The organism is Ornithinibacillus xuwenensis (genome assembly GCF_039614845.1).
Taxonomy (GTDB): domain Bacteria; phylum Bacillota; class Bacilli; order Bacillales; family Amphibacillaceae; genus Ornithinibacillus; species Ornithinibacillus xuwenensis.
Window position 1 is genome coordinate 57,672 of record NZ_JBDIML010000006.1, and the last position, 56,969, is coordinate 114,640.

General features: G+C 37.7%; 63 protein-coding genes (2 of these 63 cut by a window edge). 44 read left to right on the top strand and 19 right to left on the bottom strand.

What is annotated here, in order from left to right; translation table 11 throughout:
- The 12 genes from ABC228_RS15470 to dhaM all read left to right on the top strand — a co-directional run.
- On the top strand, window positions 1-29 hold the 3' end of the coding sequence (locus ABC228_RS15470) for a tripartite tricarboxylate transporter substrate binding protein (RefSeq protein WP_345826069.1). 979 nt of this gene lie to the left of the window's left edge; the window shows 29 of its 1,008 coding nt (coding positions 980-1,008); its start codon lies beyond the left edge, outside the window; it ends in the stop codon at window positions 27-29.
- A gap of 97 nt (window positions 30-126) precedes the next feature.
- Window positions 127-585: a tripartite tricarboxylate transporter TctB family protein gene (locus tag ABC228_RS15475; RefSeq protein ID WP_345826070.1), complete on the top strand. Its 459-nt coding sequence runs from the start codon at window positions 127-129 to the stop codon at window positions 583-585.
- A 13-nt stretch (window positions 586-598) separates the two neighbouring features.
- Window positions 599-2,098, top strand: a complete 1,500-nt coding sequence (locus ABC228_RS15480) for a tripartite tricarboxylate transporter permease (protein WP_345826071.1) — start codon at window positions 599-601, stop codon at window positions 2,096-2,098.
- 58 nt (window positions 2,099-2,156) lie between these two features.
- On the top strand, window positions 2,157-2,318 hold the full coding sequence (locus tag ABC228_RS15485; protein ID WP_345826072.1) for a hypothetical protein: 162 nt from the start codon (window positions 2,157-2,159) through the stop codon (window positions 2,316-2,318).
- A 64-nt stretch (window positions 2,319-2,382) separates the two neighbouring features.
- The gene (locus tag ABC228_RS15490; RefSeq protein WP_345826073.1) at window positions 2,383-3,096 is read left to right on the top strand and encodes a gamma-glutamyl-gamma-aminobutyrate hydrolase family protein; all 714 of its coding nucleotides are present in this window, start codon (window positions 2,383-2,385) and stop codon (window positions 3,094-3,096) included.
- A gap of 100 nt (window positions 3,097-3,196) precedes the next feature.
- Entirely contained in the window at window positions 3,197-4,144 is a 948-nt protein-coding gene (locus tag ABC228_RS15495; RefSeq protein ID WP_345826074.1) for a dipeptidase, read from the top strand.
- Window positions 4,145-4,355: 211 nt separating this feature from the next.
- Entirely contained in the window at window positions 4,356-6,200 is a 1,845-nt protein-coding gene (gene asnB, locus ABC228_RS15500) for an asparagine synthase (glutamine-hydrolyzing) (RefSeq protein WP_345826075.1), read from the top strand.
- Between the two features lie 228 nt (window positions 6,201-6,428).
- Entirely contained in the window at window positions 6,429-7,241 is an 813-nt protein-coding gene (locus tag ABC228_RS15505; protein WP_345826076.1) for an MIP/aquaporin family protein, read from the top strand.
- A gap of 33 nt (window positions 7,242-7,274) precedes the next feature.
- Entirely contained in the window at window positions 7,275-8,771 is a 1,497-nt protein-coding gene (gene glpK, locus ABC228_RS15510; RefSeq protein ID WP_345826077.1) for a glycerol kinase GlpK, read from the top strand.
- A 234-nt stretch (window positions 8,772-9,005) separates the two neighbouring features.
- Window positions 9,006-9,995: a dihydroxyacetone kinase subunit DhaK gene (gene dhaK, locus ABC228_RS15515; protein ID WP_345826078.1), complete on the top strand. Its 990-nt coding sequence runs from the start codon at window positions 9,006-9,008 to the stop codon at window positions 9,993-9,995.
- A 15-nt stretch (window positions 9,996-10,010) separates the two neighbouring features.
- On the top strand, window positions 10,011-10,634 hold the full coding sequence (dhaL, locus tag ABC228_RS15520; protein WP_345826080.1) for a dihydroxyacetone kinase subunit DhaL: 624 nt from the start codon (window positions 10,011-10,013) through the stop codon (window positions 10,632-10,634).
- A 1-nt stretch (window position 10,635) separates the two neighbouring features.
- Window positions 10,636-11,010: a dihydroxyacetone kinase phosphoryl donor subunit DhaM gene (gene dhaM, locus ABC228_RS15525; protein WP_345826081.1), complete on the top strand. Its 375-nt coding sequence runs from the start codon at window positions 10,636-10,638 to the stop codon at window positions 11,008-11,010.
- Window positions 11,011-11,060: 50 nt separating this feature from the next.
- Here dhaM and ABC228_RS15530 read toward each other — a convergent pair whose 3' ends face one another.
- Both ABC228_RS15530 and ABC228_RS15535 read right to left on the bottom strand, forming a co-directional pair.
- Window positions 11,061-12,431, bottom strand: a complete 1,371-nt coding sequence (locus ABC228_RS15530; RefSeq protein ID WP_345826084.1) for a trypsin-like peptidase domain-containing protein — start codon at window positions 12,429-12,431, stop codon at window positions 11,061-11,063.
- A 139-nt stretch (window positions 12,432-12,570) separates the two neighbouring features.
- Window positions 12,571-13,020, bottom strand: coding sequence for an Lrp/AsnC family transcriptional regulator (locus tag ABC228_RS15535; protein WP_345826087.1), 450 nt, complete (start codon window positions 13,018-13,020; stop codon window positions 12,571-12,573).
- Window positions 13,021-13,216: 196 nt separating this feature from the next.
- On the opposite strand from ABC228_RS15535, the gene ggt reads away from it, so the two are divergent.
- From ggt to ABC228_RS15550, 3 genes are read left to right on the top strand one after another with little or no spacing between them, the layout of a single operon-like run.
- Window positions 13,217-14,830 carry a gamma-glutamyltransferase gene (gene ggt, locus ABC228_RS15540; protein ID WP_345826089.1) on the top strand — a complete coding sequence of 538 codons (1,614 nt, stop codon included), beginning with the start codon at window positions 13,217-13,219 and terminating at the stop codon, window positions 14,828-14,830.
- 30 nt (window positions 14,831-14,860) lie between these two features.
- A complete protein-coding gene (locus ABC228_RS15545) occupies window positions 14,861-15,421 on the top strand; it encodes a chromate transporter (RefSeq protein ID WP_345826090.1) in 561 nt (186 codons plus the stop codon).
- Window positions 15,421-15,951 carry a chromate transporter gene (locus tag ABC228_RS15550; protein WP_345826091.1) on the top strand — a complete coding sequence of 177 codons (531 nt, stop codon included), beginning with the start codon at window positions 15,421-15,423 and terminating at the stop codon, window positions 15,949-15,951. Before ABC228_RS15545 ends, ABC228_RS15550 begins: the two co-directional genes overlap by 1 nt.
- A gap of 60 nt (window positions 15,952-16,011) precedes the next feature.
- On the opposite strand, the gene ABC228_RS15555 is transcribed toward ABC228_RS15550, so the two are convergent.
- The gene (locus tag ABC228_RS15555; RefSeq protein ID WP_345826092.1) at window positions 16,012-16,461 is read right to left on the bottom strand and encodes a hypothetical protein; all 450 of its coding nucleotides are present in this window, start codon (window positions 16,459-16,461) and stop codon (window positions 16,012-16,014) included.
- A gap of 31 nt (window positions 16,462-16,492) precedes the next feature.
- Window positions 16,493-17,278, bottom strand: a complete 786-nt coding sequence (locus tag ABC228_RS15560) for an HAD family hydrolase (protein ID WP_345826093.1) — start codon at window positions 17,276-17,278, stop codon at window positions 16,493-16,495.
- A 210-nt stretch (window positions 17,279-17,488) separates the two neighbouring features.
- Between ABC228_RS15560 and ABC228_RS15565 the strand changes: the two genes are divergently transcribed.
- Window positions 17,489-18,046, top strand: a complete 558-nt coding sequence (locus ABC228_RS15565) for a nucleotidyltransferase family protein (RefSeq protein WP_345826094.1) — start codon at window positions 17,489-17,491, stop codon at window positions 18,044-18,046.
- Window positions 18,047-18,515: 469 nt separating this feature from the next.
- On the opposite strand, the gene ABC228_RS15570 is transcribed toward ABC228_RS15565, so the two are convergent.
- Complete coding sequence (locus ABC228_RS15570) at window positions 18,516-18,833, bottom strand: hypothetical protein (RefSeq protein WP_345826095.1); 318 nt, start codon at window positions 18,831-18,833, stop codon at window positions 18,516-18,518.
- 263 nt (window positions 18,834-19,096) lie between these two features.
- Here ABC228_RS15570 and ABC228_RS15575 point away from each other — a divergent pair, with 263 nt between their 5' ends.
- The gene (locus tag ABC228_RS15575; RefSeq protein ID WP_345826096.1) at window positions 19,097-19,852 is read left to right on the top strand and encodes a phosphotransferase family protein; all 756 of its coding nucleotides are present in this window, start codon (window positions 19,097-19,099) and stop codon (window positions 19,850-19,852) included.
- Between the two features lie 262 nt (window positions 19,853-20,114).
- Here ABC228_RS15575 and ABC228_RS15580 read toward each other — a convergent pair whose 3' ends face one another.
- The gene (locus ABC228_RS15580) at window positions 20,115-21,812 is read right to left on the bottom strand and encodes a M3 family oligoendopeptidase (RefSeq protein ID WP_345826097.1); all 1,698 of its coding nucleotides are present in this window, start codon (window positions 21,810-21,812) and stop codon (window positions 20,115-20,117) included.
- A 217-nt stretch (window positions 21,813-22,029) separates the two neighbouring features.
- Window positions 22,030-23,229 (bottom strand): dicarboxylate/amino acid:cation symporter, encoded by a 1,200-nt coding sequence (locus ABC228_RS15585; protein WP_345826098.1) that lies wholly within the window; start codon window positions 23,227-23,229, stop codon window positions 22,030-22,032.
- 121 nt (window positions 23,230-23,350) lie between these two features.
- Between ABC228_RS15585 and ABC228_RS15590 the strand changes: the two genes are divergently transcribed.
- Window positions 23,351-23,632, top strand: a complete 282-nt coding sequence (locus ABC228_RS15590) for a hypothetical protein (protein WP_345826099.1) — start codon at window positions 23,351-23,353, stop codon at window positions 23,630-23,632.
- 191 nt (window positions 23,633-23,823) lie between these two features.
- On the opposite strand, the gene ABC228_RS15595 is transcribed toward ABC228_RS15590, so the two are convergent.
- The 5 genes from ABC228_RS15595 to ABC228_RS15615 form a co-directional block, all read right to left on the bottom strand.
- A complete protein-coding gene (locus tag ABC228_RS15595) occupies window positions 23,824-24,678 on the bottom strand; it encodes a CvfB family protein (RefSeq protein WP_345826101.1) in 855 nt (284 codons plus the stop codon).
- 381 nt (window positions 24,679-25,059) lie between these two features.
- A complete protein-coding gene (locus ABC228_RS15600) occupies window positions 25,060-25,713 on the bottom strand; it encodes an ABC-2 transporter permease (RefSeq protein WP_345826102.1) in 654 nt (217 codons plus the stop codon).
- Between the two features lie 12 nt (window positions 25,714-25,725).
- A complete protein-coding gene (locus ABC228_RS15605; protein ID WP_345826103.1) occupies window positions 25,726-26,361 on the bottom strand; it encodes an ABC-2 transporter permease in 636 nt (211 codons plus the stop codon).
- Window positions 26,362-26,363: 2 nt separating this feature from the next.
- Entirely contained in the window at window positions 26,364-27,215 is an 852-nt protein-coding gene (locus ABC228_RS15610; RefSeq protein WP_345826104.1) for an ABC transporter ATP-binding protein, read from the bottom strand.
- A gap of 1 nt (window position 27,216) precedes the next feature.
- Window positions 27,217-27,594, bottom strand: a complete 378-nt coding sequence (locus ABC228_RS15615) for a GntR family transcriptional regulator (RefSeq protein ID WP_345826105.1) — start codon at window positions 27,592-27,594, stop codon at window positions 27,217-27,219.
- Window positions 27,595-27,769: 175 nt separating this feature from the next.
- Here ABC228_RS15615 and ABC228_RS15620 point away from each other — a divergent pair, with 175 nt between their 5' ends.
- From ABC228_RS15620 to ABC228_RS15630, 3 genes are all read left to right on the top strand, one after another.
- Window positions 27,770-28,669: an AEC family transporter gene (locus ABC228_RS15620; protein WP_345826106.1), complete on the top strand. Its 900-nt coding sequence runs from the start codon at window positions 27,770-27,772 to the stop codon at window positions 28,667-28,669.
- Between the two features lie 24 nt (window positions 28,670-28,693).
- Window positions 28,694-29,254 carry a hypothetical protein gene (locus tag ABC228_RS15625; RefSeq protein ID WP_345826107.1) on the top strand — a complete coding sequence of 187 codons (561 nt, stop codon included), beginning with the start codon at window positions 28,694-28,696 and terminating at the stop codon, window positions 29,252-29,254.
- A gap of 72 nt (window positions 29,255-29,326) precedes the next feature.
- Window positions 29,327-30,031: a cytochrome c biogenesis CcdA family protein gene (locus ABC228_RS15630; protein ID WP_345826108.1), complete on the top strand. Its 705-nt coding sequence runs from the start codon at window positions 29,327-29,329 to the stop codon at window positions 30,029-30,031.
- 154 nt (window positions 30,032-30,185) lie between these two features.
- On the opposite strand, the gene ABC228_RS15635 is transcribed toward ABC228_RS15630, so the two are convergent.
- Complete coding sequence (locus tag ABC228_RS15635; RefSeq protein ID WP_345826109.1) at window positions 30,186-30,602, bottom strand: carboxymuconolactone decarboxylase family protein; 417 nt, start codon at window positions 30,600-30,602, stop codon at window positions 30,186-30,188.
- 122 nt (window positions 30,603-30,724) lie between these two features.
- On the opposite strand from ABC228_RS15635, the gene ABC228_RS15640 reads away from it, so the two are divergent.
- The 13 genes from ABC228_RS15640 to ABC228_RS15700 all read left to right on the top strand — a co-directional run bounded on the left by ABC228_RS15640 (window position 30,725) and on the right by ABC228_RS15700 (window position 42,831).
- Window positions 30,725-31,162, top strand: coding sequence for an Lrp/AsnC family transcriptional regulator (locus ABC228_RS15640; protein ID WP_345826110.1), 438 nt, complete (start codon window positions 30,725-30,727; stop codon window positions 31,160-31,162).
- Between the two features lie 95 nt (window positions 31,163-31,257).
- Window positions 31,258-31,929, top strand: a complete 672-nt coding sequence (locus ABC228_RS15645) for a GntR family transcriptional regulator (RefSeq protein ID WP_345826111.1) — start codon at window positions 31,258-31,260, stop codon at window positions 31,927-31,929.
- A gap of 118 nt (window positions 31,930-32,047) precedes the next feature.
- The gene (gene hpaI, locus ABC228_RS15650) at window positions 32,048-32,968 is read left to right on the top strand and encodes a 2,4-dihydroxyhept-2-ene-1,7-dioic acid aldolase (protein ID WP_345826112.1); all 921 of its coding nucleotides are present in this window, start codon (window positions 32,048-32,050) and stop codon (window positions 32,966-32,968) included.
- 8 nt (window positions 32,969-32,976) lie between these two features.
- Complete coding sequence (gene hpaE, locus ABC228_RS15655; RefSeq protein ID WP_345826114.1) at window positions 32,977-34,476, top strand: 5-carboxymethyl-2-hydroxymuconate semialdehyde dehydrogenase; 1,500 nt, start codon at window positions 32,977-32,979, stop codon at window positions 34,474-34,476.
- 1 nt (window position 34,477) lies between these two features.
- Window positions 34,478-35,944, top strand: a complete 1,467-nt coding sequence (gene hpaB, locus ABC228_RS15660) for a 4-hydroxyphenylacetate 3-monooxygenase, oxygenase component (protein ID WP_345826115.1) — start codon at window positions 34,478-34,480, stop codon at window positions 35,942-35,944.
- Window positions 35,945-35,975: 31 nt separating this feature from the next.
- Window positions 35,976-36,959, top strand: coding sequence for a 3,4-dihydroxyphenylacetate 2,3-dioxygenase (gene hpaD, locus ABC228_RS15665; RefSeq protein WP_345826116.1), 984 nt, complete (start codon window positions 35,976-35,978; stop codon window positions 36,957-36,959).
- Between the two features lie 31 nt (window positions 36,960-36,990).
- Window positions 36,991-37,467 (top strand): flavin reductase family protein, encoded by a 477-nt coding sequence (locus tag ABC228_RS15670; protein WP_345826117.1) that lies wholly within the window; start codon window positions 36,991-36,993, stop codon window positions 37,465-37,467.
- Window positions 37,468-37,540: 73 nt separating this feature from the next.
- Window positions 37,541-38,683, top strand: coding sequence for a Leu/Phe/Val dehydrogenase (locus tag ABC228_RS15675; protein WP_345826118.1), 1,143 nt, complete (start codon window positions 37,541-37,543; stop codon window positions 38,681-38,683).
- Window positions 38,684-38,693: 10 nt separating this feature from the next.
- The gene (locus ABC228_RS15680) at window positions 38,694-39,917 is read left to right on the top strand and encodes a dihydrolipoamide acetyltransferase family protein (protein WP_345826119.1); all 1,224 of its coding nucleotides are present in this window, start codon (window positions 38,694-38,696) and stop codon (window positions 39,915-39,917) included.
- A 74-nt stretch (window positions 39,918-39,991) separates the two neighbouring features.
- Window positions 39,992-40,783: a fumarylacetoacetate hydrolase family protein gene (locus ABC228_RS15685; RefSeq protein ID WP_345826120.1), complete on the top strand. Its 792-nt coding sequence runs from the start codon at window positions 39,992-39,994 to the stop codon at window positions 40,781-40,783.
- Window positions 40,780-41,535, top strand: a complete 756-nt coding sequence (locus ABC228_RS15690) for a fumarylacetoacetate hydrolase family protein (RefSeq protein ID WP_345826121.1) — start codon at window positions 40,780-40,782, stop codon at window positions 41,533-41,535. Before ABC228_RS15685 ends, ABC228_RS15690 begins: the two co-directional genes overlap by 4 nt.
- 8 nt (window positions 41,536-41,543) lie before the next feature.
- Entirely contained in the window at window positions 41,544-41,939 is a 396-nt protein-coding gene (locus ABC228_RS15695) for a 5-carboxymethyl-2-hydroxymuconate Delta-isomerase (RefSeq protein ID WP_345826122.1), read from the top strand.
- A gap of 235 nt (window positions 41,940-42,174) precedes the next feature.
- Window positions 42,175-42,831 carry a CPBP family intramembrane glutamic endopeptidase gene (locus ABC228_RS15700; RefSeq protein ID WP_345826123.1) on the top strand — a complete coding sequence of 219 codons (657 nt, stop codon included), beginning with the start codon at window positions 42,175-42,177 and terminating at the stop codon, window positions 42,829-42,831.
- 69 nt (window positions 42,832-42,900) lie between these two features.
- Here the strand turns inward: ABC228_RS15700 and ytaF are convergent, their stop codons facing one another.
- The 3 genes from ytaF to ABC228_RS15715 all read right to left on the bottom strand — a co-directional run bounded on the left by ytaF (window position 42,901) and on the right by ABC228_RS15715 (window position 45,627).
- Complete coding sequence (gene ytaF, locus ABC228_RS15705) at window positions 42,901-43,530, bottom strand: sporulation membrane protein YtaF (RefSeq protein ID WP_345826124.1); 630 nt, start codon at window positions 43,528-43,530, stop codon at window positions 42,901-42,903.
- A 94-nt stretch (window positions 43,531-43,624) separates the two neighbouring features.
- Window positions 43,625-44,617 carry an EAL domain-containing protein gene (locus ABC228_RS15710; RefSeq protein ID WP_345826125.1) on the bottom strand — a complete coding sequence of 331 codons (993 nt, stop codon included), beginning with the start codon at window positions 44,615-44,617 and terminating at the stop codon, window positions 43,625-43,627.
- 83 nt (window positions 44,618-44,700) lie between these two features.
- Window positions 44,701-45,627: a methyl-accepting chemotaxis protein gene (locus tag ABC228_RS15715; protein ID WP_345826126.1), complete on the bottom strand. Its 927-nt coding sequence runs from the start codon at window positions 45,625-45,627 to the stop codon at window positions 44,701-44,703.
- A gap of 163 nt (window positions 45,628-45,790) precedes the next feature.
- Here ABC228_RS15715 and ABC228_RS15720 point away from each other — a divergent pair, with 163 nt between their 5' ends.
- The 4 genes from ABC228_RS15720 to ABC228_RS15735 all read left to right on the top strand — a co-directional run bounded on the left by ABC228_RS15720 (window position 45,791) and on the right by ABC228_RS15735 (window position 50,099).
- On the top strand, window positions 45,791-46,675 hold the full coding sequence (locus ABC228_RS15720) for a MerR family transcriptional regulator (protein ID WP_345826127.1): 885 nt from the start codon (window positions 45,791-45,793) through the stop codon (window positions 46,673-46,675).
- Between the two features lie 208 nt (window positions 46,676-46,883).
- Window positions 46,884-47,303 carry a hypothetical protein gene (locus ABC228_RS15725; RefSeq protein ID WP_345826128.1) on the top strand — a complete coding sequence of 140 codons (420 nt, stop codon included), beginning with the start codon at window positions 46,884-46,886 and terminating at the stop codon, window positions 47,301-47,303.
- A gap of 51 nt (window positions 47,304-47,354) precedes the next feature.
- Window positions 47,355-49,529, top strand: a complete 2,175-nt coding sequence (locus ABC228_RS15730; protein ID WP_345826129.1) for a DNA topoisomerase III — start codon at window positions 47,355-47,357, stop codon at window positions 49,527-49,529.
- A gap of 126 nt (window positions 49,530-49,655) precedes the next feature.
- Window positions 49,656-50,099 (top strand): GNAT family N-acetyltransferase, encoded by a 444-nt coding sequence (locus ABC228_RS15735; protein WP_345826130.1) that lies wholly within the window; start codon window positions 49,656-49,658, stop codon window positions 50,097-50,099.
- Between the two features lie 71 nt (window positions 50,100-50,170).
- Here ABC228_RS15735 and ABC228_RS15740 read toward each other — a convergent pair whose 3' ends face one another.
- Window positions 50,171-50,776: a YcxB family protein gene (locus tag ABC228_RS15740; protein WP_345826131.1), complete on the bottom strand. Its 606-nt coding sequence runs from the start codon at window positions 50,774-50,776 to the stop codon at window positions 50,171-50,173.
- A gap of 219 nt (window positions 50,777-50,995) precedes the next feature.
- Between ABC228_RS15740 and ABC228_RS15745 the strand changes: the two genes are divergently transcribed.
- Window positions 50,996-51,235, top strand: a complete 240-nt coding sequence (locus tag ABC228_RS15745) for a DUF362 domain-containing protein (RefSeq protein WP_186870380.1) — start codon at window positions 50,996-50,998, stop codon at window positions 51,233-51,235.
- A 114-nt stretch (window positions 51,236-51,349) separates the two neighbouring features.
- Here the strand turns inward: ABC228_RS15745 and ABC228_RS15750 are convergent, their stop codons facing one another.
- On the bottom strand, window positions 51,350-51,487 hold the full coding sequence (locus ABC228_RS15750; protein ID WP_345826132.1) for a hypothetical protein: 138 nt from the start codon (window positions 51,485-51,487) through the stop codon (window positions 51,350-51,352).
- Between the two features lie 246 nt (window positions 51,488-51,733).
- Between ABC228_RS15750 and ABC228_RS15755 the strand changes: the two genes are divergently transcribed.
- Window positions 51,734-52,099, top strand: a complete 366-nt coding sequence (locus tag ABC228_RS15755; RefSeq protein WP_345826242.1) for a carboxymuconolactone decarboxylase family protein — start codon at window positions 51,734-51,736, stop codon at window positions 52,097-52,099.
- A gap of 159 nt (window positions 52,100-52,258) precedes the next feature.
- Complete coding sequence (locus tag ABC228_RS15760; protein WP_345826133.1) at window positions 52,259-52,411, top strand: hypothetical protein; 153 nt, start codon at window positions 52,259-52,261, stop codon at window positions 52,409-52,411.
- 79 nt (window positions 52,412-52,490) lie between these two features.
- Here ABC228_RS15760 and ABC228_RS15765 read toward each other — a convergent pair whose 3' ends face one another.
- Window positions 52,491-54,551, bottom strand: a complete 2,061-nt coding sequence (locus ABC228_RS15765; RefSeq protein WP_345826243.1) for a thioredoxin domain-containing protein — start codon at window positions 54,549-54,551, stop codon at window positions 52,491-52,493.
- A 456-nt stretch (window positions 54,552-55,007) separates the two neighbouring features.
- Between ABC228_RS15765 and ABC228_RS15770 the strand changes: the two genes are divergently transcribed.
- The 3 genes from ABC228_RS15770 to ABC228_RS15780 form a co-directional block, all read left to right on the top strand.
- Window positions 55,008-55,415: a MerR family transcriptional regulator gene (locus tag ABC228_RS15770; protein ID WP_345826134.1), complete on the top strand. Its 408-nt coding sequence runs from the start codon at window positions 55,008-55,010 to the stop codon at window positions 55,413-55,415.
- A gap of 35 nt (window positions 55,416-55,450) precedes the next feature.
- Complete coding sequence (locus ABC228_RS15775; RefSeq protein WP_345826135.1) at window positions 55,451-55,591, top strand: hotdog family protein; 141 nt, start codon at window positions 55,451-55,453, stop codon at window positions 55,589-55,591.
- 145 nt (window positions 55,592-55,736) lie between these two features.
- Window positions 55,737-56,969, top strand: the 5' portion of a protein-coding gene (locus tag ABC228_RS15780) for an acyl-CoA dehydrogenase family protein (protein WP_345826136.1). 429 nt of this gene lie beyond the right edge of the window; only the first 1,233 of its 1,662 coding nucleotides appear in the window; the start codon lies at window positions 55,737-55,739; its stop codon lies beyond the right edge, outside the window.

The window sequence follows — 56,969 nt, forward strand, 5'->3', positions numbered from 1 at the left end:
TACTAGATGAGTTAGGGTTAGGAAAGTGAGAATTATAGTATTCTAGTTCTCATGTGAAGTCAATGATTTATTTCATTGGCTTCCATCTGTTTTAATCACGATTAGACTTTATAAGGCGGTGAGTTGATGTTTAGAACGTTAAATCAGCGGATTAGTGGTGTATTACTTATATTAGCAATCGTTTACCTTTTATTAGCTTACCAGCTGCCATCATTTGCCTATACGGAAATAGATGCTGATGTAGTTCCAAAGGGTTTAGGGTATATTTTAGTAGCACTTTCTATTGGTCTGTTTTTTTCAAAAGATTCGGAGACAGATGAGCAAAAGGCTAGAAGAAAGATACCTAAAAAGGACATCTTGATATTATTAGCAGTATTTGCATTTGTCTTTGTATATATTTTCTTTTTAGAAATACTAGGCTTTATCGTCACAACTGCTATTTTTATTTTTGGATGCTCATGGTTTTTGGGATATAGGAAATATCTTGTAGGTGCGTTAGTGGCTATCTTATTTCCACTATTCATGTATCTTACCTTTACACAATTTTTAAAGATCAATCTTCCACAAGGAATATTGCCATTTTAGAGGAGGGTAGCATATGAATGCAATTGAAGGAATGCTAACGGGATTTCAAGTGGCATTTAGTATAGAGGGTATTATGTTTGTGTTAATCGGAGTTCTTGTCGGTACGTTCATCGGTATGCTACCTGGACTTGGACCAATTAGTGCAATTGCGGTTATGATTCCGATAACCTTTGGAATGGATCCTGCACCTGCTCTTGTTATGATGGCAGGTGTATACTATGGAGCAATCTTTGGAGGATCGACTTCCTCTATATTATTAAATGCACCAGGAGTCTCTGGTACTGTAGCTACAGCATTTGATGGGTATCCGATGGCACAGCAAGGAAAGGCTGGTAAAGCTCTTGCGATAGCAGCTATATCCTCGTTTGTAGGTGGGACAGTAAGTGTCGTGTTATTGATGCTATTCGCACCAATGCTCTCCAGTGTTGCAATCTCATTCGATCCACCAGCATATTTCGCATTAATGTTCTTAGGTCTAACTGCCATTACAAGCTTGTCAGAGGGTTCTACCATAAAGGCATTAATATCTGCTGTTGTTGGTTTTATGGTTGTTACAATAGGGATTGATCCACAAACAGGAACACAGCGATTTACATTTGGCAATGTGAATTTATTAGAAGGAATAGATTTCCTAGTCATTGCATTAGGTTTATTTGCCTTAGCAGAGGTATGCACATTAATTATTAATCGGAAGGATTTATCTTTTGATAATAAGCATAAACTAGGTAGTTTGAAAATCTCTAAGGAAGAATTTAAAGAAATGAGAGGTCCGATGACGAGACAGTCCTTTCTAGGGTTTATATTAGGTGTTTTACCGGGTGCTGGGGCTACGATTGCTTCGTTTATCGGGTACATCACTGAAAAGCGTATTTCCAAAAAGCCGGAGGAATTTGGAAAAGGGTCTGTAAAGGGTCTTGCTGCACCTGAAACTGCTAATAATGCTGCAACAAGTGGTGCTTTTGTTCCGTTACTAAGTTTAGGGATTCCTGGTTCAGGAACAACTGCTGTCATGCTTGGTGCATTTTTAGTATTAGGTGTACAGCCTGGCCCATTATTAATGACGGATCGTCCTGAGATATTCTGGGGAATCATTGCAAGTATGTACATTGGTAATGTGTTTTTACTAATATTAAATCTACCATTGATTCCATATATCTCAAAAATATTAAAAATACCTCGTCCACTTTTGATTTCGTTAGTGATTATGTTTAGTATAATTGGGGTTTATGCCATTAGCTTTAATACTTTTGATTTATATATGTTACTGTTATTCGGTGTAGTTGGATTTTTAATGCGACTATTTTCATTTCCTGCACCGCCCTTTATTTTAGCGTTTATTCTAGGAGGAATGATGGAGCAAGCATTCAGACAATCCTTAACGATTTCGAATGGAAGCTTTATGGTATTTGTCGAAAGTCCAATAGCACTTTGTCTCCTGATTTTAGGATTATTGTCCTTTGTTTTTCCTATGATTGGTTATCTTCGCAGATCAAAGAAGACAAAGCAAGGATGAAAGTAATTTAGAATGAACTTCATTTGAATAAAAGACAATGCTATACCTATTTGTAGGTATGGCTTGTTTTGTGTTCTTAAGGTTTGGCGTTCGACAACAGTCTATAATGGATTTTGAAACAGGTGTGTTTTCGAAAAAGGACCACTATGTGCATGGTATCTTATCTAGTATCTTCTTTATGTTTGTTGCTGTGTTTGCTGCATTCTTCTATTGGTGGTGAGGAATAGTTAAGTTGAATAAATTTGCATATAGTAAGGTATAAAGTAAAGCTAGGAGGATATTAAATGAAGCCAATTATTGGTGTTGTTACCTCCACCGAGGTAGAGCAGAATGTCTTTTATACATCAGCAGATAATGTCGAAGCTATTTTAAGAGCGGGTGGGTTACCTGTGTTACTTCCTTATCTTCAACATAATCAAGATATGTCAGAGATTGCTAGTAAAATAGATGGACTATACGCTACAGGAGGGTATGATATTGATCCGACCTTATTTGGAGAGGAACCACACCCAAAACTAGGTACAATTATTCCGGGAAGAGATATCTTTGAAGTGAAAATAATGCAGAAATTACTAGCGCTAGATAAGCCAATATTAGGAGTATGTCGGGGTAGCCAAACGTTAAATATTGCAATGGGTGGTGATATGTACCAAGATATTTATTCTCAGATTGACAGTCAATTATTGCAGCATCAGCAGCAAGCACCAAAGGAACACGGCTCCCATTTTGTTGATGTGGAACAGGGAACACTATTGCATCGATTGACCGGAAAGGATAGACTGAGAGTGAATAGTAGACATCATCAGGCGAACAGAAATGTTATTGCGCCACTTCAAATATGTGGAACTTCAAGTGATGGTATTATTGAAGCAATTGAAAGCATGGAACATCGATTTGTCCTTGCTGTTCAATGGCATCCTGAGAGCATGTTAGGAGCTAATGATGAGGATTCTGGTGCGATTTTTCGTGGATTTATTAACGCTTGTAAAACGGATTAGTTTGATTTTGTGAATCTAGTTGGCCACTTTAAGTAGTAAATAATACTAAGAAGCAGCTCGTTAAGCACAACAGCATTCGGCTAGGAAAGGAACATCCAATATGAAAATTATTGATACACATTGTGATGCATTATTTAAAATACAACAATCTAGAAGAAGGAATGAGCCCCTGAATTTTACCAATTCACCTTTGCTTAATACTAATCTAGCATTCTTAAAAAAAGGTCAGGTTCAGGTGCAGTTTTTTGCGATATTTATCATGCCGGATGTTCCATTTGATGAAAAATGGCAGCATGCTCTCGAGCAAATTGATATCTTCTATACAGATGTACTAGGAAACCATCCGGAGATGAAGCATATAAAAAAATGGGAGGAATTCGAGCAATTAAAGGATGGTGAAATTGGTGCAGTGCTAACACTTGAAGGGGCTGATGCTTTTGGAAATGACCTAGCAAAGCTTCGTATGCTTTATCAGCTTGGCGTTCTATCAATCGGGTTGACCTGGAATAATGCAAATTTATGTGCCGACGGTGTTGGTGAGCCACGAGGTGGTGGATTAACGGAGCTAGGGAAGGAAGTTGTTTTATTAAATAATCAACATGGTGTATTCACGGATGTATCCCATTTATCGATTCAAGCGTTTTGGGATGTAATGGAAACCGCAGAATATCCAATTGCAAGCCACTCGAATGTTTATGAATTATGTCAGCATCCGCGTAACTTAAATGATGCCCAAATAAAAGCAATGTTTGAACGGGATGCGATGATTCATGTTGTGTTTTGTCCATATTTTATTAATCATAGGCGAACAGATGCATCAATTAGTGATTTGATAAAGCATATCGATTATTTATGTGAGATGGGTGGCGTCCGACATATTGGTCTTGGATCAGATTTTGATGGGATCGCTTCCTATGTTACAGATCTAGAGGATGCTTCGAAACATCAAAACTTAATCAATGCGTTATTAAAGCATTTCACTGAAGATGAAGTAAAGGGCTTCGCTTCTCGAAACTTTTTGAACCATCGCCCAAGTATGACGCTTTAATAAACGTAAATAGTTAGTAAATGAGGATGGTATGATTTCCATCCTTTTTTTTATGCATAAACAAGTTTTTCGGTCATATAATGTTATGTTATTAGGAATGTTTTCACAAAGTGCTGCATATGATGGTTTGTAGAGTATCTTTCCTAGTATTGCTCGGAAAATACTGATGTGAATTTGATTCACAATTCGATTAGGAGAGGATTATGCAGCTATGTGTGGAATTACCGGTATTGTGAATTGGAAAAGTTATGTCCGAGAAGAAAAAGAAACGTTAGAGAAAATGACAGAAACGTTATCTTTAAGAGGACCAGACGATACAAATATTTGGCTTGATACATTTGTCGGGTTTGGACATAAGCGTTTGGCTGTTGTTGATTTGGAAGGTGGAAGGCAGCCGATGCAGAAGAAAGCAAATGGGAATACTTACACAATTGTATATAATGGTGAATTATATAATACGGAAGATATAAGGAAGGAACTATTGCAAAGAGGTCATGTATTTCATACATCGTCTGATACGGAAGTATTATTAACCGCCTATATAGAATGGAAAGAGGATTGTGTGAATTACCTGAATGGTATTTATGCATTTGGCATATGGGATGATGCCAAGCAACAGTTGTTTATGTCGCGTGATCGGCTTGGTGTAAAGCCGTTATTTTATTTGGAGGATGCGGAACGATTTTTATTCGGATCAGAGTTGAAAGCTATTTTGGCGCATCATACAGTAAAAGCAGAAGTAGATGATGGCGGTTTAGCTGAGATTTTCGGACTTGGTCCTTCTAGAACTCCTGGCCATGGTATATTCAAAGGCTTTAAGGAACTACGTGCTGGACACTCCTTGACGTTTTCCAAAAATGGCTTAAAGGTTTGGCGATATTGGAATGTAGAAAGCAAGGAACACTATGATTCGGTGGAGGATACGATAGAGCGTGTGCGCGAACTATTTGTAGACGCGGTACAGAGACAATTAGTTGCGGATGTTCCGGTATCTACTTTTCTATCAGGAGGAGTTGATTCTAGCGCAATTACGGCAGTCGCTTCCGAATATTTTAAGCAAAAAGGTAGAGGTACTCTTACGACATTTTCAATTGACTACGAAGGAAATGATAAGTATTTTGTTGCTAGCAAATTTCAGCCTACTAGTGATAGACCGTTTATTGAAAAGATGGTAAAGGAATTCTCGACCAATCACCATGATGAAGTCATTGCAGGAGGAGAGCTAGCGCAATACTTGAAAGAGGCTGTTGTTCTCCGAGATCAGCCGGGGATGGCAGATATTGATTCTTCTTTACTTTGGTTCTGTGAAAGAATAAAAGAGCGTACGACGGTAAGTTTATCGGGTGAGTGTGCGGATGAAATATTTGGCGGGTACCCTTGGTTTCATGACCCAGATTCAGCTAATGGTGGATTCCCATGGGTTCGCTCGTTAGACTCTCGAATTGATTTACTACTGCCAAAATGGCAAGAGAAGCTAGACTTAAAGACTTATGTACACGATCGTTATCAAGAGACCATCGCTGAAACACCTCGCTTAGATGGTGAAACGAAGCAGGATGCCCGAAGACGCGAACTGTTTTATTTGAATATGCACTGGTTTATGCAACAGTTATTGGATCGAAAGGACCGAATGAGTATGGGTGCAAGTCTAGAGGTTAGGGTGCCATTTGCAGATCACCATCTAGTAGAATATGTGTGGAATATTCCATGGGAAATAAAGATGTTTGATAATCGGGAAAAAGGAATTCTTAGAAAGGCATTGGAAGGAATTTTACCAGATGAAATACTATATCGTAAGAAGAGCCCATATCCAAAGACATTTCAGCCTGAATATACAAAGCAGGTTGTAAGCTGGATGGAGGATATTATAGCTGATAAACATGCACCATTATTTAACTTTCTAAGTAGAGAAAAAGTAGAAGCCATTGTCCGTAGTGAAGGTAAGGAATTTAAGGATCCTTGGTATGGTCAGCTGATGAAGGGACCACAGCTAATTGCCCATCTTTGTCAAATTGATCATTGGTTGCGAACCTATCAGGTTGAATATAGTGGTTAAATCCAATAAGAGAAGGGTTAACGATTAATCGTTAACCCTTCTCTTATTTATCTATCGTCCTATATTCACTGGAATATTTAATGCCTTTTTTAAAAGAAATGGAATGTATTAAATCACCTAGGAATATAGTGTAATAGAAAAATTGGTACTTGCTTCCCTGGCAAAAGATAAGCCAATTTTCCTAAGTGGATTGATTCATTACTATTTCGAAAAGGGGTGTTGTGCAAGATGTCAGAATTTACGGCAGAACTGATTGGTACGATGATTTTAATTATTTTTGGTGGTGGTGTAGTAGGTGGAGTTGTTCTAAAGAACTCTAAAGCAGAAGGAGCTGGCTGGATAGTTATTACAGTTGGCTGGGGACTAGCGGTGGCGATGGCTATCTATGCAGTTGGAAATATTTCAGGTGCTCATATTAATCCGGCTGTAACGATTGGGTTTGCGTCTGTAGGGGAATTCCCTTGGGATAAGGTGCCTTTATACATTACTGCACAAATGCTAGGTGCTATAATTGGGGGAGCAATTGTTTATTTAGCATATCTAGCACATTGGCGTAAAACAGATGATCCTGCAACAAAGCTGGCGGTATTCTCTACCGCACCAGCAGAGCGTAGTATGTTTGCAAATTTCTTGACGGAGACTATCGGTACTTTTGTATTATTAATGGGGCTTATGTTCATTGGTGCAAATTCATTTACAGATGGACTAAATCCATTTGTTGTTGGGTTACTAATTGTTGCGATTGGTGTGTCACTAGGTGGTCCGACTGGATATGCCATTAATCCAGCACGTGACTTAGGTCCAAGAATTGCTCATGCGATCCTACCAATAGCTGGTAAAGGGGATTCAGATTGGGGGTATTCCTGGATTCCTGTTGTAGGTCCGATATTTGGTGGTGTCTATGGAGCGGTCTTCTACCAAGCGATTTTCCTAGGAAACTTTACAGTATTATTCTGGATTACAAGTGTGATAATGTTACTAGTTATTATTGGAGCTGTGAATGAAGACTTTCATAAGCAAGGTGCTCGTATAGCAAAGTAATAGGGAAAAACAAAACCTGAGAGGAGTGTTAAGATGGGAGATACATTTATTTTAGCATTAGACCAAGGTACGACAAGTTCTCGAGCAATTCTATTCAACCAAAAAGGTCAGATTGTCGAAACTGCTCAAAAGGAATTTGAACAGTTCTTTCCACAGCCAGGTTGGGTTGAACATGATGCAAATGAAATCTGGACATCAATTTTATCCTGTATTGCAGAAGTATTGCGTAAGGCTGATGTGGAACCGAATCAAGTAGCGGGAATTGGCATTACCAATCAACGTGAAACTACGGTTGTTTGGGATAAGAATACAGGCAAACCGATATATAAAGCGATTGTGTGGCAGTCTCGTCAAACAGCAGATATATGCAAGGATTTGATTGAAAGGGGTTACAATGATTTATTCCGAGATAAAACGGGCCTATTAATAGATGCTTATTTCTCCGGTACCAAAGTAAAATGGATTCTTGATCATGTAGAAGGTGCTAGGGAAAAAGCTGAAAATGATGAGTTGTTATTCGGGACAATTGATTCATGGCTTGTTTACAAGCTTTCGGGTGGAAAAGCACATGTAACGGATTACTCGAATGCATCACGTACGTTGATGTTTAATATATATGATTTGCAATGGGATGACGAGCTATTAGAATTATTAACCGTTCCAAAAAGTATGCTACCAGAGGTCAAGCAGTCTTCAGAAGTGTATGCACATACTGCGAATTATCACTTCTTTGGTCATGAGGTACCAATTGCTGGAATTGCTGGTGACCAGCAAGCAGCACTATTTGGGCAAGCATGCTTTGAAACTGGAATGGCAAAGAATACGTATGGAACAGGCTGCTTCATGCTTATGAATACTGGGGAACAAGGTGTGAAATCCGAGCACGGTCTTCTCACAACACTAGCATGGGGTGTCGATGGAAAAGTAGAGTACGCGCTTGAAGGTAGTATTTTTGTGGCAGGCTCAGCAATTCAATGGCTGCGTGACGGTTTACGTATTATCGAAAGTGCGCCAGAGAGTGAAGCCTTCGCAACAAAGGTTGAATCAACCGATGGTGTCTATTTAGTTCCAGCATTTGTTGGATTAGGAACACCATATTGGGATAGTGATGCACGTGGTGCAGTTTTCGGCATAACACGTGGAACATCAAAAGAGCATTTCATACGTGCAACCTTGGAATCACTAGCATATCAAACAAGAGATGTATTAGATGCCATGATTGCCGATTCTGGGATTGACCTGAAAACACTTCGTGTGGATGGAGGAGCAGTAAAAAATGATTTTCTAATGCAATTCCAAAGTGATATTTTAGGTGTACCAGTTGATCGGCCAGTAGTACAGGAAACAACAGCTTTAGGTGCTGCCTATCTTGCTGGTCTGGCAGTAGGCTATTGGCAGGATAAGGAAGAGATTGCAAAACAATGGCAAAATGAGAAGACATTTGAGAATACGATGGATCAAGAGGATCGTGAAACGCTTTATATTGGATGGCAAAAAGCAGTAGAAGCAACGAGAACATTTAAGCGATAAGCCGAAACTTATTTAGGGGGGAACTATTCCCCTCTGAATGTAAGTTGAACAGATTCTGGCAATACGAGAAATCTAAATACAATAGGCAATTCTCCGATTTCATTTTTACTGGAATCTCGTCATATGCCAAAAAAATTTAATACGTTTACTGGAACGAAGACCCTACCAACTTTTCTTGTGTTAGGGTCTTCTTTTCTACTAAACGTAATATAGTGAACTAAAGGGGGATATAGCATGAAGAAAATTATTAATGATCCAAACCAGGTCGTTCAAGACATGGTCGATGGTTTAATTGCTGCAAATCCTGATTCATTAAAACAGGTTCCGAATACGTTTGTTGTAGCGAGAGCGGATGCACCAGTCGCTGGTAAGGTTGCCCTTGTCAGTGGTGGGGGAAGTGGCCATGAGCCAGCTCATGCTGGCTATATTGGCAAAGGCATGCTTGATGCTGCGGTTTGTGGCGAAGTGTTTACGTCACCGACTCCTGATCAGGTATTGGAAGGAATAAAAGCAGTTGATAGTGGAAATGGTGTTTTGTTAGTCATCAAAAACTATACTGGTGACGTCTTGAATTTTGAAATGGCTGCAGAGCTTGCAGAAGCAGAGGGCATTCAAGTAGAAAAGGTAATTGTAAATGATGATGTTGCCGTAGAGGATAGTTCATTTACGACAGGAAGACGAGGAATTGCTGGCACAGTCTTTGTCCATAAGATTGCAGGTGCAAAAGCAGATTCAGGAGCTAAATTAGAAGCGGTAAAGGCAGTAGCAAATAAAGTAGTTACTAATGTTCGCTCTATGGGAATAGCTTTAACACCATGTACAGTACCAGCCGCTGGAAAGCCTAGCTTTACATTGGAAGATCATGAAATGGAAATTGGTATGGGTATTCATGGGGAACCTGGCATCGATAGAACTTCAATTGCTTCAGCTGATGAGATTGCAACTACCTTAACCGAGAAGGTTCTGGAGGACTTTGATTTTTCTGGAGAGGTTGCCGTACTTGTGAATGGATTAGGAGCAACACCGGAGATGGAATTATACATTATGAATAAGAAATTACATGAAATTCTATCAGAAAGAGGCATAAAAATTTATCGAACATATGTTGGAGAATATATGACGTCACTTGAGATGGCAGGTTGCTCGGTATCCTTATTAAAGCTTGATGATGAGTTGAAGGAATTATTAGATGCAGAATCTACTGCACCTGCTTTCCGTAGCTAAGAAAGGTGTGATTCCATGGAATTAGAAATACATGACTTGATAAAATGGTTTGAAATTACAAATGAGAGAATACAACAACATAAAGATTATCTTACTGGATTGGATCAGCCAATCGGTGATGGTGATCATGGAATAAACATGGCAAGAGGGTATCAAGAGGCAGTGACGAAATTATCTCAAGCGGAGTATCAGGAGCCATCTGAGGTACTAAGGGATGCATCCATGGCACTACTTTCAAAGGTTGGTGGAGCATCTGGCCCATTATATGGTACCGCATTTCTAAAAATGTCATTAGCGGTGAAGGGGTTAGAAACAATCAATGCAGCATCTTTGGTAAATGGATTAAGTGCTGCTTTACTAGGTATCAAACAACGTGGAAAAGCAGAAGCTGGTGAGAAAACGTTAGTCGATGTATGGGGTCCGGTTGTAGACTATATTAGTAGTGAAGAATCTAATTTACGTGCTGAAGATTTAACGAGCCAAGCAAGAATGGCAATGGAACGAACGAAAGAGATGATGGCAACCAAAGGTAGGGCATCCTATTTTAAGGAGAAATCAATCGGGCATATTGATCCTGGATCTGCGTCTTCTTATTATGTCTTTGCGTCATTAGCAGAGGTATGGAAGGAGAAGACTTAGGATGAAATATGTCGGTATCGTTTTAATTTCCCATAGTTCTAAAATAGTAGAAGGACTAAAGGATATTATTAGACAGGTCATTCAGGAGGTACCAATTGAAATAGCTGGGGGAACTGATGACGATGAGGTTGGAACTAGCTTAGGTAAAATTATGAATGCGATACACACCGCAAACGTCGGTCGAGGGGTACTCGTATTCTATGACCTTGGCAGTGCAAAGATGAACGCGGAGATGGCACTGGAAATGGGAGAATCTAGTAATGTCAAAATAGTTGAAGCCCCTCTAATAGAAGGAGCTTATGTAGCCGCAGTTGAATCCAATATGGGAAAGGATTTAGAAGCGGTATATAAGGCAGTGCTACAAGAACTTAGCTGATCCAAAAATGAAAAGGTATCGAGCCAGAATGCTCGATACCTTTATCTCTACTAATATGGTACGTATTGACCGGTTGCTTCATCATAGTAATACCACAAGCCATCTACCTCATCATAGTAAGACCATGTTTCATAGAATTCGTCGTAGTAATACCACAAATCTTCCACTTCATCATAGTAGCTCCATTCACCAGTTTCTTCGTCATAGTGCATATTTTCATCTTCAAAGGGATCATAATACCCTTCATCTGAATACTCACCCTCATAAGATTCTGCGCTACCTTCCTCATACGGATCTTCTTCATAGGATTCAGAGTATTCTTGATCATACCAGTCATCATAATACGAGTTATCTTCTTCCATGTACTCCCAAATGGCATCTCCGAATTCTGACCAGAAATCTTCATATTCATATTCCCAGTAATCGTAATATTCTTCCTCGTCAGCATATTCTCCACCATCAAAATATCCTTCACCTTCATTCCAGGAATCACCATAGATATAATCACCATTTACATCGTAAAATTGTGCGAGTATATCTGCTTCACTCATCGGTTGATTAATCCAAGATTCGATAAGAGGTTGGACGGTGTATAATGGAATACTAAATCCAATGGATGCATCCTCAATACTCTCTGCGGAATTAATCGCGACTATTTTTTCGGTGTTTTTTGAAATCAAAGGACCGCCACTACTACCAGGTGAAATCGGTGCTGAAATTTGATATAAGTTCTCATAAACGTAAGGATCGATAACAAAGCTTCGATTCTTTCCAGTTAGATACCCCATTGTAGCTGTATTCTCTAATCCAAGAGGGCTACCTAATGCTATTATTTCTTCTCCGATTTTAGAAGACTCCGAGACTTCCATCGGGAAAGGTTCTTTTCCAGCTAAATCTGGAACATTAATAACGGCAACATCAGTTTCATTAGAATAGCCAATTACTGTACCTTCATATTCTGCACCATTTATGGTCTTTATATATACTTGAGTTTCTCCTTCAACAACGTGGGCATTGGTAACAACTGCTCCATTTCGGTTATATAAGAAGCCAGACCCTTGGCTATACTGTGTGAAAATTGTATAGACAGTTTCCTGAGCAGAAGCAATAATATCGGTTAGTTCATTTTTTTGTTCATCTTCTAATTCCTTTTTTTCAGATATTGGAGTAGAAGCATCCTTTGTAGCAGCATTGATTTCCGTACTCTGTTCTTGTGTGCTTGCTTCCTCTGATGCGATCTTATCTGGAAAATCGGAATAAACGCTAGTAACAAAAAAGATACTACCAATAATCGTCCCGACTACTAATAATGATAAAAAGATGATAGTATATTTGTTTAATTTACCCTTGTGTTTAACACCACAATATGGACAGTAATTAGAATTTGGCCGTCTCTCTTTGCCACAAGATTGACAGTGCATATGCTAACTCCTCTTTTCGTTGTTATAATACTAGTATTATAGCACGTAAAAGCGACATTTTAAGTAAGTTTTTAGATAAATAGTATTTAAACAAGCCGCAGTAGTATTATTATGATTATCGTTTATACCTATATATGCGTTATAGTTTGTACCCAGTGCGACTTTTAAAACGCTTTAGAATAACCGAGCTTTCAACACGGGTTATCCCTTCAACTGAGTAAAGTTCATTATTGATAAAGGTCTCTAATTTTTGGAAATCCTCCACTAATACATGCATATGTAACGTACTAGGTCCAGTCATTTGATAGATGCTCGCTACATTTTGATTGTCAGCCAGGTTTTGGGCAACTTCTTGTAGCTGTTTCGGTTCAACATCCACCTCAAAAAAAGCAGATACTTTTTTACCCATCTTTTCCGAATTGATCACCACAGAGAATTTTTCAATAATTCCTTTATCCTTTAGATTCTGAATCCGGTCTTTGACTGCAACGCGTGACAGTCCGACTTTTTCTGCTAGTTCTACATAGGAAAGTCTTCCATCCTCGGATAATAGCTCCAATAACTGCTTGTCTATCTCATCGTACTTCATCAAACCAGCCCCTATGATTTTTGATACTATTATAGAAGATAAATTAACAAAAAGAAAGTTAATTGAAGAAAAATAGATTAAAAGTAAAGTGGATAACGATAAATGGTTTATTAACGAAGATTGATAGATTGACATTAACAAATTTATTTCGTAATATGAAATAAAATTCAGAAGAAAATAAAAGGAGTGTGTCCCTATGCTTTCATTTGATCATCAATCATATCCTTATGCTACTACGAGACATTCTACATATGGGAAGAATGGTATGGTGGCTACATCACAGCCATTGGCAGCACAGGCTGGCCTCGAGATATTAAAAAAAGGTGGAAATGCAATTGATGCAGCTATTGCAACTGCAGCTTGTTTAACGGTTGTCGAACCTACATCAAACGGGATTGGTGGAGATGCATTTGCACTTGTATGGACAAAGGGTGAGTTACATGGATTAAATGCTAGTGGTAAGTCACCAAAGAATATTTCCATTGATGCAGTGAAGGAAGCAGGTCATGAAGAAATTCCGACACATGGTTGGATTCCAGTAACGGTACCGGGTGTTCCAGGTGCTTGGGCGGAGCTTTCTGAAAAATTTGGTAAGCTTCCATTGGAAGAGGTATTAGAGCCTGCTATTCAATACGCTTCTGAAGGATATCCAGTATCACCAACATTAGGAAAGTTCTGGAATGGTGCATATAAATCCTTTAAGCAAAAATTAACGGACGAAGTTTATCAGCATTGGTTTGACACTTTTGCACCGAAAGGAAGAGCACCCCAGGTTGGTGAGGTGTGGTCATCGGCAGGGCATGCAGAAACCCTACGCGCAATTGGAATGACGAATGCGGATTCATTCTATCGTGGAGAATTAGCTGAAAAGATAGCAAAATTTTCTAAGGAAACCGGTGGCTATCTAACTGCAGAAGATTTAGCAGAATTTAAACCAGAATGGGTAAAACCAATTCATGTAAATTACCGTGGTTATGATGTTTGGGAAATACCGCCAAATGGTCAAGGTATTATTGCTTTACAAGCGTTAAATATTCTAAAAGGCTTCACCTTCTCTGAGAAAGATTCTGTTGATACGTATCATAAACAAATTGAAGCAATGAAGCTTGCTTTTGCTGATGGTCAAAAATATGTAACAGATGAAAATCATATGAAGGTTTCCGTTAATGAGCTGTTAAGCGATGCCTATGGTGAAAAGCGCAGAAGCTTAATTGGAGAAGAGGCACTACTTCCTGAAGCTGGAGACCCATCATCAAGTGGTACCGTATATCTGGCTGCTGCTGACGGTGAAGGCAATATGATTTCATACATCCAAAGTAACTACATGGGATTTGGTTCTGGGTTAGTGGTACCAAGTACTGGGATAGCTCTCCAAAATCGCGGGCATAATTTTTCTATGGATCCCAATCACGTAAATGCGCTAGAAGGTGGAAAGCGTACGTATCATACAATCATACCGGGCTTTATGACGAAAGGAAATATACCAATTGGTCCATTTGGTGTAATGGGAGGATTTATGCAACCACAAGGGCATTTACAGGTTGTGATGAATACCGTTGACTTTGGACTAAATCCACAAGCGGCACTAGATGCACCTCGTTGGCAATGGATGAAGGATAAAATTGTAGAGGTTGAAAATCGCTTTCAACATCATGTAGCACAGTCCCTTGCTCAAAAGGGTCATCACATTAAAATTGCCCTGGAGCCGAACAGCTTTGGACGTGGTCAAATTATCTGGCGAGATCCAGAGACTGGTGTTTTAGTTGGTGGTACAGAGTCAAGAACGGATGGAACGGTTGCAGCTTGGTAAATCGGGAATGAAAGGTGAATTTGCATTACGATGAAAACACAATGGCAGTTATTTTTAGCTTTTTTTCGAGTAGGAATACTTGGCTATGGTGGTGGTCCAGCCTCTATTCCACTCGTTCATAAAGAGGTTGTTGACACGTATAAATGGATGCGTGACGAGGAGTTTGGCGATATGCTTGCATTAGCCAATACACTTCCAGGGCCAATTGCTACAAAGCTGGCAGGTTATATTGGTTATCGTGTCTCTGGTGTTATCGGGATGTTAAATGCAATACTCGCAACAGTATTACCAACTGTTGTATTGTTGATTGTCTTATTGTCTACACTAGCATCCTTTAAAGATATTGACTGGGTGAAAGGCATGACTGCAGCAGTAATACCAGTGGTCGGAATGATGATGGCAACCCTGACTTGGCAATTTTTTGATAAGGCAAGAAAGGGAATGGGATGGATACAGACAATTCTATTGACTGTAGCTGTCTTTGTCTTTCTATACATTTTGAATGTTCATCCAGGAATCATTATCGCAGTGTTAATTGCAACTGCATTATTGATTCGAGATAAAAAGAAAGAAAAAGGGGTGAAATCATAATGCTAGTTTATTGGGAAATTTTCATGGCATTTTTCATTCCTGGTATTTTGGGATATGGAGGCGGACCTGCTTCCATTCCATTAGTAGAAAACGAAGTTGTTGTGCGCTATGGTTGGATGAGTGTCCAGGAATTTAGTGAAGTGTTAGCAGTGGCCAACTCCTTACCTGGTCCAATTGCAACCAAGATGGCGGGCTATATTGGCTATGAGGTTGGCGGTGTTTTTGGAGCGGTTATCGGTGTATTTGCAACTGTGGCACCATCCTTAATTATTATGATTGCACTACTAGGTGTACTGTATAAATTTAAAGATTCTCCAAAAGTAAAACGACTGACGTTATTTGTACGTCCAGTAATCGCTATTTTATTAGGCTTAATGGCTTGGAGATTTTTCTTTGAATCGTATGAAGGAATTGGGCTCGTGCACACCGCAATCATTGCAATAGCAAGCTTCTTATTAATTGAACGGATAAAAATACATCCTGCCTTTGTTATTCTGGGTGCATTTATTTATGGTGGAATATTGTTATAAGGTTAATAAAAAACTACGTATTCGTAATGAAATACGTAGTTTTTTGTTTCAGTAAAAAAATTATAGGGTTATTTCAATGAACTCTCGATCCTCAATAACCAAATCATATGGATCTTTTATCTTGCTCCAACTGAAACTTTTTCTATCTGAAATTGGACGGTCCTCTTGACCACTAATACATGTATAGTACTCAATGATACCGCTCTCCCGTATTGCAACTTCTAGATACTGATAAAGTAGACTTAAGCATTTCCTTTCATTTGGTGATCCTGTAATAGAACGTGGTTTAGGAATAGCATTTGAATAGGCAGTAACCTGGTACTCAAAACTTATGTGCTGACATAATGAAACTCGCTTTTTTAATACAGAATCATAATTATTCTCAAAGTAAAGATGCGTAAAGTCATATTCAGTCCGGTAGACGTTAGGTTTGTCAGGAGATATAGGGCTTTGGCCGAATGCCCCTGTTGGTAGTTTTACAGGTGAAGCCAGATACAGGTATTGTGTCATGATTTCTTCCCCTTAATTCCGTAAAACGATATTATTTGACTAGTCCAAGCTGTTGTAAACCGATGTACACACCTGCTTCAGACACGGAAATCGTTCTATGCTTCGCATATTGGAATAAGTCAGGATTAGCATTTTCCATAGCAAAGCTTTCACCAACTGTTTCGAGCATTTCTTTGTCGTTCATTCCATCACCAAAGGCAATAGCTTGTTCACTTGGTATGTTCAAGCGTTCCAATACTATTTTTACTGCTTCTCCTTTATTGACAGATTTACGGATTACGTCATAGCAATTCTCTGCTCCATTCACATTTACCTGGGAAAGTCTTATATCCTCATCAATTTCATATAGTTTAATATCTTCTGCTCTTAGGTTTAATATTGTAGCTCCCAGTATAAAGCTCATTACATCTTCTTGAACTAGGTCAGTATTTTTTAACTGAAACATTTCCATAAAATTCTTCATGAAGGGCGATTCAAGGGAGGTTACATAGTTTTTCTCACTCGTATATAGAATAATCTCATGTCCATGTTCTTTGGCAATTTGTAAATAAGCTTCAACCGTTTCACGCTTCATTGGTGCATCTAGAATATTTTCCTCTTTGTAAACGGCATAGGCACCATTATAGCCGATATAGGATTCAATTTGAAGGTCGTTCGCTAGGTCACTTAATTCATGCGTTGGCCTGCCAGTTGCTAGAAAAACTTCAATACCTTGAGACTGAATCTGCTGGATGGCTTCTTTTGTTTTAGGGTTATAAGCATGGTCTGGCTTAAGAATTGTTCCATCAATATCTAAGAATAGGATCTTGTATGTCATGGTATTCTCCTTTAATCGTTAAGTATAAGCATAGTGTATCACAAAATTATGAAGGGCAATCAAACGGTGTGTAAATAAATGCTATATGGATTCTAAGACAATCTCTACGTTAATCATATTCTCAATTATGATACGATAATGTTAAGTAGGAACGAATCTTATTATTGGAAACTGCTATTGCAAGAATTATGATATGGAAGGAATTTTAATGTGAATGAAGTCTTAGCCTTTATTGGAGAGAGAATCGGTCAAAAAGGAATTACATGGGGGTTAGGAGGCTCACTTCTGCTTCATTATTATCAATTAATTGATAAACCAAATGACATCGATATTTTGGTTGATGAAAAAAGCGCTCGCCAGTTAATTCATACCATATCACCTTATGGAATTGCTAAAGCAGTGATTCGCTCTAAGCCATTTCAAACGACACATTTTGCTAAATATAAGATTGATAATATTGATGTGGATATAATGGGTGGTTTTGCTATCGAGCACAATGAAGGGCTTTATAAGATAGCGTTTGATAACGAATCAATCGTTGATCATAGAAGCGTTCGTGGGGTAGATATTCCTTTATGCTCCCTGGAGGATTGGTATATATTGTACTGGTTAATACCAGGCAAGCAAGTAAAAGCATTACGAATTGAAAATTATTGGAAGAAGACAGGTGTAAAACATCCTAACTTGTTAGAAAAAGCATTAAAGCAATCTTTACCTGTAGAAGTGAGGAAGAGGGTATCAAATTTACTAGCGTTGGAGAATTGCTAGTAGCAAGCGGAATATTCTATCCAACAGCCTTCGCTTCATACATGACCACCTTAGAAGGAAGTTATTCTAGTTTTAGTAGTTCAGTATGTTATTGTTATTTCATCTTTTAATATTGTTTTGTTCGTGTTGAGGCTAGGTGTCAATGCTGCTATCATATTGAAAGAGGCTGGGACAAAAGTATTTTTAGCAAGGAAAAAACGAACGATTATGGCTTGCGCCTATATTCCGATCCGGAAATATACTTCGCTTTCACTTCCAGTACAGGGGCGACAACTGTTCGTGAGCAACCTCACAGTGTCTACCTTGCCGCGGGCGGCTGGTGAGCCTCCTCGCGTTAGCGCACTGCGGGGTCTCACCGATGCCTTCCCTCCCGCAGGAGTCTACGTATATTTCCGAATCTAGTTTAGTTTTCGTTCGGCTTTTTAGAATTACCTTTTAGTTTTGTCCCATCCTCTTTATATTCTCTGATTTATTTGTTTAGCAAATAAGCGTTCTCTTGAAAGTGAATGGTAACATTTTCTATATCAGCCATGTTAAATGCAGTTTGAAATCGTCTTTCTAAAGCTTCTATAAAGTCCTTATATACTCCCTCTGATATTGATTTTTGCCAAGCAAATTGCTTTGAAAATACTTGGCCGGCTACTGCTTCAATCGGATTAATAGCCATATCTTGTTTTGTTGTCTGCGCATTAGCGTGTGCAGCTAGATTTAATAACAGCACCTCTAAAATTTTTTGTTCACGGTTATTAAAATCATGATTTACCTTTGTAACGATTACATCAACCATTGCTATACTTATGCTAATCTCCACCTTTATTGTTTTATCGATTCATTACCTCTAACTGTTTATCTACCGTATTCATGATACATTCCTCCTTTGTCTGCATATTTACCATATTCTACAAAAATCTAAAAATACCTTTATTTATTTTGGAAAATATTAGGAATGTATGATCGGCAAATATGATACTATTTAATTAACGTTTTATGGTTAATAACAAAAATGAAGTAGAAACGGGTTATAAGAAAAAAGAGAAGGGGCGATAGCTAATGATTTTGGGCACTCCTATAGCAAAAGGAAACACGGCGACAATTTATTTGTGGGATCAAAAAATAATAAAAGTATTCCATGACTATTTACCAGATAATGAAGCCTCCTATGAAGCAGAAAAGCAGATGTATGTCTATTCTTTGGGAGTGACGGTGCCGAAAATAATTGATGTAACAAAAATTGATGGCAGACAAGCAATCGTAATGGAGCATGTAAAAGGGAAAACAATTGGTGAGTTACTAATGGAGGATGAGGGAAAAACGGATTATTATATGAATGTATCTGTTGATGAACAACTAAAAATCCATCAGATTAGCCCTGATTCTCTTGAACCAATGTCTGACAAACTAGCGCGTCAAATTGAGGCAGCACCAATATTAGATATTAGTCAGAAGACAGCATTACTGAAGAAACTGGGAGCATTTACATATAAGAAAAGACTTTGTCATGGAGATTTTCATGTCTACAATCTCATCATGACACCAACTGACGTAGCAATAATAGATTGGGTTGATTCTAGTGCTGGCGATGTCCGTGCAGATGTATACCGTACATATCTTTTGTATTTACAAGTGTCAGCAGATTTGGCTGAACTTTACTTACATTTATATTGTGAGAAGAGTAGTTTGTCTAAAGAGGAGATTTTACAGTGGGCACCTATAATTGCTGCTGCTAGATTATCAGAACATGTTACCTCCGAAAACAGTGAACGATTAGTGGGTATTATAAATCACTATTTAACAGAGGGGAAATAAAAAAGGGGCTGGGACAAAAGTATTTTTAGCAAGGAAAAAACGAACGATTATAGCTAGTGCATATATCCCGATCCGGAAATATACTTCGCTTTCCGCGGGCGGCTGGTGAGCCTCCTCGCGCTGACGCACTGTAGGGTCTCACCGATGCCTTTCCTCCCGCAGGAGTCTACGTATATTTCCGGATCTAGTTTAGTTTATCGTTCGGCTTTTCAGAATTCCCTTTTAGTTATGTCCCAGCCTCTTTTACTCAATCAAGCTTACCTTATAGTGCTTTGTCATCTACAGAATCAAGCCATTCTTCAATCGTGTTAACGATAGAATCTACTGTTCCTTCTTCAAAAGGAGATAGAAGATTTGCTGCTTCAACTAAACCTAAGAATGCTTTTGAACCGCCTAGTTTACATAGGTTTAAATAGTCGTTCCAAGCTTCCTCTCGATTCTCTCTTGAACGCTTCCAGAATTGGAATGCGCAGATCTGTGCTAACGTGTAGTCGATATAATAGAACGGAACTTCGAAGATATGGCCTTGGCGTTGCCAAATTGCTCCTGAACCCCAATAAGGAATATCACCATAGTCACGATGTGGTAAATATTTTTCCTCTAGCTTCTTCCATGCTTCTTTACGATCTGCTGGAGACCATTCTGGATTCTCGTAAACAAGATGCTGAAATTCGTCTACTGCCACACCATAAGGTAAGAAGCTTAATCCACTGGATAGATGAGAGAACTTATATTTTTCCGTATCCTCTTGGAAGAATAGCTCCATCCATGGCCATGTGAAAAATTCCATACTCATGGAATGAATTTCTGCAGCCTCGTGTGTTGGCCAGATATACTCAGGAATTCCAATATTGCGGCTAGAGTATACTTGGAAAGCATGACCTGCTTCATGTGTAAGTACATCAACATCACCAGAAGTACCGTTAAAGTTCGCGAAAATAAAAGGAGATTCATAGTCATCGATGAACGTACAGTATCCACCAGCTTCCTTACCTTTCTTCGCTTCTAGGTCCATTAGATTTCGTTCAAGCATGTAATGGAAAAATTCATTTGTTTCAGGTGATAATTCTTCATACATTTTCTTACCATTTTCAATAATCCATTCAGGTGACCCCTTTGGTGTAGCATTACCAGTCTTGAACTCGAAGCTTTCATCATAAAACTTCAAGGAATCCACACCAATTCGCTCTGCTTGTCTTTCATATAGTTTGGAGACAAGCGGTACAATCGATTCCTGAACTTGTTTCCGATAGTTAGCTACCATTTCATCATTGTAATCAATACGCATCATTCGCACATAGCCTAACTCAACAAAGTTTTTATAGCCTAATGTCGTTGCGATTTCGTGACGAACCTTTACTAATTGGTCATAAATATCGTCGAGCTTCTCAGCGTTAGCTTCGAAAAAACCAGAGCTTGCTGATATAGCTTTTTTACGTACATCACGATTCTTATCTTGAAGAAATGGTCCAAGCTGAGCTAATGTGTAGGTTTCGCCATTAAACTCAACCTGTGCGGAAGCTACTAGCTTCGAATATTCGGATGTTAGCTTGTTTTCTTTTTGCAACAGCCCCATCACTTCAGGAGCGAATGCTTTAATCGAATAGTCAGCAATCTCAAATAGTTGTGACCCCCATTTTTTCTCTAGCTCATCTCGATATGGGGTTTTCATTAATTCTTTATAAAAATCAGTGTTAAGCTTTTGAACCTCAGGTGAAACTTCATCCCAATAATCACGTTCTTTTTGGTAATATTCATCATTCGTATCAATTGAAGCACGAACATATACAAGATTAAAAAGTGTTGAGTAATGATTACGGAATGCATTGATTTGTTCAATAGCTTTATTTTGTTCCTCCGCTGAAGAAGCATTGGTAAAAGCATCCAACAACTCAGCGAATTTAACTTTGTCCTGCTCTAAATCAGGTCGCTCATATGTATAATTCTCAAATGTCTGCATCCAAATTCCCCCTAAAAAGTATTGAAAGAAAACTTTCTATTATAGTTTACACTATTTTTGGAAAAAATAAGATATTTTAGTGTTGAAAATTTTTAGAAATCAGCAGAAGAAAGCGTAAGCTGTTGTAAGGCAATCTGAAGTATATAAAATAAGGAACTGACACACTGCCAGTTCCTGTAATATTTCGTTTGTAGAACGGTTACCTACTGTAATGTTACTAAGCTACTGCTTCCCGTTTTTTCTCAGATTGCTCTACGACCACACTAGCGGTAGCATCCCCCATAACGTTCGTTGCCGTTCGCATCATATCCAGAATACGATCAATTCCTGCGATGAGGGCAATAGCATCAAGTGGTAGATTTACTGCAGTTAGTGTCATTGTAAGCATGACCATACCAGCACCTGGAACACCAGCAGCTCCAATTGAAGCCAATGTTGCAACTAATGCCACCATAAGAAATTGTGAAATCGATAAATCCACACCAAAGTATTGGGCGGTAAAGACGACAGCAACACCTTGGTAAATTGCTGTTCCGTCCATATTAATCGTTGCCCCTAATGGTAGGACAAAGCTACTTGTTTCTTTCGATACACCTAGATTTTCCTGGGTGTTTTTCATAGTGACAGGCAGTGTTCCAGAGCTACTACACGTCGTAAAAGCTACAGTAGTTGCTGGTAGGATACCTTTAAAAAAGTGTAGTGGACTCATTTTTCCTAGAGATTTTAAAGCAATTGAATAAATGATGAGAATATGAAGGACACAAGCAATTAGCACGGCAAGAATTAGCTTCATTAATGGCATCAATACATCTAATCCATATTCACCTACAATCGGAGTAAGCAAGCCAAAAATCCCTAATGGAACGAACATCATGATGACACTGGTTAATTTGTACATTACTTCTGCTAATCCTTCAAAAAATCGCTGAACCGGCGCAGCTTTTTCTCCAACTAGCGTAATGCCAACCCCTAAGAAGATTGCAAAGAAAATAATTTGTAGAACATTTGCAGTTGCTAGTGATTCAATTGGGTTGGTGGGAACAATGTTTAACAGTGTTTCGACGACGGGTTGTGTTTCACCAGAAGGAATCTTTTCCTCATCTAATGAAACATCTATCCCTGTGCCTGGAGAAAGGACGATGGCGACCATAAGTCCTATTGCTATAGCGATAAAGCTTGTCGTTAAATAGTACCCAATGGTCTTACTACCAAGTCTACCAAGCTTTTTCATATTTCCTGCATTCGTGACACCAACAATAATAGTGGCAAGTATTAAAGGTACAATAATGAACTTAATTAACCGCAGGAATAAGTCCCCAATAGGTTGCACATACGTCGCACGATCTCCTAAAATCAAACCAACAATAATAGCTAAAACAAATGCTGCGAGTATTTGCCACAGAAAACTTTTTTTCATACATTCACTCCTTCCATTTTTGTTGAAATCCCTTTCATTAATAAGTACTTATTAATATTTCAATTATTCCTAAATATACATAATATAAATGAACAATTTGAATAGAAATGGGGAAGTGAAAATGATTGTTGAATCTGTGATGACAATTGGATCTGTGTTAGCTGTTTTGGTAATATTATTCGGTTTTATCTTTATTAAGGTGGGAACGAAGACTTATTTACCTTATTTTCCAAGTGTGTTCCTATTTGTTGCTGGAGTGATGCTGTTAATGATTACAACGGTAGCAGATAAAACCGAACTATTTGGGGCAGGACTTGGTGGATGGGGAATAGCTTGTCTGTTTGCAGCTGTAATTGGTTTTTTAGTAACCAGTGTCAGTCACGCGCTTAAGCTACATGATTAAAATAGGGCACTTGTAAGATAGTGCCCCATCAATTCATACTGTGTTCTTGTTGGAAAACTATTTGTACTATTCATGATACATCATGATTTTTTCTAAAACCATCAATAAAAAACGCCTAACTATATTGGAGATACGTTAGACGTTTATGATGAGAAACTTCATTATAGAATTTTCACTTGAAACATGGAGGATTATTTCAAATAAGTCTTTCCCTCACGTTGTTCGATTCTTCCTTCCTTCATTAGCTTCCCTAACGCTCGCTTGAAAGCGGCCTTACTGATATTAAATGTGCCACGAATATCATCGGGATCGCTCTTATCACTAAATGGGATCACACCATCTTGATCTTCTAAGTGTTGTAAAATAATTGCAGCATCATCAACCATTCCATGCTGCTTTAACGGACGGAGGGAAACATTAAGTGTCCCATCATGCTTGACCTCAATTACTCTACCTTGAACAAGCTCACCTAAGCGTGGTTCTTCCTTCCGTTCCGTATGATGGATAAAGCCTCGATAGTCTTCCTCTGTAATAATTGCCGAACCTTCTCTACTTGTGTGATAAACTCTACCAGTAATTGTTGTATTTAGAAGGGAGTCAGGTGCAAGCTCGATGTCTCGCCAAATAATACCTTCCGTTGCAGGAATTGCGAGTAATCTCCCTTTTCGGTCTTTCCCTAACGTCACATAAAGCAAGTCCTCTTCCTTTGGCCATACATTTTCAAACAATGGTAGATCATCCTTCGATACCAGGAATTCCTTAGTCGTTCCGATATCAACAAATACTCCTAAATCAGGCAGAACATTCACTACCTTTGCCCAACCGTAGTGATCCATTAATATAGAAGGAAGTATTGTAGTAGCTGTTAGGTTGCCCTTCTTGTCCTGATATAAAAAGACTTCCACGTCCTGCCCAAGTTCAAGCTTGCTTTCAGTCTCATTGTGATGTAATAATGCTTCAGTCATATCTTTTTCTAAAACATATCCGTTATCAATCTCACGAGAAACCGTCATGGTTTGAATCGTACCGATTAGTGTTTCGCTCATCCTTAACCCTCATTTCATTATGTATTGGAAAAGGGATACCCTAATCATTAGAGTACCCCTTTGATTTCTAAAGTAACACATCGTTTTCTTTTTATATTATCCCGATTTCTCGGGTGGGAAATTCAATTTGTATGTTAAATCAAAAGTTGCTTTTCTCGGTAACGCTGCCGAGTTCGAATTTCGCTTAACCGCGGTATGTCTTCCACTGGAGTTTTCTAACTTAAGCAACGTAAGCCCAACCTGCTCTTACGTCCTTGCGACCCTTTAGTCGCGCCAGTGTGAATAAGCATCAACAAAAACACTGTAGAATGCCAGCTTACTCATATGTTACTTTAGTAACATTACGTATTATCGCATGTCTAAGTGAAATTGTCAAGCTAACTACTTGACAGTAAACGTCTTTGCGGAAAGCTTCAGGGATAAGTAATACAAGAAAAATGCTACGAAAGGTAATGTCAAATAAGGATGAAATGGTATATAGGTTTCGATTAATGGTACCACACCTTGATCCAAGTCATTAAAAAGGATATTGTCCTTCAATTCTAGTATGTTCACTAAAGCATCGAGTGTGAATAAGAACATAATAAAGTACGTAATAACAACAAGCAGTAGCACAATAACTAACGATCTAAATGAATAGGTTAATGGTACATAGATTGATAATAAAAGTAAACCTAGGCTTAAAAGAATAACGATCTCCTTCCAACCGAAAATGTAACTACTATAGTTGAAAATTTCCTCCACTATAAATCCAATCAAATATTGGTAAAAAATAACCGCTATCCAAATCATCATTAACAATAGGTACCTACTAGTCACAATTGATTTTGCAGTAACTGGTAAACTGATCATTAAACGATTGATGTTCGAACGATAATCCATAATATATGGGTGGATAAAGATTAAAGGTAACATTAATCCTAGGCTTATATAAAATGGAGGAAGAGTGGTTATATAACCAATCGGAACCAATAGTAAGCCGGCAATAACGGTTGCTTTATTCACGAATAAATCCTTCTTTAACAAACTAAGCATATTGTTTCCCTCCTATAATAAGTCTCTTCTTACAAAAATACGTAACGAAATCCTAAATGAAACATAAAGTACGGTTAAGGATAAGACAACCAGGATGATGGGCTGGTTATATAGCAGGTAAACTAAAAAATCAATTACTGGTTCATCAAACGTAAGATACGGATTTCCTGAAATAACAGCAAATGTATAGACTAGTATGACAAACGAAATAAGGAAGAAAGTAATGGCATACGTAAAATTTTTAAAGTAGTAGAAGACAGGGATATATACCGATAAAAACAATGCATTTAATGTTACTAGCTGTAAAATGTCATAGCCAGAAAACGAGTGGTTTTTCAAAAAAGGTAAACCTTGATGGGCAACATAATCAATTGACCATAAGAATAGTAAAGCACCAGTTGTAATCATCATAAGGATTAGATATCGTGCTAAAACAATATGCATATGCTTAATAGGCATACTTGCAACAAAACGGTTTACATTATTTTGGCTATCTAAATAAAACAATAGTGGTAAAAACCCTAGTATAACCCATATATTAATTCCTGTGCTTGATACATTCATCACATATGATAAGGGTATTAAAACGATTAATATTAGGAGATAAAGCTGTGAAACTTTTATTTCTTTCATTAGTAAATGTTGCATGACTAAATCTCCTTTCTAGTCATGAAATACATGATATCTTCTAAGCTAGCCTTCTCGATGATTATGCTATCTTCGAATGGCTCGAACAGTGCTGGATCTCCTTCGAATAATGCACGAAACCCAATGTCTGTCAGTTGAAGACCGGTGAATAATTTCTTCGTATCGTCATCGATCATCTCTATGTTCCCTTTTATAACATGGAATTGCTCCTGAATCTCTGCCATACTTTTTTGGAATAGAAGAATTCCTTTATTAATGAAAATAATATAATCAGCAATTCTATCCAAATCTGTCGTGATATGGGAGGATAGAAAGATAGTTTGGTTATCATTGACCATCTTTTCTTGTAATAATTCTAATAGCTCCCTTCTAAAAACCGGATCAAGTCCCGATGTTGGTTCATCCATGATGATTAATTCTGGCTCATGGCTTAACGCAAATAGTAAGGAAGTTTTCATTTTCATTCCTTTAGAGAATTTCTTGATTTTCTTCCGCATTGGTAATTCAAATTTTTCTACATACTCTTGAAATCGTGCTTCATTCCAAGAATGATAAAGTGGAGCAATGAATGCTTTCATATTTTGTATGGTGAAATCCTCATACATATATAAGTCATCATAAACAAATCCTATTTTTTGTTTATTGTTTGGGTCTTTATGGGAATTACCGAATAGTTTGATGTCTCCTTCATCAAACTTAAGAATATCCATCATCATACTAATTGCTGTTGTTTTGCCACTTCCATTTGGACCGATAAATCCTGTGATGTAGCCCTTTGGAATAGTTAGGCTTAAATTCTCTATTGAAAAATCTTTTCTATACTTGGAAACGTTTTGAAATTCAACCACATTCATATTAACTCTCCCCCTCATAATAAATATCGATTAATTGTATGAAATCATCTTTTGAAAGTCCGACCTGTTTACCTGTCTTTACTAATCTTTCAAGATCATTCTCCAATTCGCGTACTTGCCATTCTTTCAAAACATGTGGCTGCTGACCAGCTACAAAAGTACCTTTTCCAACAGCAGAAATTAAGTAACCTTCGTTTTCAAGGTCTTCATAAGCGCGCTTTGTCGTAATAACACTTACCTGCAGTTCTTTAGCGAGCACTCTCATGGAAGGTAGTGCATCTCCTTCTTTTAACTTCCCAGTAAAAATATGCTGCTTGATTTGTTCTTTTATTTGTACAAATAGCGGGTCTTTACTATTGGTTGAAATTACAATGTTCATGATCATCACCTCCATCAGATGTGCATATTGTATATATAGTGTATATACAATATATACACTATGAAAAAATAAGTGTCAAGAAATAATTGGAAAACTAAGTTGAAATCCTCTTAATCTATTTTGAGGAGTGTTATACTAATTAGGAAAATAAATTACATGTAATGGAGTTAATGAAATGGTTTTATTTCTTAATGTTATCCTTCCGATAATGGCTGTATTTGGGGCGGGGTATGTTCTTCAACGGATTAAAGCAGTTGATGTAAAAGCTGTATCAACGGTATCAATTTATATCTTTTTACCAGCTTTAGTGTTTACGAAGCTATATGAAGCAACCTTCGATGAGCGATACACAATTTTATTAGTATTTGCATTCATTCAATTAATTGCCATGATTATGTTGAGTAAAGTTTCTAAAAAAATCATGAAGTGGTCACATTCAGTTGAAAGTGCCTCGATACTAACAACTGCTTTTATGAACGCCGGTAACTATGGGGTACCAGTTATCTTATTTACAATAGGGGAAGAGGCACTACCGTATGCCGTATTTTTTATGGTTATTCAGACAATGTTCATGAATTCCTTTGGGGTCTATTATGCTTCCAGAAGTTCTAATGGAATGGGACAAGCATTGAAGAAGGTATTTAAAATGCCAGCTACATATGCGGCTATATTCGCTATAATTCTACAAAATATTGCCTGGGAAATACCACCTTCAGTTTATTCTACTCTGACAATGGTAGCTGGGGCAGCTATTCCAGTTATGATGGTATTACTAGGAATGCAACTAGCATCAATTACCTCGATTAAATTTAATTGGCAGGTAATTATTTCTGCCGTTTCCATACGAATGATTATTGCCCCGTTAATTGCTTTTGGGTTCGTGATGTTAGTGGATGTAGAGCCGTTAATAGCTACAGTACTGATTATTTTGTCAGCTATGCCAAGTGCAGCTACAACCACAATGTATGCAATACAATTTGATACAGAGCCAGAATTAGTTTCAAGTATTACGTTAGTTTCTACCTTGTTTAGTGTTATTTCATTAACTGTATTATTGAATCTTCTACCAACATAAAAATCGAGACAGAATGGAGTTGTCATGATGAAAAAAATAAAAAACGCTTGCAGATTAAGTATATTGATTGGTTTATTTGTCGTGTTGTTTGGCTGTGAGGATACATCGGATGCTTTAGCTGAAAATGATCAATCTCATGCTTATGAATCTGTAGATACAGAGGTTTCCTCAAACGCTAATGAATCTAGTAAGACATCTCGTGATGACAAAGATGATAGTGCAGAGGAAAATAGTGAAAGCAATCGTAATAATGAAAATGATGTGGATGAATCTTCATCCAATAAATCCAGTTCAGAGGATGAAGAGGAAGGCAGCAACGAAAAGGATGAAAGCGTAGAATCACAGTCTTCTAATGTGGAAATTTCCTCTGGATCGTCCGCAATCGAATACTTAAAACGGCAATTACAAATGGAAGATAATGAGGATATTGAATTTAATGATATGGGTGGCGAGCTAAAGACCGATGATAATGGCTCCTATTATACCATTGTATTAACTTCGAAATCTATGAGAGAAAGTGGCGGAAGTGGGACAGTAGGTTTGTACAAGGTCTATGAAGATGGCGAATATATGATAAACGAATAATGATTATTTAGCGTTAAGCGTTACTAGTGATTTCGTTATATGTTAAAAATTATTTAATCTAGGAGGATATAAATGTCTGAGGTTAATATTTTTATCGCGTTTGGGGCAGGTTTCTTGTCGTTTATTTCCCCCTGTGTGTTGCCATTATATCCAACCTTTCTATCCTATATTACTGGCATGAGTATTAGTGAATTGAAAGAGGATAATAAGAAAATTACGAAAAGAGCTGCATTGCATACAGCTTCATTCTTATTCGGTTTCTCACTGATTTTCCTAGTTCTTGGTTTTTCATCATCGTATATCTCGGAATTTCTAAGAACTTATCAAGATATTGTTAGGCAATTAGGAGCAATTCTTATCATCTTCTTTGGGTTAGTAATCGTAGGGATCCTAAACTTCGAATTTCTAATGAAGGATAGAAGGATTCGATTCAAAAATCGACCTTCTGGATTGATTGGTTCTATCTTAATTGGATTCACATTTTCATTAGGATGGACACCTTGTATGGGACCAATACTTGGCGTCGTTATGTCTTTAGTTGCAACTGACCCTGAATACGGCATGCTGATGATGGTTAGTTATATCCTTGGCTTTTCAATACCATTCTTTGTGCTATCCTTTTTCATTGGTAAATTAAAATGGATTAAAAAGCACAGTGCAAGATTAGTTAAGATAGGCGGATATTTGATGATTCTCTTTGGTATTGCCTTATTCTTTGATTGGATGAGAAAATTAACTGGTGCTTTAGCGGGGCTATTTGGCTTCTATGGGCTCTAATCGTATATTTTACATAGAAAAGAAAAGCTTGGATCTGATGCTTACACCCGAAAGTTAGATTTTTTACTCTAACTTTTGGGAGGCAGTATCTCTTCCAAGCTTTTTCTTGTTAGGTTTATTGACTTCTCATCGTTTCCTTCAATTAATACCGAGTTTAAAAATTCGTTGCCTCCAATTTCAACATTGCACCAAAGTATTGAGAAGCTGTGGTAAACGCAATAAATGAACAAAGTTCACTGATCTCTGCATCTGTAAATGATTGTTTTAGTACATGAAATATGGAGTCCGGTATGAAGCTCTTTTGCTTCAGAAATACGTCTGCAAAACCAACAGCAATGGATGTCTTTTCATCGAAATGCTTAATGTCAGGCTTTCCTTTTGCTTTACAATACGCACACCCATTCTGTTGTGCTAAGGTTCTTCTAACCTGTTCTTTAAGATTAGAAGAGAGGAAGCCATCAGCTTCTAAAACATTTCCTAAGGAGGACCACCTTTCCATTACCGCTTTATTATGTCCTAACAGCCTCTCGAAAGGGGTTCCCCCGATACTAGATTTTACAATTCTTGCCATGTTTATTACCTCCTTGATATATTAATTATAGAATGTTAAATATACAATTAACATTAAACACTAAACGCAATTATATTGTTATCTTAGTAAAATTAACGAGTTATGGAGGAAAATGTTAAAGTATGAAAATAGACAAAGTGGATAGAAGGATATTGGATGAATTAAAAAATAATAGTCGCTTATCCATGAGTGAACTAGGACGAAGAGTGAATTTATCTTCTCCATCTGTAACGGAACGAGTTAGACAAATGGAATCCTTCGGTGTCATAAAGGGGTACACATTAGATGTAGATGTTGAAAAGTTGGGATTGCCAATCCAGTGCATCATAGAAGCAACAGTGAAAAATGGCGATTATAATTCTTTTAAAAAACGTATCGAGAAGCTTTCCAATGTAGTGTTTTGTTATCGTATAGCAGGTAACGCATGTTACATGATCAAAATGAACTTTGAAACCTTTTTGCAAGCAGAGGAATTTATAGACTCCATTAGTCCATTGGCCCAAACGGTAACCCATTTTATCTTTTCTGAGGTACAGGTGTCGACTAAATTTGATGTGTAAGGAACAAATTCTATTCGAATAACATTTTGTTATATAAAGAACACAGTATTCAGAATATTGACATCATATATCATTTCCTATACTATAATTGTATTATGGTGAATGAAAACAAACAACAAAAGGTGTATCGTGTATTAAAGGGTAGGATTATTGAGCGGGAATATGTGCCTGGGCAACGAATCGTAATTGATCAAATAGCCAAGGAGCTTGAAACAAGCTCTATTCCTGTTCGGGAAGCAATACGCCAGCTTGAAGCAGAACGACTAGTTGTGTACAAACGAAATATTGGACCAGTTGTTGCAGAAGTTAATGAGTCCGATTACCTTGATACAGTTTATGTGTTAGCTGTACTGGAAGGCTATGCAACTGCACAAGCTGGTAAGGATTTTCCGAAAGAAAAGCTTAATCAATTATGTGAGCTAAATCAATTAATGGAGGTGGCATTAGAGGATTTTGATATCATTCAATATAGTAAGCTTAATGCAGCTTTCCATCGCATCATTTGTGAAGAATGTAAGAATACGTATTTAATAGAATCTATTCAACATACATGGAATCGAATTGATTCCATTAGAGGAACCGGCTCAACCCTCTATTCCAAACGTGTGAAGGAATCCATTACGGAGCATCAGCAAATCATAGAACTACTGGAGAATGGAGATTCAGATAAATTAGAGTTCTTAGCGAGGGAACATAAAATTAAAACCGCAGAAAACTTTGAGAAAAGAAGAAGAAACCTATTGGAAACCAATACATTATCGACTTAGAGAAAGAACTGGAGGATATTCTAGTTCTTTTTCTTTATTGACATCATATGTTAAATCATATATGATTTATTTATTCAGAAAATTAATATTTTTATAAACAAAGAGTGGAGGTAATCAGATGGCTTTTGAAGAAGCAAAAGAAAGGTTACGAGGCTCAATTGCACCAGTGATAACACCTTTCCATGAAGATGAGCGGATTGATTTTGAGAAGTTCAAGGAATTAATTAACTGGCAAATTGCTAGTGGAAGTCACGGAATTTCTGTAACCGGTACATCAGGGGAACCTAGCTCGATGTCAATAGAGGAACGGATTCATGTGATGGAAACAGCATGCAAAACCGTAAATAAAAGAGTTCCTTTCATCCCGGGAACTGGTTCAACTAACCATCAAGAAACACTCCACATGACGAAGGCTGCACAAGAAATGGGAGCAGATGCTGCAATGGTCATCGTTCCATACTACAATAAACCCAACCAACATGCTTTATACAAACACTTCAAAGCAATAGCAGATTCAGTAGATATTCCTATCATCTTATACAATATACCAGGTCGAACAGCAATAAATTTGGAAGCGGTTACAATCGCTAGATTAGCAGAAGATTGTCCAAATATTATTGGCGTGAAGGAGTCCAATAAGGACTTTGAACATGTTAATCAAGTATTGCTGAAATGTGGTCGAGACTTTAATCTCTATTCTGGTATTGAGGTACTGTGTTACCCGATGCTAGCAATTGGAGGAGCTGGTCATATCAGTGCTACGGCAAATGTTGCACCACGTGAGGTAGCTGCTATTTATAACCACTGGGCTAAGGGAGAGGTAGAGAGGGCACAAGATCTTCATTATCATCTCATGCCTTTAAATGATGTGCTTTTCCGAGATACTAATCCAGCCCCCGTAAAGGCTGCACTTGGGATGATGGGTAAAATAAAACCCATTCTTAGAAAACCATTAGATGTCCCTTCAGAAGCGATTCAATTAGAGATTAAAGATGTATTACTAGATTATCAGCTTATTACAGAAGATGTGGAAATTTAAGGAGGGGAATGCATTTGGAACAGAGGGTTGAGGATGTCAAACTCTACATAAATGGAGAATTTGTAGAAGCAAGAAGCGGTGAAACCTTTAAAAATATAAGTCCGTTTACAAATGAACCCATTAATCTAGTAGCTAAAGGAGATAGCGTAGACATAAACGAAGCAGTATTAGCAGCCGGTGAAGCTTTTCGAAAAGGACCCTGGGGATCGATGAAGCTAAAAGAGAGAATGAAATACATTGATCGAATTGCAGATTTAATTGAAGAAGAATCAGAAGCAATTGCAAAGCTGGAATCCTTAGATTCTGGTCTCCCGATTAGTCAGACACGTAAGATGGCAGCTCGTGGTGCAGAGAATTTTCGCTTTTATTCGAGAATGGTTCAGGCAAGGATGCATGGCGATGCCTATCAGGTAGATGAGGAATTCATGAATTACACCGTGTATAAACCATTAGGTGTTGTCGGATTAATCACACCTTGGAATGCTCCATTTATGTTATTGACCTGGAAGGTAGCACCTGCATTAGCTACTGGAAATACCGTTGTGTTAAAGCCAGCAGAACTCTCTCCATTATCAGCTAATATTTTGGCAAATGTTATGCAGAAAGCAGAGCTACCAAGTGGTGTCTTTAATGTTGTTCACGGGTATGGTGAGACGGCTGGAGAGGCTCTAGTAAAGCATCCAACAGTCAAAGCAATCTCGTTTACAGGTGAAACAACAACTGGAAAACGCATTATTAAGAATGGGGCAGATTCCTTAAAAAAAACCTCGATGGAGCTTGGCGGAAAGTCTCCATTAATCGTATTTGAGGATGCAGATTTCAATAATGCTTTGGACGCAGCTGTTTGGGGAATCTTTTCTTTTAATGGCGAACGCTGCACTGCTAATTCACGGGTATTTGTCCATAAAAGTGTTAAGGGGGAATTTGTGGAAGCATTAAAAGCTCGTGTCAAAAATATTATAGTAGGAGATCCAAAGGATGATGAAACGGAAATTGGTCCGTTAATTGATAGAGGGCATTTTGAAAAGGTTAGTGGATATATTGAACTTGCTAGAGAAGAAGGCTGTGAGGTATATCAGGGAACGGTACCTAATCGGCTGAAAAGTGGAAATTATATTCCTCCTACATTATTGCTTCATGCAAAGAATGATATGCGAGTTTGCCAAGAGGAGATTTTTGGTCCCGTAATGGCTGTAATTGATTTTGAAACAGAGGAAGAAGTTATTTCCATGGCGAATGATGTGGATTATGGTCTAGCAGGCTATGTTTGGACAAATGACATAAAACGTGGTCATCGTGTCGCCCAAGCAATTGATTCAGGAATGATTTGGGTGAATTCACAAAATGTTCGAGATCTACGAATTCCATTTGGTGGTATGAAAGCAAGTGGTATTGGACGTGAAGGTGGACATTTTGCAATCTTTGAGTTTTATACAGAACCAAAGGCCATTCATGTAGCAATCGGAAATCACCATATACCGCAATTCGGAAAGAAGGGGAGGGCTTGATATGCCAGCTAAAACTGGAGCAGAATATATTGAACGATTAAAAAAAGCGAATAACAATGTTTATATACATGGAGAAAGAGTAGCGGATGTTACGGAGCATCCAGCCATTAAAAATGTCATTAAATCGATGGCAAATTTGTATGATGTCCAGCATGAGAATGCTGATAGAATGCTTTATACTTCACCGACTACCGGGAATAAGGTTGGAATGACTTTTCTGCAGCCAAGAACTATAGAAGATTTAATTGCCCGTCGTGAAGCCACACAGGAATGGGCTAGGACTTCAGGTGGGATGATGGGACGTTCACCAGACTATTTGAATGCTGAAGTAATGGCAATGGGAGTGAATAATAGTTTATTTGCAGAAGGAGACCCTCGTTTTGCAGAAAATGCAAAAAATTATTATGAATATGCCAGAGAAAATGATATTAGCTTAACACATACACTCATTCATCCTCAAGTTAATCGTGCGAAAGCACAGCACCAGCAAAAGGACGCAAATGTTGCGCTACATCTTGTAGAGGAAAGACCAGATGGAATTATTGTCGATGGAATTCGCTTACTAGCTACACAAGGTGGGATTACAGATGAAATTTTGGTCTTCCCATCTACGGTAAAGAAAGCTGGAGAATTGGATGATCCATACTCACTAGCCTTTGCAATTCCTAACAACACGCCAGGATTAAAATTTATTAGTCGTGAATCGTTTGACTATGGGAAGAACGAATGGGATCACCCATTAGGAGCACGGTTTGAAGAAGGTGATGCCATTGTATCCTTTGATAATGTGTTTGTACCTTGGGAAAGAGTATTTGTGTGCGGAAATTCCTCTGTATGTAATCGTACGTTTAAAGAGACAAATGCTGTTGTTCATATGTCACATCAAGTATTAGCAAAAAACATTGTCAAAACAGAATTTGTATTAGGTGTAGCACTTAGTATGATGGATGCTATTGGAATCGATCAATTCCAGCATGTGCAGGATAAAGGTGCTGAAATCATGCTTACATTGGAAACGATGAAATCACATCTATATCGGGCAGAACACAATGCAAAGCTAGACAATTCAGGTACAATGACGCCGGATTTTGCAGCGCTCGATGCAGCACGTAATTGGTATCCAAGAATTTATCCAAGATTGACGGAAATCATTCGTGTTCTAGGTGCATCTGGTCTAATGGGAATTCCTACACAAGAGGATTTTAATCATGATGAAATTGGTCCAATTATTCATCGTGGATTGCAAGGGAAGAACTTAGAGGGCTATGAGCGTGTTCAGCTTTTCCGACTAGCTTGGGATATGACACTAAGTGCTTTTGGTAGCAGGCAAACTCATTATGAATATTACTTCTTTGGAGATCCGATTCGAATGGGTATGACTTATTTTACGAATTATGAAAAGGATCAATTTAAGCAGTATGTTGCGGATTTCTTAAAAAAATCAAGTGGAGTCAATATCGCTAAATAGACTATCGTCATTTGTGTGGGAGGGGAATTAGGTGGATTTTAATGTAATTCGTTGTGCCAGAGCAATTTTACATGTTACGGACTTGGACCGATCAAGAAAGTTTTATGTTGATGCATTAGGTTTTATTGAAACAGAGTCGGATGAAAATCATATTTATCTTCGTGGTCTAGAAGAGCATTCACATCATAGTCTCATGTTGAAAAAAGCAGTAAAGCCGGCTGTTGAGGCTTTAGGGTATAAGGTTTCTTCCAATCGTGATTTAGAAGCATTGGCATTGATGTTTGAAAAAAATGGCTTCACAACGAAATGGATAGAAAAAGGAGAACAGTATGCTCTTGGGCGAGCCTTAAGAGTACAGGATATTTCTGGATTACCCTTAGAGTTTTTCGCGGAGATGGAGACAGTTGATCGTCTCTTACAGCGATATGATTTATATAAAGGATCTAGAATGCAACGAATTGATCACTTTAATTGTGCTGTTCCAAATGTCGAAGTGGCATATGAATTTTATCAGCAAGAGCTAGGGTTTTCCTGCTCAGAATATACGGAAACCCAAGAGGGAAGTGTTTGGGCAGCCTGGTTACATCGAAAACAAAATGTACATGATATTGCCTTTATGAATAGTCTAGGACCAAGACTCCATCATATTGGGTTCTGGCTGCCAGATCAGCTGTCCCTTATTCATACCTGTGATGTGCTTGCATCAATGGGATATGGAGAAGCAATTGAGCGTGGGCCTGGAAGACATGGATTATCAAATGCTTTCTTTTTATATTTACGAGATCCAGATGGTCATCGTATCGAGTTATATAATGGCGATTATTTAACAAGTGATCCTGACTTTAAACCGATTCGTTGGGATATTAATGACCCGATGCGACAAACGTTCTGGGGGCATGAGGCTCCGGATAAATGGTTTAAAGAGGCATCGGTCGTATTAGATGTTCTAACAGAAAAGGAAGTGGAACTTGTGCCCGCAAAGCTTGCACAGCATAAGCCTACATTCGTCATTTAACTAAAACTTTAGATGAAAAGGGGGTCAGCAAATGGATGATCGAATGTTTCGTACCGCAATGGGAAAATTTGCTACTGGAGTTACTGTCGTCACGACGAAGCTAGGAGAAGAAGTCCATGGCATGACCGCGAATGCTTTTATGTCTGTATCTTTAGATCCTAAACTCGTAGTAGTTTCAGTTGATCATCGAGCAACTATGAAATCATATATAACACATGCCAGAAAATTTGCTATTAGTATTTTGAATCAAAATCAAAGAGACTTGTCTGCATATTTTGCAGGTCAAATTGATGAAACTCGTGAAATAGACTTTCATTGGTTTCATGAAATGCCAACCATCAAAAATGCGCTTGTTAATATCGTTTGTGAATTACATGAAACTGTGGATGCTGGAGACCATACCTTGTTTATTGGGAAAGTCACAGAATTGATTGTCCAGGAGGGAGAGCCTCTGGCGTTTTTTAACGGGAAATATCATGATTTAGTGAAAAGTGAACGTGTGAAATAAAAGAGATAGGGGGAGAATAACCCCCTACTAAATCAAGTTTTCTCTCTATTTTTGCATGAATGGAGGTTTGACCATGAGACAGCAATTGGATATGTCATCTAATACGTCAATGGATATATTTGAAAAGATTAATGGGCATGAACAGGTGATGTTTTGTAATGATCCGAGTACCGGTTTACAAGCAATTATTGCAATCCACAATACTTCTTTAGGACCAGCCCTTGGTGGCACTAGAATGTATCCGTATGCTAGTCTGGATGACGCACTTCAGGATGTTCTTCGACTTTCTGAGGGAATGACTAATAAATGTGCCGCTGCCGATATTGATTTCGGGGGAGGAAAAGCAGTAATAATAGGGGATCCGAAAAAGGATAAATCTCCAGCAATGTTTCGTGCCTATGGTCAGTTCGTCGATTCTTTGAATGGTAGATTTTACACTGGAACAGATATGGGCACAACAATGGAGGACTTCGTGCAAGCTTCGAAAGAAACAAATTTTATTAATGGAATACCTGAGGAGTTCGGGGGTAGTGGTGATTCATCAATCCCAACCGCACAAGGAGTAATTTACGGATTAAAAGCAACGAATCATTATTTGTTTGGTAATGATGCTTTAAAGGGAAGAACCTATGCAATCCAAGGGCTAGGAAAGGTTGGCTTTAAAATAGCTGATAGCCTTTTACGTGAGGGTGCGAACTTAATTGTAACAGACATCTATCCTGAAGTAATTGCTGCAATTGAGGAGACAGCAGCACAGTATAATACAGCCGTAACGGTTGTTGAAAGCAATGAAATCTATGAAACGGATGCGGATATTTTTGTACCTTGTGCGATGGGTGGAATATTGAATGAAGAAACAATTCCTAAATTAAAGGTAAAAGCAGTTGTTGGATCAGCAAACAACCAGTTACAAGCAGAGCATCTTGCCAAGAACCTTCATGACAAGGAGATTTTATATGCACCAGATTATATTGTAAATGCTGGTGGGTTAATTCAAGTAGCAGATGAGCTCTATGGTCCAAATAAAAATCGAGTTCTACTCAAAACGAAATCCATTTATCAAGCAATACTAGAAATCTATCAACAAGCAGAACTAGATGTCATTACAACGTTAGAAGCAGCAAATCGAAAATGTCAGCAACGACTCGAACAACAACGTCATCGAAATAACTTCTTCACAAGACACAGAAGTCCGAAGTGGACAATTAAAGAATGAGGTGTAATCCATGGTTGAGGTAAAATTTCATGATATTGGTGAGGGGATGACTGAAGGAGAAATTATCAATTACTTTGTGAAGGTAGGAGATCTTGTCCAAGCAGACCAGCCACTCGTTGAAATGCAAACCGACAAAATGGTTGCAGAAATACCTTCACCAGCAAAGGGAAAAGTAAAAACAATCCATTTTGCTGAGGGAACGACTGTGAATATTGGTACTGTGCTATTAGAGATTGATGATGGAAAAGAAATATCTCAAGATGCAACTTCAGAAAAGGAGGTATCGGCTGCTGTTAGTGCTCCCCAGAAGCAAGAAGAAACAAAAAAGCGGCCACCTAAACGCATTATTGCAGCACCTCATACGAGAAGGATTGCGCGTGAGAATGATGTTGATATTGAACAAGTTATTGGAACTGGACCTGCGGGAAGAGTGACCGATGAAGATATTTTCCAATTTATTCGAAAGCAAGAAAAGCAAGATATTGCTGAAGGGAGTTTCATAGAAGAAATATCAACGGATGATTCAACGTTTATTAGCGAAGCACCCGATACCATTCCTTTTAACGGTATTCGAAAGCAAATTGCGATGCGGATGAGCAAGTCATTATCAACCATTCCACATGTTACCCACTTCGATGAAGCCGACTTAACCAATTTACTAGAATTTCGTCAAGAGCTAAAAGATACTGGAGAGAATATTTCAATTGTAGCATTTTTCCTAAAGGCAATTGCAATAACATTAAAGGAATTTCCGTTATTCAACGCACAATTAGACGAACAAGAGCATGTTATTCGCCTTCTAAAAGACTATCATATTGGTCTTGCAACCAATACTGAAAAAGGGTTATTAGTACCAGTACTACGAGAAGTGGATAAAAAATCTATCAAAGAAATACATAATGAAATGAAGTCCTTGACGAAGAAGGCACAAGATCATCAATTAACAGCTCAGGAAATGCAGAATGGTACCTTTACGATTAGTAATGTAGGACCTATTGGTGGAACAGCTGCAACACCAATCATTAATCATCCTCAAACGAGCATCATTGCTTTTCATAAAACAAAAAGGATGCCTGTTGTCACGGATAAAGACAAAATCGAAATTCGATCTATCATGACAATGTCATTGTCATTTGACCATCGAATCATAGATGGTGCAGATGCAGTAATGTTTACTAATCGATTTATTGAACTGATGGAGAACCCGAAAAAACTTCTACTGTATTTGCGATAAATCTCATAGGATATAAAGTAGTGAATGAAGGCGAGAGAATCGCATATCTCGAAAAAATAGGAGTGACTGCACTCATGATGTATCATGCAAAGGCTAGATTTTCTTCTACAACTGGTTTGGAGGATATATGGGTAGGAGCTTCCCATATTCAGTGGAAAGGTGAGAAGTTCGCAGAGGATTCCTTTTCATGGCAATCTCCAATTATTGGAACTGTTTATGGGACCTTGTTCAATTTTCGTGAACAATTAGAAGCCTTTCGAACTGAATTTGATAAAGCACCATACCAAAAGCCACCACAAAGGCCTATCCTTTATATAAAACCAAGGAATACGTTAAATGCACATTTAAAGGAAGTTGCCATACCAAATGGAATAGAAGCTGTTGAAGTAAATGCAACACTGGGAATCGTCATAGGCAAAACTGCCGTAAAGGTGAAGGAACAGGATGCATTTCATTACGTACAGGGATATACGATTGTAAACGATGTATCAGTTCCTCATCAAACGTTTTACCGTCCTGCCATTAAGCAAAAAGCGCGTGATGGATTCTGTCCAATTGGTCCTTGGGTCGTATTAAAAGATGAGATTCCTAATCCCGATAATCTCATGATTTGGACATTTAAAAATGATGAATTAATTCAGGTGAATAGCACGAAGGAATTAGTTCGATCAATTCCTCGTCTCATTCAGGACGTATCAGAATTTATGACGTTAGCAAGTGGTGATGTTCTGTTAGTTGGTGTTCCGTATAATCCATCTTTAGCAAGCCCAGGGGATACGATTCGAATTGAAATCGATCATATTGGTAGCTTAGAAAACAGATTTGTACATGATAATGTATTGATTGCAGGGGGTGAGAGGGTATGAAGCATGCGCGAGTAGCGTGTTATGGTGCTATTCATGAAGCCGTTGAAGCGGATGGGACCCTCCAATTAATGGATGGAAGAATAATAGATCCTCAGGATGTCGTCTGGTTACCCCCAATCGAAGCTGGAACGATTTTTGCACTTGGATTAAATTATGCCGATCATGCGAGTGAAATTAGCTTTAAGGCACCAGAGGAACCACTTGTCTTTTTAAAAGGTCCAAATACACTAATTGGGCATTGTGGGCAGACTCGTCGACCTGCTGATGTTAAAACTATGCATTATGAGTGTGAGCTAGCTGTCGTTATAGGGAAAAAAACGCGTTCTGTCAAACGGAAGGATGCGTATGACTATATTTCTGGATATACAATTGCCAATGATTATGCTATTCGTGATTATCTTGAAAACTATTATCGACCAAATCTAGCCGTGAAAAATCGTGATACGTTAACACCAATTGGCCCTTGGTTTGTTGATAAAGAGGATGTGCAGGATCCGATGAATCTAAAGCTTTACACCTATGTAAATGGGGAATTAAAACAAGAGGGTACAACGAGAGATATGGTATTTGATATCCCTTTCCTAATTGAATATCTGAGTAGTTTTATGACCTTAAATGAAAATGATGTTATTCTAACCGGAACCCCAAAAGGAACTGTCAATGTTGTGGAAGGGGATGAGGTCGTGGTAGAAATTGAAGGAATCGGAAGACTAAAGAATACCATAGTAGCAGATAAAGTCTTTGCACGGTAGGTGAGATTATGCCACATGTCATTGTGGAGTATACAACAAATTTAAAAGAAAACGGAAATATCAAATCACTTCTACTCAAAATCAATCAGTCCCTCATTGCAGCTGGTGATACCTTCCCGATTGGAGGTATTCGCTCTAGAGCAATAGAGTTGCATGATTATGTCGTCGCAGATGGTTCCAATCAAGAGGATGCATTTGTTCATGTTACGCTCAAAATCGGGAAAGGTCGTACAGAAAAAGAGAAAAAAAACGCCTGTAATCAGGTGTTTGCTGCAATGGAACAGCATTTTGAAGCGGCTTTTGCAAATCGCTTTTTAGCCTTATCACTCGAATTGGTTGAATTCACCCATCCAACGTATAAGAAGAATAATATTCATAGTCGCTACTCAAACCCAGAAGGTTAATAAACTTTCGGGTTTTTTATTTTTATACAGGGAAGTAAGTTACTTTCAATAGAAGTGTAATGGAGTAAGCGTCCTATTAAGTTGGGAGGTGCATGTTAAGTATTCACAATTGGATATGAAGTATTCGTTGAATAGAAGACTAAAAGATAAATAAGTAGTACTATGTTAATAGTATTACTTATCGAATTTTTATTTTTTCTTCTAGAGTAGTTTAATAATGAGGTGTTGAATTCTAATGGAACCTAGAGTAAATAAGAATTATATTTGGCTTTATTTTTTATCATTCTACTCACTTTGGTGTATAAGAGAATTATGGTTTGTTCAATATATAGATTTGATGGACTCTGTTCTTAACGCTATTATCTCAGCAATTATTAAAATCATTATCTGGATACTTCCGGTTATCCTAATCGTTAGAACAGTAGAAAAACAAAATGTATTAAGCTATTTAGGATTACGCGATCATTATAAAAAAGGATTGATATGGACTGTATGGGGCACAACTGCTTTAATTCTTTACTTCTTTATTTTAAATTTAATTGTATTAGAGAATGACATTGGATTTAATTTAAGCATTAATGAGCTGCTTAATACAGTCCTTCTAGTAGGAATAACGGAGGAAATTGTCTTTAGAGGGTTCTTATTAAGAAAACTAATGGATTCCAATAGTTTTTGGCAAGCAAATATACTAACTTCACTCCTTTTTGTGTCGATCCATTTTCCAATCTGGATTTATAAAGGGTTATTCGAATTGCCATATATTCTAGCTTCTATGGCTACTGCTTTTGTTTTAGGTATTATTTTCGGATTTATATATAGGAAATCCAATTCACTCTGGTCCGTCATTATTCTACATTCTTTGTATAACTTTCTAGTGTCAATTTACTATTAGATAGCGGCCCACGATCTGTAATAAACAAATAGTCGCGCAAAACCAAGTAGATTTTGCGCGACACAGTATTTAAAATAAATTTAATACACCGAGCGTAATTAACAGGACTGGGGGTAAAAAGTTCATACGTTCCATACGTTTATTATTGGATAGAACAATTCCAATTTTTATTCCATAGTAGACAAACATACCACTCATAACAGCAATTAAAATAGAAGTAATCATTGGCGGATATCCCAGGATAGCTGCGCCGATCCCAGCTCCGAATGCATCTAAAGCTAGAGCAGTTCCTAATAATATTGCTTCTCCGATAGAGATTGTTCCAGAGCGGTCTAAATCTGCTTTATCGGGTGTCGTCATGACGGTACGGAATTTTTGAAAGTTTATCGCTTCATGATCTTCTGGTGATACCTCTGTGTTTTTATTAAGTTGGCTTCTAACGGAGTTAATTAAGGAGAATATTCCTATAAATATTAATATTGCTCCCCCAATTGATTTAGCAATACTGACCGATAGAAAAGCATGAAGCATACCGCCAATCTCCATAGAAAGGAGAACAACAATTCCAGAACAGATCATGATGACGAATAAAGCACTTTTTGGTACAACGATTTTACGCATTCCATACGTAATTCCTACGCCTAATCCATCGATACTTACAGCAAAAACTAAGAATAGTAATCCAGTATAAAATAGCATAGCACCATATCCTTTACTGTTTCTACGCTATTGTATGGAAGCTTCCTTGGATGTGTGCTATCGGAACTTGATAAACCGAATTCAAAAGTCTCAATCAAATGACATCATCAATTTCAGGTGTAGGTTTACCGAATAAATAACCTTGAAAAAGCTTATATCCTTCCCGTTTTAGCCACTCAAAGTCTTCCTTTGATTCTATTCCCTCTGCTAGTGGGATTGAGCCGAGTTCAATGGACTTACGTAGCATTGATTTTGCAACTTGCTGTTTATTGAAATCGACTGCAACCCCTTGTACAAACTGCATATCCAATTTCATATAATGTGGTGTAATATCCTCTATCATTTCGATAGTGTTATACCCCTCCCCAACATCATCTAGCGCATATTCGAATCCCTTTTCTTTGTAGTATGATAAGATTTCTTTTAAATGATTAACATCGTCTACTCTTTCTGTTTCTACCACCTCAAAACAAAGTTGAGAAGGGTTTATACCCAATGTGTTTGCCAATCGTGTTGTCGATTGTAAACAGAATTCTGGAGAATATATTGATGTTGGAATGAAGTTAATGAAAACCTTTTTATCCTTAATCTTTGCAGCAGATTTTACTGCAGTTAATCTACACAATCTATCCAAAGCATATAGCCTTCCACGTTTTCTGGCTGCTTCAAAAATAACATCCGGATAAATCAAAGTCCCATCTTCTTTGACAAATCTTGAAAGGATTTCATATGCAAAAATATTTTCTCTTTCATCTACAATAGGTTGAAAATAACAAGTGAGCTGTTTCTTTTTAATTACTTCATCAATCCACTGCATATCAAGTGTTTCTTGAATGGTTGATAATGGTTTCCACTCTTGGTTCGGCAAGCGAAAATAGACCAATGCTAATTGCATATGATCCCTACAGAAGTCTATTAGCTCGTTTACTCCCATTTCCTTTATAAACAATAGATTATCTTGTACTTTTACATCTATTTTTCTTCTGTTTAAGTGGTTAATTATGTTTGGTATCACAGACTGATTGTGATTACCTTCAAACCGAATTTCATATTCTAATCCCTCTATTAAGCAACTTTTACAATGCATGGATCTATTACCTCCTAAGAAACCATCTCCCAATTTAACGCAAGATGCTTCATAACGTATTTCCTTGATATTCTGTTGAATCGTTAGATTACGTCACCTAAAGTTTTCGCTTGCCTATCTAGTTGATCTGCAGCTTGCCCGATACCAGTAAATTCTTCAACTGCCTTATTTACAAGCGTTTGACCATCTATGATAATGGTTTGAGAATTTTTCATTCCTTTTACAATTTCTTCAACTTGTACGGTTATACTTTCTAAATCCGAGTTTACTTCTTTTGTAGCCTCCTCTGTTTGGCTGGCTAATTTACGAACTTCATTTGCCACCACATTAAATCCACGACCATATTCTTTCGCATGGGCAGCTTCAATTGCAGCATTAAGAGCGAGTAAATTGGTATAATCAGCAATACTACGAATTTTATCTGTAAGCTTCTTAACTGATTCTGCTTTTCGTTCCAATAATTGAAGCACTTGCATATTGTCATTTGTTTCCTTCACAGCTTGTTTAATAGACGACTCTATTTCTTGACCACTAGAGACACCTTCATCTGCACGTTTTAAGAGTCGTTCTGCCATCTGTTGTAATTCTCTTGTTAATTCGGAGACAGCATTTTCACGTTTCGTTATATCTGTTGCCACTTTAATAACCCCTTGAACATATCCTTCACTGTTATAAACAGGAGTGTAGGTCGCTTCAAACCATAGAAGACGCTGATCCTTTGTTACTCGTAATATTTTTTTCTGAAACGTTTGACCACTCCTTAAATTGTCCCAAAACTCACGATACTTAGGACTATTTGCAAATTCTGGTAGACAAAATTGACTGTGCTTCAATCCAGGCATCTCCCAAGCTTCATACCCCATGGTTTTTGCAAAATTATTATTTGCCCAAAGTACGTTACCTTGTGTGTCAAACTGTATCATGGCCAATGATTGCTCAATTGCAGCAAAGGCTGAGCTGATTTCTATCTCATTTGTCCTAGTATTTTGTATAGGTTTTGTAATATTCATGCTATTCTTCTGCTCCTTTTTATCCTTTTTTGTATGATTTATGTATCAATTTTAATTAAAAATATACAAAACTTATACATTTTTTGCAAGAATTTTGTTTTATTTGATTTTAATTCGTAGATTTTGTATAGTTTATGTACAAGTAATATGGGGTGTATGAAATATGTATAGTATAAAAAAAGTTTCTGAAATGCTAGGTATTCCCACGGTAACGATTCGTGCATGGGAAAAAAGATATCAGATTATTAATCCTGTGCGGAGTAATGGCGGACATCGTTTGTATAGTGAAGAAGACATCAATACGCTTAATTGGATAAAGAATCAAATGGACGAAAAGGATTTGAAGATTAGCGAAGCCGTTTCCTTATTAAAACAAAAAACGGTGGATCGGGTAGCTGATGTAGAACTATATACCATTAAGAAAGAACGGGATAATCTTATTGAGATGCTTTATCAAGATTTAATCGGTCTCAATACAATCAAAGCGCATAAAACGATAGATTTAGCATTTTCGTTATATAACTACGTTGACGTGTTCCATAACATTCTTGCTCCTGTATTGTACCGGATTGGTACGGAATGGGAGGATGGAAAAATAGCGGTTGCCCAGGAGCATTTTTCTTCTCAGATAATTATGCAAAGATGCTCTCAGTTTCTATGGTCGCTCCCCATTCAACCAAATTTACCGAAAGGGCTGTCCTTATGTCCTGAAGGTGAACACCATCAAATGGGATTAATGCTCTTTAGTTTGTTCTTACGAAACAAAGGTCTAGATATCACGTATTTAGGACCAGATACACCATTAAACGAGCTTCCTGCTATTATCAGAATGAAGGATATATCTTTAGTAGTTATTTCCATTACAAATCCAGATAACATAGAAGAACTAGAGGCTTGGGTTAAGACATGTCGTAGAGATTTTCCAGATGTGAAAATTGTTCTTGGTGGTACTGGTTTTCAGAACCAAAGAACTACGATGTCTTCTTACGTACTACCTGATAAAGTTTCGGACTGGGAAACATGGTACACATCAACTATTGATAAATAAATACTGAAAAGACTGAATTTCTTCGATTTATAAAGGGATAGTAGTGAAAAAATTACTATCTCTTTATCGCGTTTTTCTGTTAGTGTGCATAGGGTAACTAGCATGTTGACTATTCCGGTGAAATTAGTATCCTTCGCTTATATTTGTGATGTTAGGCGAGATTCTGGTATCGTAGATAGTAAGAACAGTAAGTTAATGGAGGAGTATTGTGTTAAAAAAAATCTTAGCGGCAGTTTTGTCGACCATAGTATTTAGCGCTGTAATGGGGCTGTTGAATTATTTTACTAGCTCCGCGCAAACGTTTGAAAATTTTTGGATACCAATGGTATTTTTTGCTATGTATGCAGCACCGGTATATTTAATCGCAGGAATTCCTATCTCCTATTTAATCGATAAGGTAGTGAATAAAATAAATAATACTTCCCAATTGACACGTCATTATACAAGATATGGATTGTTTATATTGGCTGGGATAGTCGTGGCATTCATCTATGTGGCTATCTTAAGAGTGACGGAAGATGAACAGCTTCTTTCCCGAGACTTATTAACCTATATTATTGGCGGCGTCATTGCATCGTTAATCTATTATTATGTTTCTCTTCTATTTACGAATAAAGAAAGCAAATAGAATGATGTTAAGAATTTGTAAGGGAAAAGAATATAGAGAGGAACCACAATCATGAGTAAAACACTTGTATTAGCAGAAAAACCATCCGTTGGCCGGGATATTGCCCGCGTATTAAATTGTGGAAAAAAAGGCAATGGGTTTATGGAAGGATCAAAATACATTGTAACATGGGCACTTGGACATTTGGTGACATTAGCAGATCCCGAGACCTATGATGATAAATATAAAACATGGCGATTAGAGGATTTACCAATGCTACCATCTAATCTAAAACTTGTCGTCATGAAAAAGACGGGAAAACAATTCAGTGCTGTTAAAACTCAAATGAATCGTAACGATGTCTCCGAGATTGTCATTGCAACCGATGCTGGTCGTGAAGGGGAACTAGTTGCGAGATGGATTGTTGAAAAAGCACGTGTTCATAAACCGATTAAACGTCTATGGATTTCATCCGTTACCGATAAAGCAATCCGAGATGGTTTTAATCAACTGAAGCCAGGAAGTAAATACGAAAACTTATATGCATCAGCGGTTGCCCGTTCAGAGGCAGATTGGTATGTTGGATTGAATGCGACTCGTGCACTGACAACCAAATTTAATGCTCAGCTTTCTAGTGGACGGGTACAAACGCCAACTTTAGGTATGGTAGCATTTAGAGAGAATGAGATTAAGAATTTTGAGCCGCAAAAATTCTTTGGATTACAGGCAAAAACAAATGGAGTTAGCTTCACTTGGCAGGACGAAAAGAATAACACACGTATTTTTTCCAAAGAAAAAGCAGAAGCATTACTAGAGAGATTGAAAAAGCAGCCTGCTAAAATTGTAAAAGTCGATAAGATGTATAAAAAGAAATTTGCACCACAGCTTTATGATTTAACGGAATTACAACGAGATGCGAATCGTATTTTCGGCTATTCCGGGAAACAAACCTTGTCTATTATGCAAAAGCTATATGAACGACATAAGGTATTAACATATCCAAGAACAGATTCTCGTGTTATTTCAACTGACATTGTACCTACCATTAAAGACCGCTTAAAGGCATGTGGAGTGGATCAATATGCTTCGTTCGCCCAGAAACTACTTCGTCAGGAGAACCGTAAGCTGCCGAAATCAGTTGTGGATAATTCGAAGGTAAGTGACCACCATGCAATTATCCCAACTGAAGAACCTGTTATACTTGCGGATTTGGATGATAAAGAGCGGAAGGTTTATGATTTAGTCGTGAAGCGCTTCTTGGCCGTTTTAATGAATCCCTATGAATATGAACAAACAACCATTTATTCAGAGATAGGCTCGGAATCTTTTACTGCTAAAGGTAAGGTAGTAAAAGATCAAGGCTGGAAAGCAGTTTATGATCGGAATTATGATGACGAGGAAAAGTTGGATGATCAGCGCTTACCTGTCCTTAAACAGGGGGATAGCTTTTCTAATGTTACCATCGTATTGACTACGGGTGAGACGAAGCCACCAGAGCGATTCACAGAGGGAGCGCTTCTTCAAGCAATGGAAAATCCAGTTCGTTTTATGAATCCGGATGAGAAGCATTTAGCAGGAACCTTGCAAAAAACTGGTGGTATTGGCACAGTTGCAACTCGTGCAGATATTATTGATAAGCTATTCAATAGTGGGTATATGGAGCTTAAGGGTAAGCATATATTTATTTCCTCTAAAGGGAAGCAACTATTGGAACTTGCACCTGAAGATTTACGCTCTCCAGCGTTAACAGCGGAATGGGAGCAGAAACTAAGCTTGATAGCTGAAGGAAAACTAAATAAAAATAAATTCATTGCAGAAATAAAAGATTATACAAAAGAAATTATCCAAGAGATAAAGGGTAATGATACCAAATTTAAGCATGACAATATGACGGGAACGAAATGCCCGGATTGTGGGAAATTAATGCTTGAAGTCAACAATAAACATGGACGTATGCTTGTCTGTCAAGATCGTTCCTGTGGTCATAAGAAAAATATAGCCAAAAAAACGAATGCTCGTTGTCCAAATTGTCATAAGCGTCTAGAATTACGTGGTGAAGGGGAAGGGCAAACATTTACCTGTTCTTGTGGACATCGTGAAAAGCTATCAGCGTTTAATAAACGGAAGGAACAAGAAAAGAAGCATAAGGTATCCAAAAAAGATGTGAATAAGTATTTGAAAAAACAGGATGATGGTTTTGCAAATAATGCATTAGCAGATGCATTAGCAAAATTAAAAGATAAATAATCAGAGCACCTCGATTACGTTATATCGGGGTGTTTTTTATCATGCAACTATTTTCAAGTTCATGCAGGAAAATACCACATAAAGCGAGAATTATAGTTATCATAGTCTTAGAAATAGGAGAGAATTATGCTAGAGGTAAAACAAATTAGTACAGAAATGACCTATGATCTTAGACATAAAATACTTCGTCCTCATCAAGGAATGGAGGATTGTAAGTATGATACGGATGATAGGAATGGCTCCTTTCATGTTGGGGCTTTTTACCAAGGACAGCTGATAAGTATTGCTTCATTCTGTGTTGACAATAACCCTGATTTCCCAACGGGTAAACAATATCGCTTGCGAGCGATGGCAACACTGGAGGGTTATCGTAGGGTAGGAGCAGGTAGGGAAGTAGTTCGGTATGCAGAAGATATACTTAAGGGAAATGGTATTGAATTCTTATGGTGTAAAGGTAGAACTACTGTTCAAGCATATTACCAACGGTTAGGTTTTCAAGCATATGGTGAGGTTTTTGATTATCCACCCATTGGTCCACACATTGTGATGTACAAAACTTTAACAGGCTGAAAGAGAGCAATCCCCAGAATTGCTCTCTTTTTAAATAGGCTAGAAATGTGCTCTGTTAAGTATTATTATCGTTAAAAATAGTAATAATCCATACCCACAAGCAGGGCTAGAACAATCACTAGCAAGGTAATCAATACTCCCTTTTGCTTTCTTGTAAATTTAGTCTTTATCTTGCTTTTTATCTCTAGCTCACTAGCATATTTAGAAATATATTCGACTAATTGATTCATGGAACCTACAAAGGCCTTTGGAATGATAATTGCTGATTGGTTGCTTTGGTAAAGAAATAAATGCTTTTCATCAGAAGCCATAATTCTTATTTCTTTCCAAGAAACCTGCTTATGTAAGAATTTTTTATTTACTTCAATCCCTTTTTCCGTTAGATGTAAGGAGAATGGGCCAAGTCGTTTGTTAAGTTCACTTTTCCTAAATAAATTCATTGTTCTTTGTCTTACAATATAGGGAACAAGCATCGCTAATAATATCGCCGTTATCAGATGTATAGCTACATGAATTGGGTGTAAACTAGGTTGGATAATAGAAAGTATCATGAACACTAAAACAGCAGATATATATGTTGCAATAGTTAAGCGTCTTTTTACTTTTTCAGAGGTATGAAGATAGTTTTGCTGAAGAGCATTCAAATTATTAATTTTCAATTCACCTTTAATATACATTTTCAATACTCCTACTTGAAGATAGTTATGACCATATCAGTTCACAGTTACTTCTAATAGTATCATAAAAATGTTCCAGCTAAGTTAAGTTTTTAACAAGCTGTTCATTACAGAAAATAATAGAATCAAAGAAATAAAGCTGTTTACTTGAAATACTAGTAGTTGTATCATTAAGATGAAGATGTACCTTGAATATCTTATTAGGGAGGGTTACAATAGATGGCTTTTGTTATTTTAGATCCATGCAGACAAGAAAAAGCAGCTGAATGTGTCAGTGTCTGCCCGGTTGATTGTATAGAAGAAGGTCCAGATCAGTTCTACATAGATCCAGATATTTGTATCGATTGTGGAGCTTGTAAAGCTGCATGTCCAGTTAATGCAATTGAGGAAGAATACGATTTAACACCAGAGCAAGAGGTTTTCCTAGAGAAGGCGGAGGAATTTTTTGCGAATCGTTAATATAGGACAAAGTCCCGTTAGCATTAGCTAGCGGGACTTTTTTGTAAGTATTTTGTTCTGAGGGTATTTAGAGGGACATGCTCTTATATCATTAGAGGTATTTTTTTATAAGGCTTACGCTTCTTCTACCATTATTGCTAGTTTACTAGCTACCCATCGCTTCGCAGTAGCTTCGTCTACTTCATACACCTTTCCAGCACGGAAAAGCTCTCCATGATACGCAGTTTGTACATTCATTTTTACTTTTACCATATTACATTCTCCTAACTATTCATTGCTATAACAGTTATTATAACGAACTCTACTTTATGTGGCTAATCTTTTGGTATATCAATACAAGTGTAACTATAAATCAATAATAATGCCTTAAAAATGTATCAATACTAAAAAAATCTTTAGCACGTTAAATTGATTTTTATTTGGATGGATTACTCGCTAAAAATTAGCTCATACTAATTTTTAGAGGTGAAAATATCAGAGATGGAGTTGAATGATAAAATGGAAATGGAAGCTAGAAATGCAACAGAAGCAGCATTACTTGATTATAAAGCAGGACTAGGTACCTTTACACAAAAAATGCCGAAGCTAGCTGAGCTTTATAATGCTTTTACAGAGGAATGCTTTAAGGAAGGTGTATTGTCACAAAAAGAGAAGCAGCTTATTGCCTTAGGGATTAGTCTTTTTTCTCAAGATGAATACTGTATTATTTACCATACTAAAGGATGTCTTGACCAAGGCTGCTCAGAGGACGAGATACTAGAGGCTGTAGGAGTGACTGCTGCATTTGGTGGAGGGGCTGCGATGAGCCAAGCGGTAACACTTGTACAAGAAAGTATGCAGGAATTAAATCAATTGAAGCAATAATCGTAACCAACCGCTTTATCGTCATTTGTAAGGAAGAGTACAGGAATCTTGATGAATTCCTGTACTTTTTTTGTAGAACTAATAAAAAATCAGAAAGTTATGCTAAGATTATAGTAGCAGAAAGGTTAAGGCTGAATTTATTAGAAATGGTGGAATCATATGTATATCGAAATTCTATTTTTTATCCTTTGCTTTTACTATACACTAACATTTATTGAGAACTTACATAATGAAGATAAACGTGTTACGAAACAAGCAAAGTATGCTGCAATTGTTTGCCTTATATTGGCATTTATTTTTTTGGTTGTTTAATGGAACTAACTCTCATGAAAAGAGCAGGGGATCGGGATGCTCCTGCTCTTTAAACATATTTGCTAGAATTCTTGCTTTTTTATAGTAGTGATTGAAGCGCTGTTTCGATGTCTGTTGTTGGTTGGTGACATGCAAAATTTTCACATACATAGACGGTTGTTTTGTCGTCTTTCTGTTTATAGTTAGCTGCAAATGATACGACATTTTGAAATACGTCCGGATTATTGGCTACGACGAGCGCAATATCAGGTGTGAAACTTTCCTGCAAGGATTGGATCATTCTCCTCCTGGAAGCATCGTCTTCGCCTAGGATAACGACTTCTTTTGTTGAATTCTCGCTCAGAAGTAAGCTCTGAATAAAGAAAGCTCCGGCCGATGCTTGACGATTTACATCCTCTTGGAACGTATAATACATTTCCTCTAGTTTATCTAAATAGGTGGTTTCACCAGTTACATACCCCATCTGTGCTAGTATAAAAGCTGCTACGCCATTACCTGAAGGGGTTGCACCATCGTATATTTCCTTATCACTAGAAATAAGCTTCTCACTATCGTTGCCACTGAAGAAATAGCCACCATTCTCTTCATCCCAGAATAATTCGATCATCTGATTTATTGTGTCTTTACCGCGAGCCAAATAATTTATATCAAAGGTTGCCTGATACATTTCATGATAAGCCCATGCTACATAAGCATAATCATCAAGGTATGCTTTGTATTTTGTTTCACCATCACGATAACGCGCCATGAGTCTTTCTTTTATAGTTAGCTTCTCTTCAATAAATTGAAGCGCCTTTTGAGCGATTAATCGATATTCTTCTTTTTGAAATACCCTGCTTGCCTTCGCTAATCCAGCAATCATCATGGCATTCCAAGAGGTCAAAACCTTATCATCCACATGGGGATATAGTCGTTTTTCACGCTCCACCAGTAGCTTTTGTCGTGCTTCCTCTAAATGTTGCCATAAGGATTCCAAGGATAGATCGAAGGCATCTGCTGTACTTTCCAAATTAGCATGAATGAGATTTGGAATATTCTTTCCTTCAAAATTACCATATGGCGTTATGCCATAGGCGGTTGTATATATCTCACCTAAATCCTCGCCCAAAATATCATAAATTTCCTCATCTTCCCACACGTAATATTTTCCTTCAATCCCTTCCGAATCTGCATCAATGGCTGAATAAAATGCTCCCTCTGGACCCGTCATCTCTCGTTGAATAAATTGAATGATTTCCTCCGCTATCTTTTGATAGAAAGGATTCTTAGTAACCTGATAACATTCTGTATATACAATAAGCAATAATGCATTGTCATATAGCATTTTCTCAAAATGAGGTACAAGCCATTTTTCATCGGTAGAATATCTAGCAAAACCAAATCCGACATGGTCATAAATGCCTCCGGAAGCCATATGTTGTAGGGTGCTTTCTACCATTTTTAAGGCCGCAGTTTTTCCAGTGAAATGATAATATCGAAGTAAGAACATCAGGTTTTGTGGCTGGGGAAACTTAGGTGCTTCCCAAAAACCACCATATGTAAAATCAAAGCCCTTCCCTAATTGTTGATATGCCTGATCAACTGTCTCAAGCGTTAGTCGATTCTTACTCTTTTCCCTTGAAGAATGCTCCAATGCTTGTTGGACACTTTCTGTGACATCGGTTATATGGTCAGGGTCGGTTGTGTATTTATGATGTAGTTGGACTAAGGCCTCCTTTAGCCCAGGTCTTCCGTACTTACTTTCCTTTGGAAAGTAGGTTCCAGCATAAAAAGGAATTTTATCAGGTGTCATAAAAATAGTTAATGGCCAACCACCATGTCCTGCCATCATCTGACATACCTTCATGTAAATCGAATCGATATCTGGGCGTTCCTCGCGGTCAACCTTAATTGCTATATAATGTTCATTTAAAATGCCAGCAACCTCTTTATCCTCGAATGACTCATGGGCCATGACATGACACCAATGGCATGTCGAGTAGCCAATGGAAAGAAAAATTGGTTTGTTCTCTTGCTGGGCTTTACGAAATGCTTCATCCCCCCATGAATACCAGCTAACAGGGTTATAAGCATGCTGTAGCAGGTATGGAGATTTTTCATGTAATAGCTTATTTGCCTTTGGATCTATTTTCAAAATCATCACATCCAATCAAATTCTTACTTTTTGTTATAGGAACTAATCTACTTGATATAAGCTAAATCTCACTTATTTATGCTCTTAATAAGTGATCTATTCTTATTGTAACATTGATAATCAACATCTATTAATAAGCGTTCAAATTCTGCATGAATCAAAGGGGGAGAGGTTCACTTTTTATCAATCAAATCTTTGATTAACTGTCTGATGAATTGCAGCAAGAACACTAGAAAAGTACTTGCTCAAATAGTAGCATCAAAATAGATGTTACTATTTCCATAAGATGGTTGTAAATTGACAAAGGTAAGAAGAAGGATAGTGGAATCCCCATTATGCTTCTTTTTTATTTGTTAGCAAACATATAGGTTTTAAAAAAATTACTCTGATTTCCAGCTTGAACTTTACGTTAACGTTAATGATAACGTATTATTGAAAGAAAATTCACAAAAAGGTGATTTCATGACGAAACGGTATTCGATTTCAGAGCTTGCAAAACAATTTAATATTTCCACTAGAACAATTCGTTACTATGAGGAAGTTGGTTTACTTCATCCGCCACGTAGTGAAGGTGGTCAACGATTTTTTACAAGGAAGGAACAAACACGACTAAAATTAATTTTCCGCGGCAAAAGATACGGATTTACACTGGATGAAATCCATAACATGCTTCAGCTATTTGATTTGGATCCATCTGGTAGAAAGCAGCTCTTAAAAACAATCGAATATGGAAAAGAAAAAATTGGGGAGGTGTCTGAGCGAATTCAGGATCTAATGGCGATGCGAGGCGAAATGGAAAATTTAATCGAAGAGTTCGAGAAGCGATTAACGGAAGTAGAAGGAATTTCCGATGAAGCTTCTTTTGATTGAGTAAGCTGTAGGGACCAATTGAAAGTGGTGATAGGATGAAGAATGGACAACGTTTCACCTATTCAAGAACGTTTCAAGAAGAAGACATTTTCCAATTTGCTACTATTTCGGGTGACAACGGTAAACATCATATAGAAAAAGATGAACAAGGAAGATTAATGGTACAAGAATTATGAACTGCAAGCATTGCAACGAAAATTGGTGTGGATTTGAACTATATTGCTAATTGTGAGGAGATAGATGGGTTACCTAGAAATGCAACAGATAAAATTACTAAAGCATCAATTGCGTGGAACGATAGAGTCATGAGGAGGAGCTAATATGAGAAATTTTTATCAAGAAGATGCAAATTTAAAGCGAATCCTACAGCAATCCCTTTCAGAGGATTTCTTTCAATGGGCAAATAAAGAGCTAGATGCATTTGGAGAGCTTACAGCGGGGATTATTGACGAACGGGCTGTTCATACAGATCGTGAAGGACAGCCAAAATTGATTCGATACGACAAAATGGGAAAGGAAATATCAAAAGTATGGCTAAATGAAGGGTATAAGGAAACCGTCCAAGCTACGTATAATGCCGGTATTGTTGGCTATATTCATAAAGATATTCCAGCCTTAGGTCATAAAGGGAATTATGTCTATGCTTTTGCCCAGGGCTATCTTTTATCTCACGCTGAGCCAGGATTTTATTGTCCTGTAACGTTGACAAAAGCTACTGCATATTTAATCGACCAGTATGCTTCAGTCGAATTGAAAAACAAGTATCTCCCGAATGTATTAGCGACGGGCGATGTTGAGCTGTATGAGGGAGCGACGTTCTTAACAGAGAGACAGGGTGGTTCTGATGTTGGTGCTAATGAAGTTAAGGCGGTAAAAGATGATAGTGGCTACCGTATTTTTGGAGAAAAGTACTTTGCGAGTAATGCTGGAGCATGTGGTATTGCAATGGTACTTGCCCGTATGGAAGGTGCCCCCACTGGAACAAAGGGTTTAAGTCTTTTTCTAGTTCCTTGGGAAGAAAATCGAGAGCAAGGCTATTTAACCATTCGTCGTCTAAAGGATAAGCTAGGTGTTCGTGCGGTGCCTTCTGCTGAAGTGGAATTCCAGGGAGCAATAGGCTATCTGATTGGAGAGGCGGATAAGGGCTTCTATTATATGGTGGAGGCGCTTAATCTATCACGAGTTTCCAATGCGATTGCCTCCTTAGGAATCATGCGCCGGGCTTATTTAGAAGCAAAAAGCTATGCCATGGAGCGTGATGCCTTTGGTCAGCAATTAGTCAATTATCCAATGGTCCAGGAGACTTTAACAACTCTTGTCGCAAAACAAGAAGTAGAAATGAATGCAATATTTGAAGTAATTCGCCTGATGGATAAGGTGATGGGGAAAACTACAACAAAGGAGGTTAGCCCAAAAGAGCATGCACTATTTCGTTTGTATGTTGCATTATTGAAAAAAGAAACTGCTGAGCAGGCAATTCATTTTGCACATGAAGCAATTGAGATGCATGGTGGAAACGGCTATATTGAAGACTTTGTAACACCTCGCTTACTC

Coding starts and splice junctions, on each gene's coding strand:
- ABC228_RS15475 (WP_345826070.1), top strand. CDS start 127: ATGTTTAGAACGTTAAATCAGCGGATTAGTGGTGTATTACTTATATTA.
- ABC228_RS15480 (WP_345826071.1), top strand. CDS start 599: ATGAATGCAATTGAAGGAATGCTAACGGGATTTCAAGTGGCATTTAGT.
- ABC228_RS15485 (WP_345826072.1), top strand. CDS start 2,157: ATGGCTTGTTTTGTGTTCTTAAGGTTTGGCGTTCGACAACAGTCTATA.
- ABC228_RS15490 (WP_345826073.1), top strand. CDS start 2,383: ATGAAGCCAATTATTGGTGTTGTTACCTCCACCGAGGTAGAGCAGAAT.
- ABC228_RS15495 (WP_345826074.1), top strand. CDS start 3,197: ATGAAAATTATTGATACACATTGTGATGCATTATTTAAAATACAACAA.
- asnB (WP_345826075.1), top strand. CDS start 4,356: ATGTGTGGAATTACCGGTATTGTGAATTGGAAAAGTTATGTCCGAGAA.
- ABC228_RS15505 (WP_345826076.1), top strand. CDS start 6,429: ATGTCAGAATTTACGGCAGAACTGATTGGTACGATGATTTTAATTATT.
- glpK (WP_345826077.1), top strand. CDS start 7,275: ATGGGAGATACATTTATTTTAGCATTAGACCAAGGTACGACAAGTTCT.
- dhaK (WP_345826078.1), top strand. CDS start 9,006: ATGAAGAAAATTATTAATGATCCAAACCAGGTCGTTCAAGACATGGTC.
- dhaL (WP_345826080.1), top strand. CDS start 10,011: ATGGAATTAGAAATACATGACTTGATAAAATGGTTTGAAATTACAAAT.
- dhaM (WP_345826081.1), top strand. CDS start 10,636: ATGAAATATGTCGGTATCGTTTTAATTTCCCATAGTTCTAAAATAGTA.
- ABC228_RS15530 (WP_345826084.1), bottom strand. CDS start 12,431: ATGCACTGTCAATCTTGTGGCAAAGAGAGACGGCCAAATTCTAATTAC.
- ABC228_RS15535 (WP_345826087.1), bottom strand. CDS start 13,020: ATGAAGTACGATGAGATAGACAAGCAGTTATTGGAGCTATTATCCGAG.
- ggt (WP_345826089.1), top strand. CDS start 13,217: ATGCTTTCATTTGATCATCAATCATATCCTTATGCTACTACGAGACAT.
- ABC228_RS15545 (WP_345826090.1), top strand. CDS start 14,861: ATGAAAACACAATGGCAGTTATTTTTAGCTTTTTTTCGAGTAGGAATA.
- ABC228_RS15550 (WP_345826091.1), top strand. CDS start 15,421: ATGCTAGTTTATTGGGAAATTTTCATGGCATTTTTCATTCCTGGTATT.
- ABC228_RS15555 (WP_345826092.1), bottom strand. CDS start 16,461: ATGACACAATACCTGTATCTGGCTTCACCTGTAAAACTACCAACAGGG.
- ABC228_RS15560 (WP_345826093.1), bottom strand. CDS start 17,278: ATGACATACAAGATCCTATTCTTAGATATTGATGGAACAATTCTTAAG.
- ABC228_RS15570 (WP_345826095.1), bottom strand. CDS start 18,833: ATGGTTGATGTAATCGTTACAAAGGTAAATCATGATTTTAATAACCGT.
- ABC228_RS15575 (WP_345826096.1), top strand. CDS start 19,097: ATGATTTTGGGCACTCCTATAGCAAAAGGAAACACGGCGACAATTTAT.
- ABC228_RS15580 (WP_345826097.1), bottom strand. CDS start 21,812: ATGCAGACATTTGAGAATTATACATATGAGCGACCTGATTTAGAGCAG.
- ABC228_RS15585 (WP_345826098.1), bottom strand. CDS start 23,229: ATGAAAAAAAGTTTTCTGTGGCAAATACTCGCAGCATTTGTTTTAGCT.
- ABC228_RS15590 (WP_345826099.1), top strand. CDS start 23,351: ATGATTGTTGAATCTGTGATGACAATTGGATCTGTGTTAGCTGTTTTG.
- ABC228_RS15595 (WP_345826101.1), bottom strand. CDS start 24,678: ATGAGCGAAACACTAATCGGTACGATTCAAACCATGACGGTTTCTCGT.
- ABC228_RS15600 (WP_345826102.1), bottom strand. CDS start 25,713: ATGCTTAGTTTGTTAAAGAAGGATTTATTCGTGAATAAAGCAACCGTT.
- ABC228_RS15605 (WP_345826103.1), bottom strand. CDS start 26,361: ATGCAACATTTACTAATGAAAGAAATAAAAGTTTCACAGCTTTATCTC.
- ABC228_RS15610 (WP_345826104.1), bottom strand. CDS start 27,215: ATGAATGTGGTTGAATTTCAAAACGTTTCCAAGTATAGAAAAGATTTT.
- ABC228_RS15615 (WP_345826105.1), bottom strand. CDS start 27,594: ATGAACATTGTAATTTCAACCAATAGTAAAGACCCGCTATTTGTACAA.
- ABC228_RS15620 (WP_345826106.1), top strand. CDS start 27,770: ATGGTTTTATTTCTTAATGTTATCCTTCCGATAATGGCTGTATTTGGG.
- ABC228_RS15625 (WP_345826107.1), top strand. CDS start 28,694: ATGATGAAAAAAATAAAAAACGCTTGCAGATTAAGTATATTGATTGGT.
- ABC228_RS15630 (WP_345826108.1), top strand. CDS start 29,327: ATGTCTGAGGTTAATATTTTTATCGCGTTTGGGGCAGGTTTCTTGTCG.
- ABC228_RS15635 (WP_345826109.1), bottom strand. CDS start 30,602: ATGGCAAGAATTGTAAAATCTAGTATCGGGGGAACCCCTTTCGAGAGG.
- ABC228_RS15640 (WP_345826110.1), top strand. CDS start 30,725: ATGAAAATAGACAAAGTGGATAGAAGGATATTGGATGAATTAAAAAAT.
- ABC228_RS15645 (WP_345826111.1), top strand. CDS start 31,258: ATGGTGAATGAAAACAAACAACAAAAGGTGTATCGTGTATTAAAGGGT.
- hpaI (WP_345826112.1), top strand. CDS start 32,048: ATGGCTTTTGAAGAAGCAAAAGAAAGGTTACGAGGCTCAATTGCACCA.
- hpaE (WP_345826114.1), top strand. CDS start 32,977: ATGCATTTGGAACAGAGGGTTGAGGATGTCAAACTCTACATAAATGGA.
- hpaB (WP_345826115.1), top strand. CDS start 34,478: ATGCCAGCTAAAACTGGAGCAGAATATATTGAACGATTAAAAAAAGCG.
- ABC228_RS15670 (WP_345826117.1), top strand. CDS start 36,991: ATGGATGATCGAATGTTTCGTACCGCAATGGGAAAATTTGCTACTGGA.
- ABC228_RS15675 (WP_345826118.1), top strand. CDS start 37,541: ATGAGACAGCAATTGGATATGTCATCTAATACGTCAATGGATATATTT.
- ABC228_RS15680 (WP_345826119.1), top strand. CDS start 38,694: ATGGTTGAGGTAAAATTTCATGATATTGGTGAGGGGATGACTGAAGGA.
- ABC228_RS15685 (WP_345826120.1), top strand. CDS start 39,992: ATGATGTATCATGCAAAGGCTAGATTTTCTTCTACAACTGGTTTGGAG.
- ABC228_RS15690 (WP_345826121.1), top strand. CDS start 40,780: ATGAAGCATGCGCGAGTAGCGTGTTATGGTGCTATTCATGAAGCCGTT.
- ABC228_RS15695 (WP_345826122.1), top strand. CDS start 41,544: ATGCCACATGTCATTGTGGAGTATACAACAAATTTAAAAGAAAACGGA.
- ABC228_RS15700 (WP_345826123.1), top strand. CDS start 42,175: ATGGAACCTAGAGTAAATAAGAATTATATTTGGCTTTATTTTTTATCA.
- ytaF (WP_345826124.1), bottom strand. CDS start 43,530: ATGCTATTTTATACTGGATTACTATTCTTAGTTTTTGCTGTAAGTATC.
- ABC228_RS15710 (WP_345826125.1), bottom strand. CDS start 44,617: ATGCATTGTAAAAGTTGCTTAATAGAGGGATTAGAATATGAAATTCGG.
- ABC228_RS15715 (WP_345826126.1), bottom strand. CDS start 45,627: ATGAATATTACAAAACCTATACAAAATACTAGGACAAATGAGATAGAA.
- ABC228_RS15720 (WP_345826127.1), top strand. CDS start 45,791: ATGTATAGTATAAAAAAAGTTTCTGAAATGCTAGGTATTCCCACGGTA.
- ABC228_RS15730 (WP_345826129.1), top strand. CDS start 47,355: ATGAGTAAAACACTTGTATTAGCAGAAAAACCATCCGTTGGCCGGGAT.
- ABC228_RS15735 (WP_345826130.1), top strand. CDS start 49,656: ATGCTAGAGGTAAAACAAATTAGTACAGAAATGACCTATGATCTTAGA.
- ABC228_RS15740 (WP_345826131.1), bottom strand. CDS start 50,776: ATGTATATTAAAGGTGAATTGAAAATTAATAATTTGAATGCTCTTCAG.
- ABC228_RS15745 (WP_186870380.1), top strand. CDS start 50,996: ATGGCTTTTGTTATTTTAGATCCATGCAGACAAGAAAAAGCAGCTGAA.
- ABC228_RS15750 (WP_345826132.1), bottom strand. CDS start 51,487: ATGGTAAAAGTAAAAATGAATGTACAAACTGCGTATCATGGAGAGCTT.
- ABC228_RS15755 (WP_345826242.1), top strand. CDS start 51,734: ATGGAAATGGAAGCTAGAAATGCAACAGAAGCAGCATTACTTGATTAT.
- ABC228_RS15760 (WP_345826133.1), top strand. CDS start 52,259: ATGTATATCGAAATTCTATTTTTTATCCTTTGCTTTTACTATACACTA.
- ABC228_RS15765 (WP_345826243.1), bottom strand. CDS start 54,551: ATGATTTTGAAAATAGATCCAAAGGCAAATAAGCTATTACATGAAAAA.
- ABC228_RS15770 (WP_345826134.1), top strand. CDS start 55,008: ATGACGAAACGGTATTCGATTTCAGAGCTTGCAAAACAATTTAATATT.
- ABC228_RS15775 (WP_345826135.1), top strand. CDS start 55,451: ATGAAGAATGGACAACGTTTCACCTATTCAAGAACGTTTCAAGAAGAA.